Source organism: Azospira restricta (assembly GCF_016858125.1).
GTDB lineage: Bacteria > Pseudomonadota > Gammaproteobacteria > Burkholderiales > Rhodocyclaceae > Proximibacter > Proximibacter restrictus.
Window position 1 is genome coordinate 170,329 of the sequence record NZ_CP064781.1, and the last position, 53,536, is coordinate 223,864.

The following is a 53,536-nucleotide window of genomic DNA, read 5'->3' on the forward strand; positions in this document are numbered from 1 at the left end:
GGCCATCGCGCCGCGGTAGGCGTTCACGTTCTGGCCGAGCAGCGTCACTTCCCTGACGCCCTGGTCGGCGAGCCCGGCGACCTCGGTCAGCACGTCGTCGAACGGGCGCGACACTTCCTCGCCGCGCGTGTAGGGCACGATGCAGAAGGTGCAGAACTTCGAGCAGCCCTCCATGATCGAGACGAAGGCGGCGGCCCCCTCGACCTTGGCCGGCGGCAGCGCGTCGAACTTCTCGATCTCGGGGAAGGAGATGTCGACCGCCGCCCGGCCCTTCTCGCGCCGCTCGGCGATCAGCTGCGGCAGGCGATGCAGCGTCTGCGGCCCGAACACGACGTCGACGTAGGGCGCGCGGGCGACGATCGCCGCGCCTTCCTGGCTGGCGACGCAGCCGCCGACGCCGATGACCAGGTTCGGGTTCTGCTGCTTCAGGTGGCGGACGCGGCCGAGGTCGTGGAAGACCTTCTCCTGCGCCTTCTCGCGCACCGAGCAGGTGTTGAAGAGGATGATGTCGGCTTCCTCGGGGTTGTCGGTCTTCACCACCCCCTCGGAAGCGTTGAGCACGTCGGCCATCTTGTCCGAATCGTACTCGTTCATCTGGCACCCGAAGGTGCGGATGAAGAGTTTCTTTGGCATTACGGAATGTCGATCAGGTTGCGGATATCAGGGAGCGGCGACCTCGGTGCGGGTCAGCACCCAGACGCGGAAGACCGCGCCGGACGGGTCGAGCTGGTAGCGAACCGGGACCTTTTCCTGGATCGTCCCGGGCATGACGATCAGGTTCTGCTGGTTGCGGATCAGCAGGCCCGGCGCGCGCGGCAGCGCCTTGCCGTCGATGACGACTTCCATCATCCCGACCGGCGGCGCCATCTCCCCCTTCCTTGTCCCGTCGGGGAAGGCACGCGCGCCGGCCACGCCGAGTTCGGGCGGCGCAGGCGGCGCGTAGACCGCGTTCTCCATCGCAGTATTGACGGCGGAGCCGACGATACTGTTGATCATGGAGGCAAGAATGGCGGGAACCGGCATGGAATCAATTATATACGACAGAAACGGCCGGCAAGCGGAAACTTGACCGGCAATCGGGCACCCCCTATAATCCGACCCCTTTCATGGTGATGTAGCTCAGACGGTTAGAGCGACGGATTCATAACCCGTAGGTCGGCGGTTCGATTCCGCCCATCACCACCAGTTTCCCGGACGGCCCGCAGCGATGCGGGCCGTTGCCGTTTACTCCCCGCCCCTGCCCCGCCGATGCGCTTCCTAAGCGTCCGTCATTGAGCTATCATCGCCGCCGAACAATAACCGTACAAATTATAAGGTTATCGATGATCCGCCCGACGCTGACCTTGCTGGCGCTGCTGCTGAGCGCCGCCGCTGCCGCCCAACCCGGCGCCCTCGATCGCCTGCGCGCGCTGCAGGCCAACCCGGCCGCCAGCAAGGCGGCCGCCGAGCAGGGCCGGCAGGCGGCGTTCTTCTGCGTGAACTGCCATGGCGAGGACGGCAACAGCCAGATTCCGGAAGTGCCGAGCCTGGCCGGGCAGAACCCCGCCTACCTGATCGAGCAGATGCGCAAGTTCGGCGCCGGCGAGCGCCGCGACCCGTTCATGCAGGGACTGATCAAGGTGCTGAAGGACGAGGAGCGCGCGCAGATCGCGCTCTACTACGCCGCGGGCAGGCCGCAGGCGAACAAGGCCAACGCGACGCTGGCGGCACAGGGCAGGAGCCGGTTCGAGAAGAGCTGTGCGACCTGCCACGGTCCGCGCGGGCGCGGCAACGACGCCGAACTGATTCCGCGCATCGCCGGCCAGAAGCCCGCCTATCTGGAAAGTTCGATCACCCGCTACCGCAACCGCAGCGGCGAGCGCAACGACCCGCGCATGACGGCGGTGACGGCGAACCTCGCCAAGGACGAGATCGTCGCGCTGGCCAACTATCTGGCCAGCCTAGACTGAGCCGGCGCCGGAAAAGCGGAAGGCCGCCCGCAGGCGGCCTTCCGCTTTTTTCCTTTGCAGCGGGTATTACTTCTTCTTCTTGGCGACAGCGGCCTTGAAGGACGCGCCAGCCGAGAACTTCGGCACGGTCGTCGCCGGGATCTTGATGGCGGCGCCGGTCTTCGGGTTCTTGCCGGTGCGGGCGGCGCGCTTGGCGGCCTTGAAGGAACCGAAGCCAACCAGGGTCACATTGTCACCCTTGGAAACTGCCGTGGTGATGGCGGCAACGGCGGCGTCGAGGGCGCGACCGGCAGCAGCCTTGCTGATATCGGCACCAGCAGCGATGGCATCGATGAGTTCGCTCTTGTTCATGCAAGTGTCTCCTACGTGTGAGTGTGTTGACGGAAGGCGGTAGCCGCGAGTGATTGTGTCATAGGCTTTTTTCAAATGCCACAACTTTTTTTGCAACTTTTTTTCGGCTCAAGCCTTGCGCCTCAATGCTTCCCACCCAGTCCGAGGTACGCCTCGATGACGCGGGGGTCGTTGGCAAGTTCCTTGCTGGGCCCCGCCAGCGAGATTTCGCCGGTCTCCAGAACATAACCGAAATCCGCTACCTGCAAGGCCGCGCGGGCATTTTGCTCGACCAGCAGCACGGACACGCCCATCTCGCGCAGCCGGGAAACGGTGCGGAAAATCTCGCGGATGATCAGCGGCGCCAGGCCCAGACTGGGCTCGTCGAGCATCAGCAGCTTCGGTTTGGCCATCAGCGCACGGCCCATCGCCAGCATCTGCCGCTCGCCGCCGGAGAGCGTTCCGGCGAGCTGCGTCGCGCGCTCGCGGAGGCGGGGGAAGATGCCGTAGACCTCGGCCATCGTCGTCCGGAAGTCCTTGTCACCACGGCGGTAGCGGTCGAAGGCGCCGAGCAACAGGTTGTCCTCGACGCTCATGTCGGCGAACAGCTCGCGCTTCTCCGGGACCAGCGTCAGGCCGAGGCCGACGCGCTCCTCGACCTCGAAGTCGTTGCCGAGCGCGCGGCCGACGTAGCTGACCTCGCCGCGGCCAGGCAGAAGGCCCATCAGGCACGAGAGCAACGTCGTCTTGCCGGCGCCGTTGGGGCCGATGACGGTGACGATCTCGCCCTCGCGGATGGTCAGGCTGACCTTGTGCAGCGCCTCGACCTTGCCGTAGGAAACCGACAGGTCCTTCGCTTCGAGCAGTACGGGACGCAGACTCATTCGACACCTCCCAGATAGGCCTGCAGCACCTTCGGATCCTCCTGGATCTGCTTGGGCAGGCCCTCGGCGAGCTTCTCGCCGAATTCCATGACGACCACGCGGTCGGCGAGCCCCATCACGAAATCCATGTCGTGCTCGACCAGCAGGATGCCCATGCCTTCGCCGCGCAGCTTCCTGAGCAGCTCGGCGAGCGCCTGCTTTTCCAGGTAGCGGAGGCCGGCGGCGGGCTCGTCGAGCAGCAGCAGGCAGGGGTCGGCGGCCAGCGCGCGGGCGATCTCGACGATCCGCTGCTTGCCCAGCGGCAGGCTGCCGGCGGCGTCGAACAGGTGCTCGCCGAGGCCGACGCGTTCGATCTGCCGCGCCGACTCGTGGCGCAGCCGGCGCTCCTCGTCGCGGTCGAGGCGGCACGAGGCGTGCACGAAATTGCGGCTGCCGCGCAGGTGGGCGCCGATGGCGACGTTGTCGAGCACGCTCATCGTCGGCAGCAGGCGTACGTGCTGGAAGGTCCGGCTCATGCCGCGGCGGGCGATCTCGCGCGACTCCAGCCGCTCGACGCGCTGGTTGAGGAAGCGCACCTCGCCCTCGGTCGGCGGATTGACGCCCGAGATGCAGTTGAACATCGTGCTTTTTCCCGCGCCGTTCGGGCCGATCAGCGCCATCACCTCGCCCGCGCGCACGGTGAAGCTGACCGCGTTGTTGGCGGTGAGGCCGCCGAAGCGCTTGCTCACCTCGCGCACCTCGAGGATGGTGTCGCCGGCCTGCGGCATCTCGCGTTTCGGCAGCCGCTCGGCCTCGGCGACGCGGCCGCTGGCGTTCGCCGCCAACGCCGGCCACAGGCGCTCGACGCGCGCCAGCAGCACCGGCCACAGCCCGTCGCGGGCGCGGTGCAGCACGAAGATCATGACCAGGCCGAAGACGATCACCTCGAAGTTGCCGGACTGGCCGAGCAGCTTCGGCAGCAGGTCCTGCAGCCACTGCTTGAGGATGGTGATCAGGCCGGCGCCCAGCAGCGCGCCCCAGACGTGACCGACGCCGCCGATCACCGCCATGAACAGGTACTCGATGCCCTGCGTCAGCGAGAACGGCGTCGGGTTCACGAAGCGCTGCAGGTGCGCATAGAGCCAGCCGGAGACGCAGGCGAACTGCGCGGCGACGGTGAAGATGACGATCTTGTACCAGGCGGTGTTCACCCCCATCGCCTCGGCCATCACGACGCCGCCCTTCAAGGCGCGGATGGCGCGGCCGTCGCGCGAGTCGAGCAGGTTCTGCGTGGCGACGATGCCGAGCATCAGCGCGATCCAGATCAGGTAGAAGAACTCGCGGCCGCTCTTCAGCGCGATGCCGAACAGGCTCACCGGCGGGATGCCGCCGAGCCCGGTGTGGCCGCCGAAGGCCTCGATGTTGCCGAACAGGAAGTAGAGGCTGATACCCCAGGCGATGGTGCCCAGCGGCAGGTAGTGGCCGCCCATGCGCAGCGTGATGAAGCCGAGGAAGAGCGCGACGACGGTGGTCGCCGCGAGGGCGACCGCCAGCGTCGCCCACGGGCTCCAGCCGAAGGCGGTGGTCAGCCAGGCGGTGGCGTAGGCGCCGACGCCGACGAAGGCGGCCTGGCCGAAGCTGGTCAGGCCGCCGACGCCGGTGAGCAGCACCAGGCCGAGCGCGACCAGCGCGTAGAGGCCGATGTAGTTCGCCAGCGTCACGTAAAACTCGGCCGAGTCCGGCAGGATCACCGGCAGCAGCGCGAGCAGCAGGGCGAAGGCGATCAGGACGAGGCGCCGCATCATTCGTCCTCCTCGGCGTGGTGCGTGGTCAGCGAGCGCCACAGCAGCACCGGGATGATCAGCGTGAACACGATCACCTCCTTGAAGGCGCTGGCGTAGAACGACGAGTACGATTCGAGGAAGCCGACCAGCAGCGCGCCGGCGGCGGCTACCGGGTAGCTCGCCAGGCCGCCGATGATGGCGCCGACGAAGCCCTTCAGCCCGATCAGGAAGCCCGAGTCGTAATAGAGCGTGGTAATCGGCGAGATGAGGATGCCGGAGAAGGCGCCGATCAGCGCCGCCAGCGTAAACGAGAGCTTGCCGGCCATCGTCGTCGAGATGCCCATCAGCCGGGCGCCGGTGCGGTTCAGCGCCGTCGCCCGCAGCGCCTTGCCGTAGAGGCTGCGGCCGAAGAAGGCGTAGAGGGCGACGATCAGCACCACCGACGCCGCCAGGATCCACAGCGTCTGGTACTGCAGTGTCGTCGCGCCGAGTTCCAGCGTGCCCTCGCTGAAGGCCGGCGTGCGCGTCCCCTCGGCGCCGAAGAAGAGCAGCCCGAGGCCGATCAGCACGACATGCACGGCGACCGAGACGATCAGCAGGATCAGTACCGGCGCCTCGGCGATCGGCTGGTAGGCCAGCCGGTAGATCATCGGTCCGAGCGGCACGACGACCGCCAGCGCGAGCAGCACCTGCGCCGCCAGCGGCAGGCCGGCGAGATCCAGGTTGGCGAGCGCGAGCCACAGCGCCAGCGGCACCGCCAGGTTGAGCGCGAGGATGCGCGGCAGCTTGCGCGCACCGCCGTGGCGCAGCGCCTGCGCGCCGTCGAGCGCGGCCACCGCGGCGCCGAGGGCGACGATCAGCCACAGCGTCGCCGGCAGCTTGCCGGCCTGCAGCGTCGCCAGCGTCAGCGCGCCATAGGCGACGAACTCGCCCTGCGGGATGAAGATCACGCGCGTCACCGCGAACACCAGCACCAGCGCCAGCGCGAGCAGCGCGTAAATGGCGCCGTTGGTCAGGCCGTCCTGACCGAGGAGGAGTGCGATCTGGAAATCCATGGAAATCCCTGCGCCCGGCCTTGCCGCCGGGTGATTGGCATGGCGGCGGCAGGCACGCTGCCGCCGCCGGTTCAGCGGCTTACTTCACCAGTTTCCAGGCACCGCCCTCGATCTTGACCATGACGCGGGCACGCTGGTCGAAGCCGAGGTGGTCGGTCGGACTCATGTTGACCACGCCATGCGCCACCGGCAGGTTCTTCACGCCCTCCAGCGCGTCGCGCAGCGCGGCGCGGAACTCCTTGCTGCCCGGCTGCGCCTTCTTCAGTGCCACCGGTGCCGCCGCCTCGAGCAGCTTGAAGGCATCCCAGGCGTGCGCGCCGAAGGTCGACACGCTGCCCTTGCCGTGCGCCCCCTCGTACTTGGCGACGTATTCCTGCGCCGACTTCTTGACCGGATTGTCGGCCGGCAGCTGGTCGGCGACCAGCACCGGACCGGCGGGCAGGAAGGTACCCTCGCAGTCCTTGCCGCAGACGCGCAGGAAGTCGTTGTTGGCGACGCCGTGCGTCTGGTAGATCAGGCCCTTGTAGCCGCGCTCCTTGAGCGCCTTCTGCGGCAGTGCGGCGGGCGTGCCGGCGCCGCCGATCAGCACCGCATCCGGCTTGGCGGCGATGATCTTCAGCACCTGGCCGGTGACCGAGGTGTCGGCGCGGTTGAAGCGCTCGTTGGCGACGATCTCGATCTTGCGCGCCTGCGCGACGCCGGCGAACTCGTTCGCCCAGCCCTCGCCGTAGGCGTCGGAGAAGCCGATGTAGGCGACCTTCTTCACGCCGTTGTTGCTCATGTGTTCGGAGATCGCGGTGGACATCTGCGCGTCGTTCTGCGGCGTCTTGTAGACCCAGCGGCGCTTGCCGTCGACCGGGTCGACGATGGCGCGCGACGCGGACATCGAGATCATCGGCGTCTCGGCCTCGGCGGCGACGTCGATCATCGCCAGCGAAGCCGGCGTGATGGTCGAGCCGATGATCACGTCGACCTTCTCCTCGGCGACGAACTTCTTCGCGTTCTTCACCGCGGTGGTGGTGTCGGAGGCGTCGTCGAGCAGCACGATCTTCACCTTCTGGCCGGCGATGGTCTGCGGCACCAGCGCGAAGGTGTTCTTCTCGGGAATGCCGAGCGAGGCGGCGGGACCGGTCGCCGACACGGTAACGCCGACGGTGATGTCGGCGAACGCGGCGGCGGCGGGAAGGGCAAGCAGCAGGGTAGCGATCAGCTTCTTTTGTTTCATCATGGTCTCCTCCAGAATGAACTGCATCGATCCTTCGAATTCAGGGCTTCGCGGCTACTCGGCGTCCGGCTGGTTCTCCGGGGCGGCGGCGACAAAAGCCGGCAGCGTACGACATTCCGCGTCGATGCGCACCACCGTCGGCACGTGGTCGAGGCGGCAACCGAAACGACGGGCGTTGAACACCTGCGGCACCAGGCAGCAGTCGGCGAGCGTCGGATGGCCGCCGTGGCAGAACTTCCAGCTCTCCGGGTTGCCGGCGACGCGCGCCTCGACCGCAGCCAGGCCGACCTCGACCCAGTGCCGGTACCAGGCGAGCTTCTGCTCCTCGGAAACACCCAGCTCGCCGGTCAGGTACTTGAGCACGCGCAGGTTGTTGATCGGGTGGATCTCGCAGGCGACGTCGAGCGCGATCGCCCGCACCCGCGCGCGCGCCGCCGGGTCGGGCGGCAGCAGCGGCGGATAGGGATAGGCCTCGTCGAGGTACTCGATGATCGCCAGCGACTGCGACAGGTTGAGGTCGCGGTCGACCAGCGCCGGTACCGCGCCGGCCGGGTTCACGCGCCGGTAGTCGTCCTTCAGGTGCTGGCCGCCGTCCTTCACCAGATGCACCGGCACCGCCTCGTAGGCGAGGTTCTTCAAGTTGAGGGCGATGCGCACGCGGTAGGCGGCCGAGCTGCGGAAGTAGGTATAGAGCTTCAACATCGTCAGCCCGGGTACTTTTCGACGCGCTGGTCGATGGCGCCGAAGATCGTCGCGCCGGCGGCGTCAAACATCTCGATCCGCACGCGGTCGCCGAAGCGCATGAACGGCGTTTTCGGCTGGCCGTCGGCGATGGTTTCCAGGCAGCGCTTCTCGGCCAGGCAGCCGGAGCCAGTGCTGCGGTCGACGTTGGAGACGGTGCCCGAGCCGACGATCGAGCCGGCCTCCAGCTCGCGCGTCTTCGCCACGTGCGCGATCAGCTGGCCGAAGTCGAAGGTCATGTCGACGCCGGCATTGGGCCGACCGAACAGCTCGCCGTTGAGATGCACGACCAGCGGCAGGTACAGCTTGCCGCCGTCCCAGGCCGTGCCCAGTTCGTCCGGCGTCACGGCGACCGGCGAGAACGCGGTGGCCGGCTTCGACTGGAAGAAACCGAAGCCCTTGGCCAGCTCGGCCGGGATCAGGTTCCTGAGCGACACGTCGTTGGCCAGCATCAGCAGCCGGATCTGCCGGCGACCCTCGGCCGGCGTCGCGCCCATCGCCACGTCGCCGGTGACGACGGCGACTTCGGCCTCGAAGTCGATGCCCCAGGCCTCGTCGCGGGCGAGGATGGCGTCGCGCGGTCCGACGAAGGAGTCGGAGCCGCCCTGGTACATCAGCGGATCGGTCCAGAATTCGGGCGGCATGTCGGCGCCGCGCGCCTTCCGCACGAGCTCGACGTGATTGACGTAGGCCGAGCCGTCGGCCCACTGGTAGGCGCGCGGCAGCGGGCTGTGGCAGGCCGCCGGGTCGAAGGGCTCGGCGTGGCGCGCGGCGCCGTTGTTCAGCGCGGCATAGACCTCGGCGAGCTGCGGCGCGACCGCCTCCCAGTCGTCGAGCGCCGCCTGCAGCGTACGCACGATGCCCGGCACCGGCTGGCAGCGCGCCAGCTCGCGGTCGACGACGACCAGCGTGCCGTCGCGCCCTCCCCGTTTCAGCGTTGCGAGTTTCATCGTTCCCGGCTCATCCGCTCAGTATGTTTCGCGCATTGTCCGCGCATTTTCCCGCCGCCGGCTTACACCGGCTTGACGTCATTCCCCGGCATAGCTGCCATCGTGCATCCAGCGCGCGTGCTGCGGCGCCTGCTTCGTCTTCGCCCATTCGTTCAGCATGTCCCACTTCACGTCGTCGAGCATCTTCGCCATCGTCGGCGTCGCGGTGTTCGCGGCGAGCTCGAGGCGATGCCCGCTGGGGTCGAAGAAGTAGATCGACTTGAAGATGGTGTGGTCGGTCGGCCCGACCACCTCGATGCCGTCGGCCTCGAGCTTCGCCTTCACGGCGAGCAGCGTGTCGACCGAATCGACTTCCAGCGCCAGGTGCTGCGTCCACGCCGGCGTGTTCGGGTCGCGCCCCATCGGCGGCTTGGTCGGCAGCTCGAAGAAGGCGAGCACGTTGCCGCCGCCGGCATCGAGAAAGATGTGCATGTACGGGTCCGGCTCCCTCGTCGACGGCACCTCGTTCTCGGCGATCGCCAGGATGAAGCGCATGTCGAGGTACTTGCCGTACCACTCGACGGTTTCCTTGGCGTCCTTGCAGCGGTACGCGACGTGGTGGATCTTCTTGACCAGCATGGCGCTCTCCTTCGCGTCAGACGGCGCCTTCACGCGCCTTGGCCAGCGCCTCGCGCAGCACCGACAGGTCGCCGATGTGGTTGGCCAGCAGCAGGATCAGCTGCGCGTTGAGCATCGCGCTCTGCGCGTCGTCGAGGTCGCGGTGCGCGTCGATCAGCATCTCGTAGAAATCGTCGCCGGGCGAGAAGGCGCGGAAGTAGCGCTTGCCGGGTTCGGCGAAGTTCGGGGTCAGCGTCAGGGGCATGGCAATTCCTCCGCTCAGGCGTTGCAGGTGGCACGCGCGACCGCGGCGCGCACCTTGTGGGCGTCGAACCGGCGCCAGCGGGCGACGACGTGCTGGTCCGGGCGCAGCAGGTAGACGCTGCCCTCGCGCGCGTCGTAGCGCTTGGCGACGAGGTGCATCAGGTCGTGCAGCACGCGCGCGCCATCGACGCTGCCGGCCTTCTCGGAAACGACGACCGGCTCGACCGGCAGCGCATCGACGGTCAGCTCGCGCAGGCGCTCGAGCCTGTCGCCGAGGCGCTCGGCGACGTCGGTGAAGTACAGCAGCTGAAAGCCCCGGCCGCCGATCTGGTCGAGCAGCCAGCCCTTGCTGCCGTCGGCCAGCCCGACCGGCGCGTCGTCCATCGGCGCGCCCGGCACCATGCGGCCGGCGAACTCGTCCTCGTCCGCGGTGTTCAGCGGCGAATCGACGAGGAAAGCGGGCACCGACAGGCGCCCGGAGTTGACCAGCGCGCGGCCGAAGGCATGGTGCTCGGCGAGCGTCAGCACGGCGTTGCGGAACAGCCGCGAGGTGTTGCTCTTCGGCGTGATGAAGTCGGTCGAGCGCGTCGAGTTCAGGATGTTCTCGTCGGCGGCGGCGACGCGCTCCGAGGAATAGCTGTCGAGCAGTTTTTCCGGCGCCTTGCCGTCGATCACCAGCTTCAGCTTCCAGACCAGGTTGTCGGTGTCCTGGATGCCGGAGTTGGCGCCGCGCGCGCCGAACGGGGAGACCTGGTGCGCGGCGTCGCCGACGAAAAGCACGCGGCCATGGCGGAATTCCTGCATGCGCCGGCACTGGAAGGTGTAGACGCTGACCCACTCCAGCTCGAACTCGCGCTCGTCGCCGAGCATCGCCTTGATCCGCGGGATCACCTTCTCCGGCTTCTTCTCCTCCTCCGGGTCGGCATTCCAGCCGAGCTGGAAGTCGATGCGCCAGACGTTGTCGGCCTGCCGGTGCAGCAGCACCGACTGTCCGGGATGGAAGGGCGGGTCGAACCAGAACCAGCGCTCGGCCGGAAAGTCGGCCTTCATCACGACGTCGGCGATCAGGAAGCGGTCGTGGAAGATCTTGCCCTCGACCTCGAGCCCCATCAGCTTGCGGATCGGGCTCTTCGCGCCGTCGGCGGCGATCAGCCAGTCGGCCTCGATGCCGTAGGTGCCGTCCGGCGTCTCGATCGTCAGCCGGACCTGGTCGGACATGCGCTGCACCGAGACGACACGGTTCTTCCAGCGCAGGTCGACGCCGAGCTCGACGCAGCGCTCGACCAGGTACTGCTCGAGGTAATACTGCTGCAGGTTGATCATCCCCGGCCGCTTGTGGTCCGGTTCCGGCAGCAGGTTGAAGTTGAACACCTCCTCCTCGTGGAAGAAGGTGCGGCCGACGTTCCACGACACGCCCTTGGCGCAGACGCGCTCGCCGACGCCGAGGCGGTCGAGGATCTCCAGCGCGCGCTTGGCGTAACAGACGCCGCGCGAGCCGATCGAGACGGTGTCGTCCTCGTCGAGCAGCACCACCGGGATGCCGTGCAGCCGGCAGTCGATCGCCGCCGCCAGGCCGACCGGGCCGGCGCCGACGATGACCACCGGATAGCGGCGGGCGACGCGCTCCTTCTGCTCCTGCGGCTGCACGTAGGCGAACTTCGGATACGTGTAGGTCTTCAGCATCTTGTCTCCTCCCTCCCTCTGCCGGGGAAATCAGGTGTTGCCGAACTGCGTTGTACGGGGGTCAGTCCTGCAGCGCGTGCCACATCTCCCGGTCGCGCTCCGCGGTCCAGATGCGCGGGTCGCGGATGCCGGAGGCCTCATCATAGGCCCGCGTCACGTCGAAGGGGAGGCAGTGCTCGTAGATGAAGACCTGCGCGAAGTCCGGGTCCATGACCTTGCGCGTGTGCGCCATCGCCGCCTTCAGGTCCATGCCGGCGGCGACCGCCTCCTGCGCGCTGCGGTAGAGCGCGCTGACGAAGGCGCGGGTGTAGGCCAGCCCCTGCTGCACCTGTTCCGGCGTCTTCAGCGCCGGGCCGCGGCCCGGCACCAGCTTGTCGGCGCCGAGCGCAGACAGCCTGTCGAGCGTCTGCGGCCAGTCGGCGAGGTAGGCGTCGCCGGTGTAGCAGGCGGCGTCGTACTCGACCAGGTCGCCGGAGAACAGCACCTGCTGCTGCGGCAGCCAGACGACGGTGTCGCCCTTGGTGTGGCCGCGTCCGAGCTGCATGATCTTCACTTCGAGCTTGCCCAGCCACAGCGTCATCTCGCCCTGGAAAGCGATCGTCGGCCAGGTCAGCCCGGGCACCGACTCGACGGCGTTGAACAGGCGCGGGAAGCGGCCGATCTCGGAGGCCATGTCCTCTTTGCCGCGCTCGACGATCAGGTCGTAGGTATCCTGGCTGGCGATGATCTGCTGCAGCCCCTCGCCCTGGTAGCCGGAGGCGCCGAGCACGCGCACCGCGTGGTAGTGGGTCAGCGTCACGTACTTGATCGGCTTGTCGGTGATCGTGCGCACGTGGCGGATCACGTCCTGCGCCATCACCGGCGTCGCGGTGGCGTCGATGATCATCACCGCGTCGTCGCCGACGACGACGCCGGTGTTCGGGTCGCCCTCGGCGGTGTAGGCCCAGGCGTTGTCGGAGAGCTGCTCGAAGCTGACCCTCTTTTCTTCGAGGTCGGCCTGCGAGGCGAAGGCTTTGCTGTTCATGCGGAGACTCCGGGAAATTTCACGGCTGGACCAAAGATAAACTCCGATTTGATAATAGTCAATCAGTTTGTTAGTTGCTAACATAACAAAAACGACGACGCCCGCCCGGAGGGTAGAATGCCGCGACCGAAACGTGACAACTCCGCACAACCGAAGAGCCTCCCCATGGAAAAACCCCAGCGCGGCATCCAGTCGATCGAGGTCGGCGGCCGCCTGCTCACCACATTGGCCGAAGTCGGCGAGCCGATGACGCTGAAGGATCTGGCGCAGCAGTCAGACATGCCGGCAGCCAAGGCCCACCCCTACCTGGTCAGTTTCGGCAAGCTCGGCCTGGTCGAGCAGGATGCCGCCTCGTCGCGCTACGAGCTCGGGCCGCTGGCGCTGCAGCTCGGGCTGGCCTGCCTGCGCCGGCTGAACCCGGTGCGCCTCGGCACCCACGCGGCGACCGCGCTCGCCGAAGAGCTGCACCAGACCGTCGCGCTCGCCGTCTGGGGCAACGCCGGCCCGACCATCGTGCACATCGAGGAATCGTCGCACCCGATCCACATCAACATGCGCACCGGCACCGTGATGTCGCTGTTCAAGACGGCGACCGGCCGCGTCTTCGCCGCCTACCTGCCGGACAAGGTGATCGAGCACTACATCGACACCGCGTCGCACCACTCCTTCGCCTACCCGAAGAGCGACCTGCGCCCGTCGTGGAAGGCGATGCAGAAGACGCTGAAGGAGATCCGCGCGCACGGCATGGCGCAGGTGGTCAGCGAGCCGCTGCCGGGGATCAACGCGCTGTCGGCGCCGGTGTTCGACCACGAGGGGCATCTGGCGCTGGTGATCACCGTCCTCGGCCCGACCGCACTGTTCGACCCGGCGCTCGACGGCGACAACGCCGGCGCGCTGCGCGCCTGCTGCGCCGAACTGTCGCACCGCCTCGGCTACGCGCCGGAGTAGCCCCGCCTCAATCGATGCCGACGAACGGCGCGTCGCCGCGCCGTTCGCGCGCCGCGGCGACCGCGCGCGCCAGCCGCTCGCGCATGCGCTGCCAGTGGCCGCCCTCCCAGAACACCTTGCCGCAGGCGTCGCAGGTCGAGAAGCGCCGCTGCCGCGCGCGTACGTCCGGCGGCAGTTCCGCCGCCGCCACCTCGTCCGTCGTCGCCGCGCGCAGCGGCGCGTTGCAGTCGAGACAGCGCGAGAACGGGCGCAGGCCGTCAGCGAGGTCGAGCCGCGCCAGCACCTCGGCGAGCTGCGCGTCCGGCCGCTGCGCGTGCACGTAGCAGCCGTGCGTCAGATCGCGGCGCAGCAGCAGGTCGCGGTCGCGGCTCAACACGATGCGCCGCTCGGCGAGCGCGACGCGGACGATCTCGTCGTCGCCGACGTGGTTGTCGTAGCGCGTGTCGAAGCCGGCCAGCCGCAGCAGGCGGGCGAGCGCGCCGAGATGCGCGTCGGCGAAGAAGCGGGTGTCGCGCAGCGGCTGCGGGCGCAGACGCAGCAGCGGCGTCACGTCGAGGGCCTCGAACAGCGGATAGACGGAAACGCGGTCGCCGTCGCGCAGGCGATGCGCGAAATCGACCGGCGCGCCGTTCACCAGGATCAGTTCGATCTCGGTGTGCGGCACGCCGAGCGCCTCGACCGCGTGCTTCACCGTGGCGTCGGCGGCGACGGCGAAGGCGCTGTCGCCAAAGCGGCGCTCGCGCGCGACGAAGTCGTTGAGCTCGGCGTAGAAGCGGAAAACGGCCGTGACCGGCGGCGCGCTCGCCATGGCATCTCCTCGGCCTGCGGGAACGGTACCGCTCCAGTGTATGCTGGCGGGGCGAGCATGGCACGGGAGAACGCAGCGCGATGACGATCAGTGTCGACGAACTGGCGGACCTGATCCGCGAGATCGAGGTCGAGGACCCGATCGACTACGGCGACCTGCCCTACGACGAGGACGACCTGCGCCGGCTGGTCTGCCAGCAGATCCACGAGATTTCCGACCAAGCCGAAAAGCTCGGCGAGGACAACCGGACGACGGTGCTGCTCGCCGTCGCCGCCAAGCTGGTGCTGGAGAACCTGGTGCTGCACGTGCGCCTGCTGCAGCAACAGGGCGTGCCGCTCGACGCCGACGCCGCGGACCTGCTGCGCCGGCTGCGCGGCGGCAGCCGCTGAGCGCCGCAACCCGGCACGGATCATTGACAGCGGCGGAAGGCCGGGGCTACCGTCGTCCCCATCGCCGCTACCCCGCCCGGACCCCATCGTGAGCCAGCACATTGCCGACCTGATCGACGGACTGGAGTTCTTCCAGGAATTCGCCTACCCCGAACTGAAGACGCTCGCCGGCTATTTCGGCCAGATGCACGTCGACCAGGGCCGGGTCGTGTTCGACGAGGGCGACGCCGGCGGCTACATGCTGATCCTGATCGACGGCAAGATCTCGATCCACAAGACCGGCGAGAGCGGCCGCCACCTGCTTTCATACGAGGGCAAGGGCCGCATCATCGGCGAAATGGCGCTGCTCGACCGCGAGCGGCGTTCGGCAACCTGCGTTGCCGAGACCGACTGCGAGCTGCTGACCGTCAACCACGAGGGGCTGGACAAGCTGGCCGCCGAGCACCCGCTGCTCGCCTACCGCTTCATGTTCGCGCTGGCGCGGCTGCTCTCGAAGCGCCTGCGGCGGACCTCGGGCGTGCTCGCCGAGCACCTGGTGAGCTGACCCGGCGCGCTTGACCGCGCCCCGGCACGCGCCGACACTGTCCGCAACGATCCCGGACTGCCGCCGAGGAGGTTTTCTTGAGCACCACCGACGACCTGATCAAGGCCGTGCGCAGCGGCCAGCTCGACGCCGTGCGCGCCGCGCTCGCTGCCGGCGCCCCGGTCGAGCTCGCCGACGGCCACGGCGTTCCCGGCCTGCCGCTGGGGATCGCCTGCTTCCTCGGCCACCTCGACATCGTCCGCGAACTGGTGCGGCATGGCGCCCGGGTCAACCTGGCCGACAACCGCGAGCCGGTGTCGCCGCTGTCGATGGCGATCCGCGGCGGCAAGAGCGAGGTCGTCCGCCTGCTCGTCGAGCTCGGCGCGACAGTGCCGCCGGGAATGCAGACCGGCCTCGGCGCGCACGAGCTGGTCGCCGCGCAGTGGATCGCCAGGCGCGCCGCCGCCGGCGCCGTCGGCGATCCGGAGATCGAGGAGATCGTCATGCCGCGCGCCTTCGGCACCGATACCACGGTGCTCGAAGCCGACGCCGCCCGCGCCGCGATCGAAGCGGAAACGCAGAAGAAGAAGCGCTGACCCGCCCCCCGTCGTCCCCTGCCGTCAGCGCCCCCTCGCCCGGCGCCCGCCGCCCCCGAGCAGCGTCGCCTGCGGCGCCGTGCGGAACAGCGGCAGCGCGTCCCAGTAGGGCTCCGGCCCGATCCGCTCGGCCAGGTAGTCGACCAGCACGCGCACGCGGCGCGGCACGTAGCGGTTGCCCGGGAACACGGCATAGATGCCGAGTTCGGGCTGCGCGTAGTCGGTCAGGATCGGGCGCACGCTGCCGGCCTCGACCGCCGCCGCGGCGATGAACGACGGCGCACTGGTGATGCCGAGGCCGCGGATCGCCGCGTCGAGCAGCGCATCGCCGTTGTTCGCCAGCAGCCGGCTGCGGATCGGGAACGCGCGCGTCTCGCCGTCGACCACGAAGGGCCAGCTCGACGGTGCCGCCGGCACGTAGCCGAAGCATTCATGGTCGATCAGTTCCTCCGGCCGCCGCGGTTCGCCGCGCCGGCGCAGGTAGTCGTCGGCGGCGACCACCAGCATGCGGCAGACGCTGATCCTGCGCGCCACGTCCTGCGGCGCCAGCCGCCGGGTGATGCGGATCGCCAGGTCGATCCCCTCCTCGATCAGGTTGACGCGGCGGTCGGTGTAGTCGACTTCCAGCGTGATCTCCGGGTAGAGCGTGCCGAAGTCGAGCAGCAGCGGCGTCAGGTGGCGCAGGCCGAAGCTGAACGGCACGCTGATCCGGATATGCCCGCGCGGCACCTGCCCCTCGGCGGCGAGATCGGATTCGGCGGCCTCGACCAGGCTGAGGATTTCGCGGCACTTCTCGAGATAGGCGAGGCCGGCGGCGGTCAGGTTGAGCCGGCGCGTGCTGCGCGCGATCAGCTTGACGCCGAGGTGCGCCTCGAGCGCCGCCACCTGCCGCGTCACCACCGAGCGCGCGACGTCGAGCTGGCGGGCGACCGCCGAGAAGCTGCCCATCTCGGCGACGCGGCGGAACATCTGCATGCTTTCCAGGCGATCCATTGTTGCCTCCATAGCAACAAACAATTCCTTATTGTCGCCTATTTAAGCGCCAAACAAGCCCCTACAGTACGCCCATCGTCACTTGCCGACCCCGTCGCCGAACCCCGAATGTCCGCCCCCGCCTCGAACACCGCCCCCGCACGCACCGCCGCCAGGCCGGCGTGGCCGACGCTGTTCGTCCCGCACGGCGCACCGACCTTCGCGCTGCACCCGGGCGCCGCCGGCGCCGCGCTGACCCGCTTCGCAGCGGCGCTGCCGCGACCGCGCGCAGTCCTCGTCGTCAGCGCGCACTGGAGCACCGACGCGCCGACCGTCGGCGGCGCCGAGTGGCCGGCGACGGTGCACGACTTCCACGGCTTTCCGCCGGCGCTTGCCGCGATCCGCTACCCGGCGCCCGGGGCTCCGGCGCTCGCCGACGAGATTGCGGCGACGCTCGCCGCCGCCGGCTTCGCCGCCCGTGTCGACCGCCAGCGCGGCCTCGATCACGGTGCCTGGATTCCGCTGCGCCTGCTCTACCCGGAAGCCGACGTGCCGGTGCTGACGCTGTCGCTGCAGGCGCACCGCGGCGCCGAGCACCACCTGCGCCTCGGTCGCGCGCTCACCGGCCTGCCCGCCGCCGGCGTGCTGCTGGTCGCCTCCGGCAACCTGACGCACAACCTCGCCGACTTCCGCCTCGGCGGCGGCGACGCCGACACGCTGGCCTACGTCGGCCGCTTCGCCGACTGGGTCTGGCAGCAGCTCGAACGCGGCAGTGCCGAGGCGCTGCTGCGCTACCGCGGGCTGGCGCCGGACGCCGCGCGCGCGCACCCGAGCGAGGAACACCTGCTGCCGCTGTTCGTCGCCCTCGGCGCCGCCGGGAACGACTGGCGCGCGGAACGGATCTACAGCGGCATCGACGACCGCGTGCTGGCGATGGACAGCTTCGCCTTCCGCCCGCGCAACCCGGACAACGCCAACGGAGAACCTGCATGATCCCCGCCCCCCGCTACACCCGCACCGCGATCGTGCTGCACTGGCTGATGGCCGTGCTGCTGCTCGGCCTGTTCGCGGTCGGCCTGTACATGACCGGCCTCAAGCTGTCGCCGCAGAAGCTGCAGATCTATTCGTGGCACAAGTGGGCCGGCGTCACCGCCTTCGTCCTCGCCGCCGCGCGCATCGCCTGGCGCATCGGCCACCGGCCGCCGCCGGCGCCGATGGCGACGCCGCGCTGGCAGCAGGTCGCCGCCGAAGGCGCGCACCACCTGCTGTACCTGCTGATGCTCGCGATTCCGCTCACCGGCTGGTTGATGAGCTCGGCCAAGGGCTTCCAGACCGTCGTCTTCGGCGTGCTGCCGCTGCCCGACCTGCTGGCCAAGGACAAGGAGCTCGGCGACCTGCTGGCCATGGTGCACGCGCAGCTCAACTACGCCCTCGCCGCCGTCGTGCTGGTCCATGCCGGCGCCGCGCTGAAGCACCACCTGGTCGATCGCGACGACGTGCTGACGCGCATGCTGCCCGCCCTCAAGACCCGCTAACCCCGCCCCTGCAAGGAGACCCCATGATCCGCAAGACCCTCGCCGTCGCCCTCCTCGCCGCGACGCAGGCGAACGCCGTCGAATACAACCAGTTCCAGCCGGAGCGCAGCCAGATCGCATTCACCTCGAAGCAGATGGGGGTCGCCGTCGACGGCCGCTTCCGCAAGTTCGCGGCGACGCTCAGCTTCGACCCGGCCAGGCCGGCCGCCGCCAGCGCCCGCATCGACATCGAGCTGGCCAGCATCGACGCCGGCTCGAAGGACGCCGACGACGAGGTGGTCGGCAAGCAGTGGTTCAACACCAAGACCTTCCCCACCGCCAGCTTCGTCGCCGCCGGCGTCAAGCCGCTCGGCGGCGACCGCTACGAGGCGGTCGGCAAGATCAGCATCAAGGGCAGGTCCCAGGACGCGGTGCTGCCCTTCACCGTCAAGCAGGACGGCAGGACTGCCACCTTCGACGGCAGCCTGGTCATCAAGCGCCTCGATTTCGCGATCGGCGAAGGTCCGTGGGCCGACGTCGGCACGGTCGCCAACGAGGTCCAGGTCAAGTTCCGCATCGTCGCCGCCGCCAAGTAAGCCAACCCCAGTTCCCAACCCAAGGAGATACCCGCATGAAGAAAGCACTCGCCACCCTCGCCCTCGCCACTCTGGTCGCCGCGCCCGCGTTCGCCAGCACCGAGACCTACGTCGTCGACGGCACGCACACCTTCCCGCGCTTCGAGTACAACCACCTCGGCTACTCGTCGCAAGTGCAGCGCTTCACCAAGACCAGCGGCACGATCAGCTGGGACCGCGCGGCGAAGACGGCAGAGGTCGACATCACGATCGACGCCAAGTCGGTCGACACCGGCTACGCGCTGTTCAACCAGCACATCCAGGGCGCCGACTACTTCGACACCGAGAACCATCCGACCATCACCTTCAAGTCGACGGCGGTGAAGTTCGACGGCGACAAGCCGGTCAGCATCGACGGCAACCTGACGATCAAGGGCGTCACCCGCCCGGTGACGCTGGCGGTGACCTCGTTCCAGGCGATGCCGCACCCGATGCTGAAGAAGCCGGCGATCGGCGCCAACGCGGTGACCAAGGTCAAGCGCTCGGAATTCAACGCCGGCAAGAACGCGCCCTACGTCAGCGACGAGGTGACGATCTACATCCCGCTCGAGGCGATCCAGCAGCAGTAAGCCTACGGCGCGCCACCGGTGCGGAACTCGATGCTCTCCGTCCCGGCGGCCGCCAGCGGGCTGCCGAAGCCGATCCGGCCGCAGCCGTGCAGCGCCAGTTCGCGGCGATGCACGGCGTGTTCGCCGCCGCCCTCCGGCTGCACGAAACTGCCGTTGGTGCTCTGGTCGACGAGCACGAAGCTGCCGCCGCGCAGCTCGATCCGCGCATGCACGCGCGAGCAGCGTTCGCTCGTCAGGCGCAGGCCGCAGCTGGCGAGCCGGCCGATGGTCAGCAGCGGACGCGCGGCGTTCAGCTCGATCGTCGTGCCGCCGGCATGCACGAACAGCTGGCCGGGACCGGCGGCGCCGGCCGCCGGCAGCTTGCCGCGCGGCGGCACGAAGTGGCGCCAGTCGATCTCGAACACGCCGAGCCGGCGCTTGCCGCAGCTCAGCGACAGCTCGTCGCGCGCCAGCGCGCTGCGCGCGTTCCAGGCGAAGCCCTGCGCCCGCCGGGGGACGCTGACCAGCACGCGGCCCGCTTCGGCGAGGTCGGCCAGCCGGCAGGCGACGTTGTCGTCGCCCTCGAAGTAGCGGATTTCGTCGGCGGCATGGCCGACGCAGACGCCGACGCCGAGCGCCAGCGAGACGCCGGACAGCGGCGGCAAGGCGACGACGCGGCGCTGCATCTCGACCGCCGACTGCAGCGCATCCTCGGCATCGCCGAAATAGGCGACGATGCGCGTCGCCGACAGCCGCTGCAGCCGCCCGCGGAAGCCCTCGACCGCCTGCGCGATGCGCTTCTCGCAGCGCCCCAGCGCATGCGCCACCTCCGACGCGGCCAGCCTTTCGTCGAGTCTTTCCGCGCCGGACAGGTCGGCGCACAATATCGATAGGTTGCCTTCGTTCATCTTCTCACCTGCTGCGTGCGGTGCCCGTTCCCGACCCGGAGGCGGGCGCCGCCTGACATGACATGCAAATCTACCGCAAGCCGCGCGCATCCGGCCGCCAGGCCGCGACGGCGCATCGACAATTTACAAAGCGGACACAGGCGGGCGGACACCGCCATCCTACGCCGGCATCCGGCGGAACGGCAGCACCGGGGCGGCGATGAAAGCCGACGACCTGGAGCGCCTGGTGACGCTGGAAATGCCCTTCGGCAAGCACCAGGGGCGGCTCATCGCCGACCTGCCGGGCAACTACCTGAACTGGTTCGCGCGCGAGGGCTTCCCGCCGGGCGAGATCGGCCGCCTGCTGCAGCTGATGCAGGAGCTCGACCACAACGGCCTGCGCCCGCTGCTCGACCCGCTGCGGCGGCAACCCTGAGGAGGAGCCGAGCATGACCATCCGTACCATCCTGCGCATGGGCGACCCGCGGCTGCTCGAGATCGCCCGCCCGGTCGCCGACTTCGACACGCCGGCGCTGCACGCGCTGATCGACGACCTCTTCGACACGATGGCGGCGGCCGGCGGCGTCGGGCTGGCGGCGCCGCAGATCGGCGTCGGCCTGCAGGTGGTGGTCTTCGGCTTCGAAGCGAGCGCGCGCTACCCGGATGCCGAGGCGGTGCCGCAGACGATCCTGGTGAACCCGACGATCACGCCGCTCTCCGACGCCGAGGAGCTCGGCTGGGAAGGCTGCCTGTCGGTGCCCGGCCTGCGCGGCGAGGTGCCGCGCTACGCCGCCGTCCGCTACCGCGGCTGCGACCCGGCGGGGCGGCCGATCGACCGCAGCGTCAGCGGCTTCCACGCGCGCGTCGTGCAGCACGAGTGCGACCACCTGATCGGCAAGCTGTACCCGATGCGCATGCGCGACTTCACGCGCTTCGGCTTCACCGACGTGCTCTTCCCGGAGCTGGCGAACGCCGGCGGCGACTGAGCCAGGTGCGCCGGCACATGGCGAGGAAGCCCCCCGGGGCGACTGGGCGGCGCCGTCCCCGCGCCGTCCGCGGCGCGCGGATGAGACAATACCGGCTGCACCCGCAGGGCCGCCGCCGCGAATTTCGCGACCGCGCCCCCGCCCCCCCGGAAAGGACACCCCACATGACCGACCTGCTGCCGCGCATCGAGATCGAAACCGCCGCCGACCCGACCTGGGCGGTGATCTGGCTGCACGGCCTGGGCGCCGACGGCAGCGACTTCGTCCCGGTCGTTCCCGAACTCGGCCTGGACGCCGCGCCCGGCGTGCGCTTCGTCTTCCCGCACGCGCCGGCGATGCCGGTCACCTGCAACGGCGGCTACGTGATGCCGGCGTGGTACGACATCATTTCGCTCGAACCGCAGGCCCGGCGCGTCGACGAAGCCGGCATCCTGCGCTCGCGCGACGCGCTGCGCGCGCTGATCGCGCACGAGAACCGGCGCGGCATCCCGTGTTCGCGCATCTTCCTCGCCGGCTTCTCGCAGGGCGGCGCGGTCGCCTACCTGACGGCGCTGACGCACGACGAGCGGCTGGCCGGACTGATCGCGCTGTCCACCTACCTGCCGACGCCGCAGCGGGTGGTCGTCGAGGGCCGCGCCGCCAACGCCGGCATCCCGATCTTCGCCGCGCACGGAACGCTCGACGACGTCGTCTCGCCGGCGCTCGGCAGCGCCGCCCGCGACTTCCTCGCCGGCCGCGGCTACCGCCCCGAATGGCACGAATACCCGATGCCGCATTCGGTCTGCCTGGAAGAGATCGCCGACCTCGGCGCCTGGCTGCGCGCGCGGCTGGCAGGCGCCCGAGCAATGCGCGCGGCGCATTGCGAAGAAGTCCACCTGGGGAAGGCCTGAGATGCCCTCCGGAGTCGACCGCGCGGCGCTGGCAGCCGCCGAACTGCCGCCCTACCCCGGCATCGCGCTCGCCGACGTGACGCTGGTCGACAGCGCGGCGCGCGCCGAGGCGGCGCAGGCGGCGCTGCTCGCCGCCGACGCGGTCGGCTTCGACACCGAATCGAAGCCGACCTTCCTGAAGGGCGAAGTGTCCACCGGCCCGCACCTCGTCCAGCTCGCCACCGACGGCCACGTCTGGCTGTTCCCGACGGCGCTGCCGGCCGGTGTCGCCGCGCTGAAGGCGGTGCTCGAATCGCCGCGGGTGAAGAAGATCGGCTTCGGCCTCGGCAACGACCGCAGCGCACTGCAGGCGCGGCTCGGCGTCGCCATCGCCAACCTGCTCGACCTCGGCGAGGTGCTGCGCGGCCCAGGCCACCGCGGCACCGTCGGCGCCAAGATGGCGGTCGCCCACTTCTTCGGCCAGCGCCTGCAGAAATCGAAGAAGACCGGCACCAGCAACTGGGCCAGCCCGCGCCTGTCCGAGCGGCAGCTGCTGTACGCGGCGAACGACGCGCACGTCGCGCTGCGGGTGTACCGCGCCTGGGCAGCTCTACCCGGCTGAGCGGGGCTTCATCCGGCCATGCCGGAGGAGTATCGTTGAGCCATCGACATCGACAGCGGGAGAGCCGCCATGAGCCACAAGCACCGCAACGTCCTGCAGGCGATCTACCACGACCCGGTCAGCAGCAACATCCAGTGGCGCGAGATCGAATCGCTGCTGGCGCACCTCGGCGCCACCGTCGAGCCCGCGCACGGCGCCCGCTTCCGCATCCTGCTCAACCGCCGCGAGTTCTTCCTGCACCACCCGCACCACGGTAACGAGCTGTCGAAGCAGGAGGTGAAGCACCTGCGCGAATGCCTGGCCAGCGCCGGCGTCACGCTGTCGTCGTACGACGAGCAGCACGCCCGCGGCGAAGGTTAGGGCTGGCCGCAAGACGTCCTCGACCGCCCAGGGAAATCGCGTTCATGCCGCGAAGCTGGCGCTGGATTGTCGCGCTCTCGGTCGGCTGGCTTGTTTTTTCGACGACCTGTCAACTGTCTGCTGCCTGGCCATTTACAACCGACGACGCATTCATCACCTTGCGCTACGCCAGGCATCTCGCTCAAGGAGACGGCATCGTCTGGAACATTGGGGAATCCCCCGCGGTAGAAGGCTACTCGAACTTTCTCTACGTCCTTCTTGCCGCAGCTGCCATTGGCCTTGGCTACGACCCGGTCATAACTGTTAAAGCTACTGCCAGCCTATCGCTGGCAGCAGGCGCCGGGCTGTGCTATGCACTCGCTCGCATCTGGGCAGGCCCGGCTATAGCGCTGATTCCGGTGATTGTGCTCACGGCCTATCCCGGTACGTATTGGTGGACTGTCAGCGGACTCGAAACAGCGACCTATCAAATGCTGGTCATCGCTGCCATGCTGGCTTTCACCCGCGGGATTAGTGTGCAGGACACCCCATGGGCAGTTTCTTCCCAGGCGATGGCGTTAGCCGGCGGCCTCGTATTCCTGCTTGCACTGACACGACCGGAAGGTCCGCTGATTGGGATCGCTCTCGGTACAACGCTGCTGTCCGGCGTCGGCATCGGCCGTATCGAACGGCGAGCCGGCGTAAGGGGGGTTGTCTCATTCAGTGCGGCCTTCCTGGTCCCCTATCTCATCTATACGCTCTGGAAATGGCAGCATTTCGGTCGTCTCGTGCCAAATGCAGCATATTGCAAGATCGTGTATCCGGGCCCCTATGGACAGCTGGTCATGGACTTCGCATTCTTGGCATGGCCATTCGCAATCCTCGTCGCGCTCACGCTGCCGCGTCGATTTGACCTTCGTCTCCTGCCATTCCTGCTGTTGCCAGCACTCTACGCACTTGTTCTTTACCGTACCGACCCGATCATCGGCAATTGGAATCGCCATTTCCTGGCGGCATTCGCAGTGCTATTGGTCGCTGCAGCCGCGGGGATGCAACGGCTGGCTACGGCACTTCCCGGTGCTCGTCCGGCGTCAATCGAAGGGACAATGCTCATCGCCGCGCTCGCGCTAGCGATGCTGTCGTTCCATCCATCTCTCACCACCCTTGCTCACGACGCCGAAAGGTATGCACAACGGATGACAGCAAGGGCGACGCTCGCAGAATGGCTACACCGGGAGCTACCTGCTGGCGCCAGCTACCTGATTGGCGACGCAGGACTCGTCCCGTACCTGAACGACGCCCCTGTCATCGATGCATATTGCCTCAATAGCCGAGAGATGACTTCGCCACCAATCGCCATGAATAGCGAACGTTTCGTGACGGCAGCAATCCGGCGCAAGCCGGCAGCAATCATCGTTCCGAGCAACCAGCGTTTGCACCTGGATCCGCACACGATCTACCCCATCTTCACGCTGCTGATCAAGCACCCGGAGTTCCTGGAAAACTACGTGCACGCAACCACCTTGGGAGCCCCGGACGACACGTTTCAGTATTGGATTTTCCGTCTTCGCGGAAGTGGATAAACAACACACACAGACCTCGACAATTGTTGGTTCCGTTGCACCTCTGCGCGCAGCAGCAACCTTTACGGCCTGCCGGAACAGATCGAACGCCTATAGCGATGCAACAACCCGCGGCAGCAACTCCCGTGCGACAAGTCAACGTCTTGTGGAATTCGGATACCAGCGGCTCCTCGCTGGAAAGAGGCATTCAGCGTTTTGTCCCGGACGCGCGCAAGGCTGACCGAACCGGATCGTCGGCACGCGATCCAATCTCCCGTTGCCGACCATGCCGCCCGCCATGCCCCTTTCCCGAACGCGTCGATCGCTGTGCGCCCTGCTTGCCGGCGGCCTGCTCGCCGGCGCGGCGCCGGGGGGCGCCGCCGCTGCGCTGCCGCTCACCGAGCTCGCCAAGCCCGGCCGCGTGCTGATGCTGCGCCATGCGCTGGCGCCGGGAAACGGCGATCCGCCCGGCTTCGTGGCCGGCGACTGCGCGACGCAACGCAACCTCGACGCGACCGGCCGCGCGCAGGCGCGCGCGCTGGGCGGGCGCCTGCGCGCCGCCGGCATCGCCGGCGCGCAGGTCTATTCCAGCGAGTGGTGCCGCTGCCTGGAGACCGCCCGCCTGCTCGGCCTCGGCCCGGTGACGCCGCTGCCGGCGCTGAACTCGTTCTACGGGCAAGCGCAGGCGCGCGAGCGGATCATCGGCGAGCTGCGCGCCTTTCTCGCCCGGCTGCCGGTCGACGGACCGCCGGTGATCCTCGTCACCCACCAGCTCACGATCAACGCCTTCACCGACGCCGGCACGCCATCGGGCGGCGGCAGCATCTTCCAGCTCGACGGCAGCGGCACGCCGCGCCGGCTCGGCGACATCGCCGTCGACTGAGCGACGTACCCCTGGGAACGCCTTCACGATCCAGCGTGCCTCGTGAGGAAGTCCGCCTGGCGGGCGACCGAGACGCTTCCGACGCGTTCGGGAACTTCGCCGGCGCACGGGGAACCAAGGGCTTGCGGGACCGGACTCCGCAGCAACGGCCGCCGCCGAGAAGAAGCATCCCAACCCGAAGGAGAACCGCCATGTCAATGCGCAAACTGATCGCCGTCGTCGCCCTGCTCGCCAGCACCTCGGCCTTTGCCGCCCACTGTCCGATGGACATGAAGAAGATCGACGACACGCTCGCCAAGAACCCGACACTCAACGCCGAGCAGATGGCGGAAGTGAAGAAGCTGCGCGCCGAAGGCGAAACCCTGCACAAGGCCGGCAAGCACCAGGAATCGGTGGACACGCTGGCGAAGGCGATGAAGATCCTCGGCATCTAGCCGTCCCGGGGCGTCCGCAGCGACGCCCCGCCGCGCGGGTTCAGTCCCGCAGCGACATCCCCAGTTCCGCGCGCCGCACCAGCCACAGGCTCGGGCGGTAGCGCATGTCGCCGGTGCGCACCTGCAGCGCGCGCAGGATCGCCAGCACGCGCCCGGCGCCGAGCGCGTCGCCCCAGGCCAGCGGCCCTTGCGGGTAGCCCAGCCCCAGTTCGACCGCGCGGTCGAGGTCGGCCGGCGAGCAGACGCGCTGCTGCACGATCTCGCAGCCGATGTTGACGATCGTCGCCAGCGTGCGCTGGGCGACGAAGCCGGCACTGTCGTCGATCAGCGACGCCGGCACGCCATCGGCGGAAAACAGCGCCTGCGCCTGCGCGGCGACCGCCGGATCGGTCGCCGGCGAACGCATCAGCGTGCGCCGGCGGGCGAGCGGCAACAACGTATCCAGGCCGACCGTGCGCAGCGCGTCGAGGCCCTCGCCGGCGACGCAGGCACTGACGTCGCTGCCGAGCGGCGTGACCACGATCAGCGCCGACTCGCTCGGGCGGATGCCGCCCTCGACCCGCACACCGAGCTTGTGCAGCAACGCGCGTGCGGCGTCGGCGGCGTCCGGCTGCGCGTTGCCGACCCATACCGGGCCGGTCCACGCCGGCGCCGCCGGCAGGGCCGGCGCGGGGTTCGCGCCGCCGTCGTAGCGATAGAAGCCGCGCCCGCTCTTCCGGCCGAGCAGGCCGGCGGCGAGACGCTGCGCGGCGATCGGCGACGGCCGGTAGCGCGGGTCGTCGTAGTACTGGCGGTAGATCGACTCCATCACCGGATGCGAGACGTCGAGCCCGGTCAGGTCGAGCAGCTCGAACGGGCCGAGCTTGAAGCCGGCGGCGTCGCGCAGGATGGCGTCGATCGTCGCCACGTCGGCGACGCCGTCGCGCAGCATCGCCAGCGCCTCGGTGACGTAGCCGCGCCCGGCATGGTTGACGATGAAGCCGGGCGTGTCGGCGGCGCGCACCGGCGCATGCCCCCATTCGCCGGCGAGCGTCGCCAGCAGCTCGAGCGCGCGGTCGCCAGTGAGCGCGCCGGCGACGACCTCGACTACTTTCATCAGCGGCACCGGGTTGAAGAAGTGGAAGCCGGCGACGCGCGCCGGGTCCGCCGTACCCGCGGCGATCGCGGTGACGGACAGCGACGAGGTGTTGGTCGCCAGCACGCAGTCGGGCCGAACGATGTCGTCGAGCTGGCGGAACAGCGCACGCTTGGCGTCGAGGTTCTCGACGATGGCCTCGACGACGAGATCGGCAGCGGCCAGCGGCGGCAGTCCGTCGACCACCTCCAGCCGCCCCCCGGCGGCTGCGGCGGCCTCGGCGGAAAGCCGGCCCTTCTCGACCAGCCGGCCCCACTGCGCGACGACCGCCGTCCGCGCCTCGGCGGCGGCGCCATCACGCACATCGCAAAGCAGCACGCGGCAGCCGGCCTGCGCGGCGATCTGCGCGATGCCGCGGCCCATCGCGCCGGCGCCGACGACGCCGAGGGTAGTGGTCGGCGAGCGCATGCTCAGACGTGCCAACGCCGCTGCACGACGCGGAAGCGGTTGGCGACGAAGGCGGCGTCGGCGTACGACGCGTTCGCCGCCGGGTTGCCGCCGGTGCCGTGGTAGTCGGAGAAGGCCGCCGACTGGTTGACGAAGACGCCGCCGGTGAGGTTGATCGACAGCGCAACCTTGCCGCGCCAGGTGGCCTCGGTCATCGCGTCGATGACCTCCTGCTGCGTCGTATACAGGCCGACGGTCAGCGCGCCGCGTTCCTTCACCACGCGCTCGGAGAGCGCGATCGCAGCCGGCGTGTCGGCGACCCGGACGACGAAGGCGATCGGACCGAAGCGCTCCTCGCGCCACGCCGCCTCGTCGGCCGCGTCGCATTTCAGCAGCACCGGCGTGCGCACCTCGGCCTCCGGGAATTCCGGATGCGCGATCTGCCTCGACGCGAGCACGACCTCGCCCCACTGCGAGGCCTTCCCGATGCGCGCCAGCGTGTCCGGGCTCTGGATCGCACCGAGCACCGCGGTGGCCACCGCCGGGTCGGCGAGGAACTTGTCGATCGCGGCGCCGAGGTCGGCGGCGACCTGGTCGAACGGCACCTTGCCCTCCGGCGTGTCGATGCCGCCGGCCGGCACCAGGATCGCCTGCGTCGTCGTGCACATCTGGCCGGCGTAGAGCGACAGCGTGAACGCGAGGTTCCTGAGCATGCCCTTGTAGTTGTCGGTGCCGTCGATGACGATGTTGTTCACGCCGGCGAGCTCGGCGTAGACCTGTTTGCCGCGGCAATTGGCATACAGCCACTCGCCGAAGGCGTTGCCGCCGGTGAAGTCGATCGACGCGACGTCGGGATGCTTGGCCAGCGCCTGCGTCTCGGCCGGCTGGTCGGTGGCGAACAGCATCACCAGGTTCGGGTCGAGGCCGGCTTCGGCCAACACCTCGCGCGCGATGCGCACGCTGATCGCCGCCGGCAGGATCGCGTTGTGGTGCGGCTTGACGATCACCGCGTTGCCGGTCGCCAGCGCCGCGAACAGGCCGGGGTAGGTGTTCCAGGTCGGGAAGGTGCCGCAGCCGACGACCAGCGCGACGCCGCGGCCGACCACCTCGAAGCGCTTTTCCATCACCAGCGGCGGGTTCTTGCCCTGCGGCTTCTCCCAGTGCGCCGCGGCCGGCACCTCGGCCTGCGCCTGGTACGCATAGGCCACCGCCTCCAGCCCGCGGTCCTGCGCGTGCGGGCCGCCGGCCTGGAAGGCCATCATCCAGCCCTGGCCGGTGGTCATCATCACCGCGGTGGCGATCTCGAAGCTCCTTTTGTTCAGCCGCTCGAGAATCTCCAGGCAGACGCCGGCGCGGCCCTCCGCCCCGATCCGCTGCCAGGCGGGCATCGCCTTGAGGCCGGCGGCGACCAGCGCGTCGGGGTCGCACTTCGGGTAGGCGACGGCGAGCGGCACGCCGTAGGGCGAGGTCTCGCTCGCCACCGTGCCGCGCCGGCCCGGCTGGTCGAGCGCGAATTCCTTGCCGAGGCAGGCGTCGAAGGCGGCCTTGCCGTCGGCCTGCGCGGTCTCGCCGTAGGTCTTCGGGCTCGGCATCTCGGGGTAGGCCGACCAGTAGCCGCGCGTGCGGATGGCGTTCAGCGCGCCGTCGAGGGTCGCGCGGTGCTTGTCGAACAGGGGATGCGTCATGGTCATTTCTCCTCGGGGCCGGGGTGGCTTGCGGCCGGTTGAATTTGTTTTTGTCAAACTAATTTGCTGTGCCATAATCAAACCACCAATCGCCGACCATGGCAAGTGGCTCGCCATTGGACAACCGCCATTGGGACAACCAATTGGACGACAAGACCCGACGGAGATTCGATCCATGTCCGAACAAAGCATTCTCTATGCGCTGGAGGACGGCGTCGCGCAGATCACGCTGAACCGCCCGGACCGCCTGAACAGCTTCAACACCGAGATGCACCTGGAACTGCGCGGCGCGCTCGACCGCGCCGCGCGCGAGGCGCGCGCCGTGCTGCTGACCGGCGCCGGGCGCGGCTTCTGCGCCGGCCAGGACCTGTCCGACCGCAGCGTTGCCGCCAGCAGCGCGCCGCCGAACCTCGGCGAGTCGGTCGAGACCTGGTACAAGCCGCTGGTGCTGCAGCTCAAGCAGCTGGAGATGCCGGTCGTCTGCGCGGTGAACGGCGTCGCCGCCGGCGCCGGCGCCAGCCTCGCGCTGGCCTGCGACATCGTGCTCGCGGCGCGCTCGGCCAGCTTCATCCAGGCCTTCTGCAAGATCGGCCTGATCCCGGATACCGGCGGCACCTGGTTCCTGCCGCGGCTGGTCGGCGACGCGCGGGCGCTGGGGCTGGCGCTGACCGGCGACAAGCTGCCGGCGGAGAAGGCCGAAGCCTGGGGAATGATCTGGAAGTGCGTGGACGACGCGCAGCTGATGGACGAGGCGCGCACGCTGGCGAAAGGCTTCGCCGCCGGCCCGACGCGCGGCTTCGCGCGCACCAAGCAGGCGCTGCGCGCCTCGTGGAGCAACCCGCTCGACGACCAGCTGACGATCGAGCGCGATTTCATGGACGAGCTCGGCCGCAGCCACGACTACCGCGAAGGCGTCGCCGCCTTCATGGAAAAGCGCGCGCCGCGCTTCACCGGCAAATGAGCGGGGCGACGATGACGCTCTCGCCGCAGCAGGTCGCCGAACGCTGCGCCGCGGCGATGTGGCCCGACGACCGGGCGGCGCAGGGCCTCGGCATTTCACTGGTGCGCGTCGCCCCGGGCGAGGCGGTGGCACGGATGACGGTGCGCGAGGACATGGTCAACGGCCACGACATCTGCCACGGCGGCTTCATCTTCGCGCTCGCCGACTCGGCCTTCGCCTACGCCTGCAACACCTTCAATGTGCGCACCGTCGCCTCCGGCGTCGATATCAACTTCATCGCGCCGGCGCACAAGGGGCAGACGCTGACCGCGCACGGCCACGCACGGCACCAGGGCGGCCGCAGCGGGGTCTACGACATCGAGGTGAAGAACGAGCAGGACGAGCTGATCGCCGTCTTCCGCGGCCGCTCGACCCGGATCAAGGGGCATTTCTTCGACGAAGGAGAAGCGCATGCGTGAGGCCTTCATCTGCGACGCCGTCCGCACGCCGATCGGCCGCTACGGCGGCACTCTCGCTTCGGTGCGCGCCGACGACCTCGGTGCGCTGCCGATCCGGGCGCTGGTCGAGCGCAACCCCGGTGTTGACTGGGCGGCCGTCGACGACGTGATCTACGGCTGTGCCAACCAGGCCGGCGAGGACAACCGCAACGTCGCGCGCATGGCGGCGCTGCTCGCCGGGCTGCCGGTCGAGGCGCCGGGGACGACGATCAACCGGCTGTGCGGCTCAGGCATGGATGCGGTCGGCACCGCGGCGCGCGCGATCCGCTGCGGCGAGGCCGAGCTGGTGATCGCCGGCGGCGTCGAATCGATGAGCCGCGCGCCGTTCGTGATGCCCAAGGCCGAGAGCGCGTTCTCGCGCAGCAACGCGGTGTACGACACGACGATCGGCTGGCGCTTCGTCAACAAGTTGCTGAAGGCGCAGTACGGCATCGATTCGATGCCGGAGACGGCCGACAACGTCGCCGCCGAGTTCGGCGTCGCGCGCGCCGACCAGGACGCCTTCGCGCTGCGCAGCCAGCAGCGCTGGGCGGCGGCGAACGCGGCCGGCTTCTTCAAGGGCGAGATCGTGCCGGTGACGCTGGCGCAGAAGAAAGGCGAAGCGTTCGTCTTCGATACCGACGAGCATCCGCGACCGGACGTGACGATCGAGCAGCTGGCGAAGCTGAAGGGCGTGAACGGCCCCGAACTGTCGGTCACCGCCGGCAACGCCTCCGGCGTGAACGACGGCGCCTGCGCGCTGATCGTCGCCTCGGCGGAGGCCGTGAAGCGCTTCGGCCTCGTGCCGCGCGCGCGTGTCGTCGGCATGGCGACCGCCGGCGTGCCGCCGCGCATCATGGGCATCGGCCCGGCGCCGGCGACGCGGAAGCTGCTGGCGCGCTGCGGCCTCTCGCTGGCGCAGATGGACACCATCGAACTGAACGAGGCCTTCGCCGCGCAGGGGCTCGCCGTGCTGCGCCAGCTCGGCCTCGCCGACGACGACCCGCGCGTGAACCCGAACGGCGGCGCGATCGCCATTGGCCACCCGCTCGGCATGAGCGGCGCGCGGCTGGTGACGACCGCGATCAACCAGTTGCACCGCACGCAAGGGCGCTACGGCCTGGCGACGATGTGCATCGGCGTCGGCCAGGGCATCGCAATGATCGTAGAGCGCGTTTAAGCGCCGCAATTGCATCCACGAAGACAGCGAGGAGACAAACCATGCTGCAAGCCATCCCCAACGGAGCCAAGCTCGACCCCATCGAAACCGCCAGCCGCGACGAGATCGCCGCGCTGCAGCTGGAACGGCTGAAATGGTCGCTCAAGCACGCCTATGACAACGTGCCGCACTACAAGGCGAAGTTCGACGCCGCCGGCGTACACCCCGACGAGCTGAAGTCGCTCGCCGACCTCGCCAGATTCCCGTTCACGACGAAGCAGGACCTGCGCGCCAACTACCCCTTCGGCATGTTCGCCGTGCCGCGCGAGAAGCTCGCCCGCGTGCACGCCTCGTCCGGCACCACCGGCAAGCCGACCGTCGTCGGCTACACGCTGAACGACATCGACCACTGGGCCAACCTCGTCGCGCGCTCGATCCGTGCCGCCGGCGGCAAGCCCGGCGACCTCGTGCACGTCGCCTACGGCTACGGCCTCTTTACCGGCGGCCTCGGCGCGCACTACGGCGCCGAGCGGCTCGGCTGCGCGGTGATCCCGATGTCGGGCGGGCAGACCGAGAAGCAGGTGCAGCTGATCCAGGACTTCCAGCCGGACATCATCATGGTCACGCCTTCCTACATGCTGGCGATCGCCGACGAGTTCGAGCGGCAGGGGCTGAATCCGGCCGACTGCTCGCTGCGCCTCGGCATCCACGGTGCCGAGCCGTGGACCGAGCAGATGCGGCAGGAGATCGAGCGCCGGATGGGCATCGACGCCGTCGACATCTACGGCCTCTCGGAAGTGATGGGCCCCGGCGTCGCCAACGAGTGCGTCGAGACGAAGGACGGCCCGACGATCTGGGAGGACCACTTCTACCCCGAGATCATCGACCCCTCGACCGGCGAGGTGCTGCCCGACGGCAGCGAGGGCGAGTTGGTATTCACCTCGCTGACCAAGGAAGCCTTCCCGGTGATCCGCTACCGCACGCGCGACCTGACCCGGCTGCTGCTGCCGACGGCGCGCTCGTTCCGGCGCATGGGCAAGATCACCGGCCGCTCCGACGACATGCTGATCATCCGCGGCGTGAACGTCTTCCCGTCGCAGGTCGAGGAACTGGTGCTGCAGGAGGAGAAGCTCGCCCCGCACTACATGCTGGAGGTGACGCGCGAGGGGCGGATGGACGAGCTCGCGGTGCTCGTCGAGCTGAAGCCGAATTTCGCGCACATCGGCGCCGCACAGCAGGCGGAGGTGGCGAAGCACCTCGCGCACCGCATCAAGACGCTGATCGGCGTCTCCGCCGCGATCCGCATCCAGGAGACCGGCGGCATCGAGCGCTCGGTCGGCAAGGCCCGGCGGGTGATCGACAAGCGGCCGAAGTAGCCGCCGACGGCAGCGCGCGGCCTCAGCCCAGCGCGGCCCAGAAATCCTGCAGCACGCCCTTGGCGGCGCTCAACCGCAGCGGCCGGCCGTCGGCGCCGATGCCGCGCGACAGGCGCAGCCAGGTCGGCGCGTCGACCCTGCGGTAGGCCATCGACCAGTCGACGAACTCGCGCGGCAGCCCGAGCTCCTTCTGCACGGTGATCACCGTGTGGTGGCGCGGGTCGCGCTGGATGCGCGCGTACAGCGCGGCGACCTCGCTTTCCGGCCCCTCCAGCAGCTGCATGAAGTTGCCGTCGCCGTAGAGCAGCAGGCCGGTAATGCCGCGCCAGGCGTTGTGCTCGCGCGCCGCGCGCAGCAGTTGTTCCAGTTCGTCGTCGGCGAGCAGACGGGTCGCCGAACTGACATAGATGATCGACAGCAGCGCTTCGTCGTTGCTCATCACATTCCTCCCGGCCGCGACCGCGGCATACCGTGCGCATCATTTTGGCCCACTTTCCCGCCACCGCGCACCACGCCGGTGAATCACACAGTCCCGACACAATCCGCGGCCGAGCCCGTGCTGCCGGTAGCCAACATTTCACATTTCGGTAGCACGCCCCTACCTATAATCGCAGGCACGGATCGTGCAACGCAATCCGCGATAACAACACGAATACACAGGGATAACAGACGTGAAAATCAACCTACCCGTCACCGACGTGGAGACACTGCTCCCGGAAGGTGAGTTCATCTATTCGCGCACCGACCTGAAAGGGATCACCGAGGAGGCCAACGAGGCCTTCTGCCAGGTGAGCGGCTTCAGCCGCGAGGAGCTGGTGGGCAGGAACCACAACATCGTCCGCCACCCCGACGTGCCGCCGGCGGCCTTCGAGGACCTCTGGCGCGACCTGAAGAACGGCCGTCCGTGGCGCGGCATCGTCAAGAACCGGCGCAAGGACGGCGGCTTCTACTGGGTCGTCGCCAACGTCTCGCCGGTGCGCGAGAACGGGCAGGTAGTCGGCTACCAGTCGGTGCGCAGCCGGCCGACGCGCGAGGAAATCGAAGCCGCCGAGGCCGCCTACAAACGCGTGCGCGAAGGCGACACCTCGCTTTACGTCGAGCACGGCCGCGTCGTCAAGCGGCGGCCGGCCTGGGTCAACGCGCTGTTCAGCCTGCGCGCGCAGATGTCGCTGGCCGGGCTGGCCGGCGTCGCTGCCTCGGCGCTGCTGCTGCTCGGCAGCGCCGCCGGCGTCGCGCTGCCGGCGAGCGCCGTCGCCGCCTTCGCGACGCTGACCCTGCTCGGCTCGCTGTTCTTCCTGGTCGCCTATGCGCCGGGGGTCAACCGCGACCTCGACGCGACCTCGGAGTGGCTCGAGCGCGTGCTGCGCACCGGCGACCTGCGCCAGCGCTTCGACCTCTCGCGCCGCGACGTGGTCGGCGGCATCGCGCGCAAGACGGACAAGTTCGTCTCCAGCATCCAGGCCGTGCTGCAGGGCATCGGCGACGTCGCCGGCCAGGTCGACTACGCGACCGGTGAGGTGAACGCGGGGGTCAAGGACGTGCACAAGGCGGCCGAGGAGCAGAGCCGCGCGACCTCGGCCGCGGCCGCCGCCGCCGAGCAGGTGACGGTATCGATCGGCGAGGTCGCGGCCAACGCGCAGGAGACGCGCAGCGCGGCCGAGCAGGCGGGAACGACCGCGCAGAGCGGCGCCCGCGTGACCAGCGAGGCGACGGCGACGATCCGCACGCTGGCCGACACCGTGCAGCGTTCGGCCGAGCACGTCGAATCACTCGGCGCGCGCTCCGAGGAGATCAGCCGCATCGCCGGCGTCATCAAGGAGATCGCCGACCAGACCAACCTGCTGGCGCTGAACGCGGCGATCGAGGCGGCGCGCGCCGGCGAGCAGGGACGCGGCTTTGCGGTCGTCGCCGACGAGGTCAGGAAGCTCGCCGAACGCACCAGCAAGGCGACGCAGGAAATCAGCGGCATGATCCAGACCATCCAGGACGAGACCGGCACTGCGGTCGGCGGCATGCGCGACGGCGCCCGCCACGTCGCCAGCGGTGTCGAGCTGGTCGGCGAGACCGAGAGCGCGCTGCGCCGGATCAACGACGAGATGGCGCAGACGGTGCGCATGGTGTCCGACATCACGCACGCGTCGCGGGAGCAGCAGGCGGCGATGACCGAGCTGGGCAGGGACCTCGAGCAGGTGGCGACGATGACCGAGCAGAACGTCGCTGCCGTCGAACAGACGACGGCGATGGTCGACTACCTCGAGAACGTCGTCCAGCGCATGCGCAAGGCCGTGCACCAGTACGGCATCTGACTCCCGCGCGGCCGGCGTCCGCCGGCCGCTAACCGGCGACGGCGATCGGGTCCTGCGCGAAGAAACCCTCGGTGTGGATCAGCCCGTCCTGCGCACCGAGCGCCTTCGCCGCGGCGACGCAGGCGTCGACGAACTCCGGGCTGCCGGCGGCGAACACGCTGTGCGCCGAGAGGTCGGGAAAGAGCTTCGGCAGGATCTCCGGCACGCGCCCGTGCTGCAGCCCCGGCGCCTGCTCGCGCGTCAGCGTCGGGATGAAGCGGAAGTTGCGGTATTTCATCTGCCAGTAGGCCATCAGCCCCGAGTCGTAGACGTCGTCCTTGGTCCGCGCCGAGAAGACCAGCGCCACCGGCGCCGCATAGCCGCGGCGCAGCGCCGCGTCGGCCAGCGACAGGATCGGCGCCAGCCCGGAACCGGCGGCGAGGCACAGCACCGGCGTATTCACCGCCGGATCACCGATGAAGGTGCCGTACGGCCCGGACAGGCGGACCAGGTCGCCGACCTTCAGCTCGTCGTGGATCCAGACGCTGGTCGCACCGTCGTCGGCCTTCGCCACCTGCAGCACGATCGCGCCGTCCGCGCGCGGCGCGTTGGCGATCGAGTACGAGCGGTCGGGAATGCCGACGCGGCCGCCGCCGAGCTGCACGTACTGCCCCGGCCAGAAGCGCAGCGGCTGGCCGAGCGGCATCAGCGTCAGCTCGACGATGCGCGGCGTGCGCATGACCTTGTCGGTGACGACGAAGCTGACGTTCTCGCGCGGCGCGAACAGCTTCGGCTTGGCGTCCTCGGTGCCCCATTCGATGACCAGATCCTCGGACAGCGGCTTGGCCATGCACATCAGGCCGTAGCCCTGCTTGCGCTCGTCCTGCGACAGCGCCATGTCGAGCACCATGCCCTGGTCGAACTGGCCCTCGCGCACGCGCACCTTGCACTCGCCGCAGGCGCCGGCGCGGCAGTTGTTCGGCAGCGCATAGCCGGCCTTCTCCAGCGCATGCAGCACGGTGTCGCCGTCGGCGCAGTCGACCTCGCGGCCGGAGGGGTAGAGGCGGATTTTTTTCATGATGGCACTCGGTCGGGGTTGGGGCGGTTTTCTTTTCGGCAGTTCAGCGCAACGAACGGTTCCCGGGCGAAAAAGTAGCGCCGTCAGGCAAGGCGCGCGACCGCGCCGTGTGCAAATCGCACACAAGCGGGCGCGCAACGCAGCATGACGGCGCGCACTTTCGCCCCGGCGCCGATCAGAAGACCGGGATGATATCTTCCATATGGATGTCCAGGATTTCCTCGCCGGTGATGCCGACCTCCGGGATCGCCGGGAACGGGATGCCGTACTTGTCGAGCACGCCCTTGAGATTCAGCATCGCGTTCTTCCAGTTCTCCTTCTTCGCCTCGTACTCGGGGATGAAGAAACCGGCCGAGCGGGCCACCGTCTCGATCTCGCGCTGCGCCGGGATGAAGTCCTCGGCGATGTCCCAGAACTCGATCGGCGGCTCGAACAGCACGCCGGAGAGGAACAGGTAGCCGGCGCGAATCTGCTTGGTGATCATCGGCTTGTCCTCGGCGGCCATCTTCGGATAGTCGCGCTCCATCATCGTCATGCAGATCGCCATGTGCCGGCCCTCGTCGCGGCCGATCATGCGGAAGGCTTCCTTGAACACCGGCTCGGTGCAACCGGCGGCCATCTGGTGGAAGATCGTCGCGGCGGCGATCTCGCCCATCAGGAACGACGAGAAGAGCACGGCCAGGCTGTACTTCGGCACCGCCTGCTTGTAGCCCTCCCAGTAACGGCCGCCGTTGAAGTACAGCCACTGCACGTTCTTCTTCGCCTTCTTGCCGATCTCGGTCTTCGGCTCGTACTCGAGGTAGGACGGCGCGTCCAGCAGCTTGGTGATGGCCATGCCGCACATCTGCTCGTGGTTCTGCTCATCGCGCGTCACCGAGAAGAAGCAGCGGCGCACCGGGTCCTCCTCGTGCGCCTCGTAGGTCTTGATCAGCGCGGCGGCGAAGACCGGCGGCGCCGAGGCGTCGAACACCGACAGGATCGACCACCAGTAGGCGATCGCCTCGCGCTGCTCCCAGCTGTACCGGCTGACGTCGAAGGTGTCCCAGGGCAGCTTCTTCGGATCCCAGTACTCGCGCTGCGAGGCGTCCCAGATCTCCTCCATGCGCTTCGTCTTGCTCGTCCAGTTGAGCGGGTAGACGTTCGGCTGCGCGGTTTCCGGCGGCAGCTCCATCAGGTGCGCGAATTTTTCCTTGGCCATGCGTTGTCTCCTCGGTTGGCGGTTCATTCCTTGCTCGGTGCCAGGCGGCGCTCTTGCCGGCGTTTGTTTTTACCTAACGAATTAATCGTGATACAAAATAAAAGGCAGGTCAAGCGATTTTTGTAACACTTTGACAAATTTCCGGGAGGAAGGTTTCAGCGCGCGGCGACGGCGGCGACCAGCCCGCGGCGGCCGCGCTTGGCGAGCTTGCCGAGGCGCCGCTCGGCGTCGGCGGGCGAGGCGCAGGACTGCTCGGGATAGGCGTTGCAGGCAGCCCAGCGGCCGTCGGCGAGCGGCACCGCGGCGACCGCGCGGCCGCCGTCGGCGGCGGCGAGGATGGCGCCGCCGGGCTGTCCCCAGGCGGCGACGACGAGGTCCATCGCCTCGTCGCGCGGCAGGTCGAGCGCGACCAGCGCGTCGAGCGCGGACTCGTGCTCGGAGCGGACGACGGCGGGGAAATAGCGGAGGGAAGCTTCCACGCCCCGGGTTTTACTTGTAAAACGGCGCCGGCACAAGGCAAAATCCCCTCTCCCGTTTCTCGCCCACCATGCACTTCGACCTGATCATCGTCGGCGGCGGACTGGCCGGCCTGTCGCTGGCCTGCGCCCTGCGCGACACCTCCCTGCGCATCGCCCTTCTCGAACAGCGCCCGCCGCGGCGACCGGAAGGCTGGGACGCGCGCGTCTATGCGATCAGCCCGGCGAACCGCAGCTTCCTCGACGGCATCGGCGTCTGGAAACACCTCGACGCCACGCGCATCGCGTCGATCAGCGCGATGCAGGTCTACGGCGACGCCGGCGCGCGGCTTGACTTCTCGGCCTACGAGACCGGCGTCGGCGAACTCGGCTTCATCCTCGAATCCTCGCTGATGGCCTGCGAGCTGTGGGAGAACGTCAAGCGCCAGGGCAACGTCACCCTCTTCTGCCCCGGCTCGCCGCAGCGCGTCGAGATGCGCGAGGACGCGGCGCTGCTCGGGCTGGCCGACGGCCGCACGCTCTCGGCGCGCCTGCTGGTCGCCGCCGACGGCCGCGACTCCTGGCTGCGCCGCGCCTGCGGGCTGGACGCCTTCGACACGCACTACAACGAGCAGGGCGTCGTCGCCAACTTCGCCTGCGAGCGGCCGCACCGCGGCATCGCCTATCAATGGTTCCGCGACGACGGCGTGCTCGCGTACCTACCGCTGCCCGAGAAGCGCATCTCGATCGTCTGGTCGGCGCCGGACGAGCTCGCCGACGAACTGGTCGCGCTGCCGCCCGACGAACTGTGCACCCGCGTCGCCGCCGCCGGCGGCCACGCGCTCGGGGCGCTGTCGCCGCTGACGCCGGCCGTCGCCTTCCCGCTGCGGCTGATGCACGTGCCGCAGGTGGTGGCGCCGCGGCTGGCACTGGTCGGCGATGCCGCGCACGGCATCCACCCCCTCTCGGGGCACGGCATCAACCTCGGCTACCAGGACGCGCGCGCGCTCGCCGAGACGCTCGCCGCCTGCCAGCCCTGGCACGACATCGGCAGCCTGCGCGTGCTCGAGCGCTACCAGCGCGCGCGCAAGGAGGAAGTGCTGCTGCTGCAGACCGGCACCGACGCGCTGCGCCGGCTGTTCAAGGCCGAGCTGCCGGGACTGAAGCCGCTGCGCAACCTCGGAATGAACCTGACCAACGCTTTGCCGCTCCTAAAGAACATGCTCGCCCGCTACGCGCTGGGCGGCTTTTGACCGACCACCCCACTGGAGAACTGCATGCTGAAGAAACTGCTGCCGGCCCTGCTCGGCGCCACGCTGGCAATCGCCGCCGTCGCCGACGAAGCCTCGGTGAAAAGGAATTTCGAGGCGAAGTTCGGCGCCAAGGCGGACAGCGTCACCAAGTCCGGCTACCTCGGGCTCTACGAGATCTACGCCGACGGCCAGATCCTCTACGGCGACGAGAAGGGCACGGCCTTCATCCTCGGCCCGCTGATCGACGGCAAGACGATGCGCAACGTGACGCAGGAACGGATGAACAAGCTGACCGCGATCAAGTGGAACGACCTGCCACTCGAGCGCGCGGTGAAGCAGGTGCGCGGCGACGGCAAGCGCGTGCTGGCCTCGTTCGAGGACCCCAACTGCGGCTACTGCAAGCGGCTGGCGAAGGAACTGCTGAAGCTCGACAACGTCACCATCTACACCTTCCTCTACCCGATCCTGTCGCAGGATTCGGTCGACAAGTCGAAGGCGATCTGGTGCGCGGCCGACCGCGCCAAGGCGTGGAACGACTGGATGGTCGATGGCAAGGCGCCGACCGGCAAGACCGATTGCGACACGACGGCGATCACCAAGAACCAGGACTTCGGGCGCAAGCTGAACATCAACGGCACGCCGACGCTGTTCTTCGTCGACGGCGAGCGCATCCCGGGGGCGGTGCCGCTCGCAAAGATCGAGGAGAAGCTGGCGCAGACCGCCGGCAAGTGAGCGGCCATCGGCCCGCACGGACGGCGCCTGCGGGCGCCGTTTTCGTTGGCGCAGCGGCCGTCCCCCGATTGACGGCACCGGGCCGCCTCACTACAATGCGCGGCGAATGATAAGCATTCCCATTTGTGCACAACCCGGCGAGCCCATCGCCTAGTCTGCGCCGCGGAACGCCTGTCGCGCCAGCCACGGTTCTCCGACCCAGCCAGCCTCGCCCCGCGGCCCCGCCGCACCCTGCCCCCTGGAGAAAACATGACACCACGACGCATCGCCGTCGCCGTGGCGGCGGCCTTCGTTTCGGCTGCCGCCGGCGCCGAAGAAACCACCCTGGCCCCGGTCGAAGTGCGCGCCGACGCCGACCCCGCCGCCCCTGCCTTCCGCGTACCGAGCGTGCGTAGCGCGACGAAGACCGACAGCGCGCCGCTCGACGTGCCGCAGACGATCAACGTCGTCGAGCAGACCCTGATCCGCGAGCAGCGCGTGGTGCGCATGGCCGACGCGCTGCGCAACGTGCCCGGCGTCTTCGCCGGCGCCAGCGAAGGCCGCCGCGACCAGTTCACGATCCGCGGCTTCTCCGCCGAGCTCGACACCTACGTCGACGGCGTGCGCGACACCGCCGGCTTCCGCGACTTCTCGAACATCGACCGCGTCGAGGTGCTGAAGGGTCCGGCGGCGATGCTGTTCGGCCGCGGCTCGGCCGGCGGCATCATCAACCGCGTGACCAAGAAGCCGACCGCCGAGACCCGGCGCGAAATCCAGACCTCGGTCGGCAGCGACGACTTCGGCCGCGTCGAATGGGACCTCGGCGGCGCGCTGGCGGCCGGCGCCAACTACCGCCTGACCGGCGCCTACGAGAAGGACGGCCAGTTCCGCGACCGCATCGACCACGAACTGTCGACGCTCGCCGGCAGCGTCGAATTCAAGGTCGCGCCGGCGACCAGCCTGCTCGCGCAGTTCGAGTGGCAGCACCACGAGCGCACGCCGGACCGCGGCATTCCCGCGGTGAACGGCAAGCCGGCGAAGGTGTCGGTGCGCAACTTCTACGGCGAGAAATTCGACTTCAGCGAGCGCGACACCGCCAACGCCGGGCTGACGCTGGAGCACGCCTTCTCCGCCGACACGCAGCTGAAGGCGACGCTGCGCGCCAACACGATGGAGCTCGACGCGATCAACACCCGCAACATCGGGCTGGCCGCCAACAACACGCAGGTCCGCCGGCAGACGCTGCGCTTCCCGAAGGAGAAGGACTTCGTCTTCGCCCAGGCCGACCTGACGCACAAGCTGCGCCTGGGCGGCGTCGAACACCTGCTGCTCGCCGGCGTCGAGCACGGCTGGCAGAAGGGGCGGCTGCAAGTGTGGCGGACGACGGCGCCGAACATCAGCCTGTACGACCCGCAATACACCGCGCCGGAGCCCGCGTTCACCGCCGCCAACAAGACCTACGACACGCGCTTCACGGCGGTCACCGACGCCGTCTACGTGCAGGACCAGATCAGCTTCTCGCCGCAATGGAAGGCGGTCGCCGGCCTGCGCTACGACGTCTTCGACCAGGCGCAGAAGGCCGGCCTGCTCAACGGCGTGAGGAGCGGCCCGCTCGAGCGCACCGACCGCAAGTGGAGCCCGCGCGCCGGGGTGATCTACCAGCCGAACGCGGCGACCAGCTGGTACGTGTCCGGCGCCCGCTCGTTCCAGCCGAAGGCCGAGGACCTGCTGTTCGGCTCGGCCGCCGACGTCAACCTGAAGCCGACGCAATCGACGCAGTACGAGGTCGGCAACAAGAACGAATTTTTCGGCGGCCGGCTGGCCGTCAATGCCGCCATCTATCGCATCGCGATGACCGACATCGCGACGCCGGACCCGAACAACCCGGGACAGACGCTGCAGGTCGGCGAGCAGGTGCATGAAGGGATCGAGCTCGACGCCACCGGCGAGCTGGGCGGCGGCTGGCGCCTCTACGGCGGCGTCACCCGCCTCGACCCGCGCACCACCAAGTCGAACGATGCCGCCGCACCGGTCGGCAACCGGCCGGCCAACGTGCCGACCAAGGCCGCTAACCTGTGGCTGAGCAAGGACTTCGCCGCGCACTGGCGTGCCGGCGTCGGCGCCTACTACGTCGGCGACCGCTACGCGTTCTCCGACAACACCGCGCGCCTGCCGTCCTACACGCGCATCGACGCGGCGCTCACCTACACGCTGCAGAAGGTCGAGCTGGCGCTCAACCTGCGCAACCTGACCGACCGCGTCTATTACGAGTCGGCCACCAACAACTTCCAGATCGCCCCGGGCACGCCGCGCAGCGTCATGCTGACCGCCCGCCTCGGCTTCTGATCGTCGGCCGCGATGCGCGCGAAGCAGCCGCCCCCGCCCCGCGCCAACCCGCGCAAGTGGCTGCGCCGCCTGCACGCGTGGTGCGGGATGGCGCTGGCCGGGATGGTGCTGCTCTTCGCGCTGACCGGATTCCTGCTCAACCACCGCGCGCAGATGAAGATTCCGGCGCTCGACAAGCAGGAGGTAGCGCACGTGCTGCCGCTCGCGGAGCGGCCAGCCGACCCGGCGGCGCTGGCGGCGCTGGTGGCGGCGCCGCTCGGCGTCGACGCCGGCAGCTTCAAGGTGCGCATCGAACCCGGGCGCAGCGTGGAGTGGGACGGGCGGCCGCTGCGCCAGCCGGCGCGCTGGACGCTGACCGCGGACACGCCGTCGCAGTCGGTCCGGGTCGACTACTGGGCGGGCGGCGCCCAGGCCGAGGCGCGCCTGACGCGGCCGAACCTGTGGCTGTACCTGGCGCGGCTGCATATGGCGATCGGCACCGGCACGGCGTGGATCCTGTTCTCCGACACCGTCGCGCTGGGCCTCGGCGCGCTGGCGCTGTCCGGCTTCTGGATGTGGGGGCGGCTGCACGGCTCGCCGCGCCGGCTGGCGACGCTGGCCACCGGCGGGGCGGCGCTGGCCGGGCTGCTCGCCTGGCTGGCCGGGTGAACGCGGGCAGAACGGACGACGGACGGCGCCCGAGGGCGCCGTCCGCATTTTCAGCGCTTGGCGAACTTGGCGGCGAGCTGGTTGAGCTTTTCCGCGCGGCGCTGCGCCGCTTCCTCGGCCTTTTCCGCCTCCACCTTGGCGCGACGCTGCTCGGCCTCCTTGCGGAAGCGGTCCTTCAGCGTCTCGGCGGCATGCGCGCGGTGCTCGTCGAGCACCTCGGCGACGGCGTTGCCGGCGAGGTCGAAGCGCTGCGTCGCCTTCTCCATCGCCTTCAGGTAGCGCACCGACGCGGTGTGGTTGCGCAGCGCCAGGCGCAGCACCTTGCGGTCGAGGTCGGGGCTGGCGGCGAGCAGCTGCTTGTCCACGCCGATCGCCAGCGGGCGGCACTCGCGGAAGACGGCGTATTGTTCCTGCAGGTCCTTGAGCAGGGCGCGCGCCGACTGCATCGGCGAGGGAGTGGACGGCGGGGTAGTCATTGCTGCGGCGGCGGGGAGTTTTGAAAAGGCGACAAGCCTATCACGATCCCCGGCGGCGGGGCAGCGGCCGCCGCGCGCCGGCCCCGGCGCAGCGGCCGGGACGGCGTCCGGCGCAGGCTCAGACGTGGTGATGGACTTCCGGGTTCCAGGCGAAGAGGCGGCGGGCGATGCGGTTGGCGCGCACCGCGAGCGTCGCCCGCGGCTTGGCGGCCGGCGCGGCGCCGGCCTGCGGATTCCACGAGAACAGCGGACGGATCGCTTCGGCCAGCGCGATGACCGCGCTGAAGCCGGTCGCCGCCAGCAGGCGTCCGAGGACGCACAGACGCTCGGCGAAGAGGCCGTTCAGGCGGCGGATCTCCTCGGCACGCAGTTCGCGGGCACGGCGTTCGATGGCGGCGATATCGTAGGGGGACATGATCAACTCCTTGGCGTCTGTCGCAGTGCAACATTGCACAAGACGAACTCTAATTACGTCGCCACAGACAAACAATCCGGATCATTGGAAAAACATTTGTGAATTTTCGTCCATAATAACGGCATGGACCGTGCCGCCGAAATGAACGCCTTCGTCACCGCCGTCGAGCACGGCGGCTTTTCCGCCGCCGCGCGCGAACTCGGGCTGAGCCCGTCGGCGTTGTCCAAGCTGGTCAGCCGGCTGGAGGACCGCCTCGACGTGCGCCTGCTGCACCGGACGACACGCCGGCTGCAGCTGACCCCGGAGGGCGACGTCTTCTTCCGCCGCGCGCAGCGCATCCTCGCCGCGATCGACGAGGCCGAGGCCGAGGTCACCGAAGCCAACGCCAGCCCGCGCGGCCTGCTGCGGCTGCACTGCGGCTCGGCCTTCGGCATGCACCAGCTGACGCCGGCGATCCCGCGCTTCCTCGAACGCTACCCGGACATCCGTGTGGACATGACGATCAGCGACCAGCCGCCGGCGGCGATGGAGGAAGGCATCGACCTGGCGGTGCGCATCGGCCCGCTCGACGAGTCGTCGATGGTGGCGCGGCGCATCTGCAACCTGCAGCGGGTGATCTGCGCCGCCCCGGCCTACCTGAAGCGGCACGGCACGCCGCGCACGCCGGACGACCTGCAGGTGCACAACTGCCTGTGGATCACCAGCCTGCCGGCATTGCGCCGCTGGCCGTTCGACACCGACGAGGGGATCCGCGTCGTGAACGTCGGCGGCAACGTCGTCGCCAACACCGCCGAGACCGTGCTGCAACTCGCCGTCGCCGGCCTCGGCATCATCCGCCTGACCGACGTCATCGTCGGCGACGCGATCCGCCGCGGCGAACTGGTGCCGATCCTCGCCGACTGGCATCACGCCGAGCCGGTGCCGCTGTTCGCCACCTACCCGAGCGGCCGCCACCTGTCGCCGAAGGTGCGGGCGATGGTCGATTTCCTGGTCGAGGAATTCGGCAGCGCGCCGTGGCGGATGCGCCCGGACGCGCCGCGCTGAGCGCCGGCGTCAGCGCCGGGGAGCCTTCTTCCGCCCGCCGCCGCCGAACTCCTTGCGCAGCGACGACAGCTGCGCCAGCCGCGCCGCCACCCGGCCGTTCACGCTGCCGTCCGGGAAGACGCCGGCGGCGTCGGGCGCTCCCGCGGCGACGCCGGTGAGCAGCTCGACCGCCTGGTCGACGTGGGCCACCGCGTAGATCGCGAAGCGCCCCTCGGCGCAGGCGGCGACGACGTCGTCGCGCAGCATCAGGTGCTTGACGTTGTCGGCCGGGATCAGCACCGCCTGCGCGCCGGAAAGCCCGCGCGCACGGCAGACGTCGAAGAAACCCTCGATCTTCTCGTTGACGCCGCCCACCGCCTGCACGCGACCGTGCTGGTTCACCGAGCCGGTGACCGCCAGCGACTGGCGGAGCGGCACGCCGGACAGCGCCGACAGCAGCGCGCACAGCTCGGCGAGCGAGGCACTGTCGCCCTCGACCGGACCGTAGGACTGCTCGAAGACCAGGCTTGCCGACAGCGACAGCGGCTGCTCGGCGGCGTAGCGCGCGCCGAGGAAGGCGGCGAGGATCATCACCCCCTTCGAGTGGATCGCGCCGCCGAGCTCCGCCTCGCGCTCGATGTCGACGACGCCGCCGTCGCCGATGCGCGCCGTCGCGGTGATGCGCACCGGATGCGCGAAGCGGAAGTCGCCGAGGTCGATCACCGCGAGGCCATTGACCTGCGCCGGATGGACGCCGTCGACGGCGATCAGCAGCGTGCCGCGCGCGATCTGCTCGTACAGCGTGCCGCGCAGGCGGTCGGCGCGTGCGACCTGCCCCGCCAGCGCCGCCTCGACGTCGCCGCGCTCGACCGTCGCATGGCCGGCGACGCCGGCGAGATGATCGGCCTCGGCGAGCAGGCCGGCGAGGCGGCGGCGGTCGGTCGACAGCTTGTCGGCGTCGCCGGCCAGCCGCGCACCGTGCTCGACGACACGCGCCACCGCCGCCGCGGCGAACGGCCGCAGCCCGCCGGCACGAGCCAGCGCGGCGACGAAGCGGGCGTAGCCGCGGACGCCGTCGTCGTCGCGCGGCAGTTCGTTCTCGAAATCGGCGGCGATCTTGAACAGGTCGTCGAACTCCGGATCGAACTGCTTCAGCAGGTAGTACAGGCGGCGCTCGCCGATCAGCACCACCTTCACCGACAGCGGCATCGGCTCCGGATCGATCGGCAGCGTGCTGCCGAAGCCGTACACCTGGGCGAGCGACTCGATGCGCACCTGCGCCGAGCGCAGCGCGCGCTTCAGCCCCTCCCAGGCGTAGGGCTGCGCCAGCACGCGCAGCGCGTCGAGCACGAGGTAGCCGCCGTTGGCGCGCTGCAGCGCGCCGGCCCGGATGAAGGTGAAATCGGTGACGAGCATGCCCATGTGCGCGACGTGATCGACGCGACCGACGAGGTTGGGGAAGATCGGATTGTCCTCGACCACCACCGGCGCGCCGCGCCCCTCGCCGCGGTCGACGAGCAGGTTGACCTGGTAGCGCGCGACTGAAATGCTGCCGCCCAGCGCCAGCTCGCCCGGCTCGCCGTCCGCTTTCGGATGCTCGCGCAGCTCCTCGCCGACCTCGACCACGTCGGCCATCACCTCGTCGAGGAAGGCGAGCACCGCCGGCAGGTCACCGTAGCGCTCCTTCAGCTCCTCGATCAGGTGGCCGACCGCCAGCCACATCGTCGCCCGGCTCGCTTCGCGCAAGCGCTCCTGCATGCCGCGCCGCCAGCGCGGGAGCTGGCGCATCAAGCGCGACAGGCGTTCGCCAAACTCGGCGATCCGCTTGCCGATACGCGCCTTCTCCTCGTCCGGCAGCTGCTCGAACTCGTCCGGCGCCATCGCCTCGTCGCCCTTGATCGGCGCGAAGACGAAGCCGTTCGGCGTACGCAGCAGCGCGACCCCCTGCTCGCGCGCGGCATGACCGATCTCGTTGAGCGCCGTCGCCTCGCGCTCCTTCAGCTCGTCGCGGATCGCCTCGATGCGCGTGCGGTACTCGTCGGTCTCGAAGCCGGCGGCGATCGCCTGCGGCAGCTCCGAGACGAACTGCTGCATGTCGCGCCGCAGCTGGCTGCCGCGCCCCGCCGGCAGCTGCAGCAGGCGCGGCGTGCTCGGCGACTTGAAGTTGTTCACGTAGCACCAGTCGACCGGCACCGGCTCGCCGGCCGCCTGTTCCTCGAGCAGCCGGCGCACCAGCGGATGGCGGCCGCTGCCGGCATTGCCGAGCACGAACAGGTTGTAGCCGGGCTGCCGCATGCCGATGCCGAAGCGCAGCGCCTCGGTCGCGCGCGCCTGGCCGACGCACGCGTCGCCGTCGGCGACCTCGGCGGTGCTGGCGAAGCCGAGTGTCGCGGCGTCGCAGCGGCGGCACAGCGCGGCCGCCGGCAAGGGCCGGAATTCTTGTCGTTCGCTCATCGCCCCCCCCTTCTTCGGCCGCTCCCGCCGTGGCGAGCCGCCTCAGGATGCTCGCTGCGGCCTTCTCGCCGCAGCCGTGCAGGCGGCCATCGGCGAGCCGAGCGCCACCTCGTCGCCACGGCCCGCGCTCAGCGGCAAGGCATGGCGGCCGGCGCGGATGCGGAACGCATCGCCGGCCTTGCGCGCGGGCCGCTCGGCAAGCGCGTTGCAGACCGCAGCGTCCGTGGCGCGCGCGGCCGCCATCTCAATGTTGTTCGAGCCGCGGCACGCCGTCCTCGGCCGGCTCGCCGGTTTCCGGGTCGATCCAGTCGGCGATGCCGATCTCGTCCTCGGCCTCGGCGAGGGTCTCGTCGGATTCGAGGTCGGCGTCGGCAGTGGCCTCGCTGTCCTGCATGTCGCGCATCGCCTCGACCAGGCTCGGGAAGGGGCCGAACTCCTCGCCGCCCGCCAGGGCCTGCCAGTAGAAGCCATCCGGCCGTTCGAAGACGCGCGCGCCGTCGTAGTTGGCCGTCGTTTCGGGAATTTGCTGCGCCATACTGACCTCCTTGTGCGTTGCTCTCGTTCTCGGCTTCCCCCTCAGGCGATCAGCACGGCGAGGATGCCGGTGATGAAAATGCCGTCGAAGCTGCCGGCGCCGCCGATCGACACGCGCGGTTCGCCCAAGCCTCGCAGCTCCTTGAGTCGCATCAGGTCGGCACCGATCAACACGCCCAGGGTACCTCCAATATAGGCCAGGACGGCGCGATTCTCCGGATCGAGCAGCGCGCCGGCGAAGGCCGCGGCGATCGGCACGACCAGCACCGGCGTGACGACGCCGACGCCGGGCAGCAGCGCGCTCACCGAATACGAGAACATCGTCATCAGCGCGACCGCGAACGCGACCTGGGCGGGGGGCACCGGGCTGAGCGCGAACAGATAGGCGGAGAAGGCCACCGGCACCACGCAACCGCCGACATTGACGGCGACCACGGTGCGCTCGGCGGGGCGATGCTCGCGCCCGTCGTCGTCGACGAACGGCGGCGCCCCGGGATCGCCGGCGAGTGCGAACAGCGGCAGGTCGACCAGGCTGCCGAGCAGCGACACGGCCAGCAGCAGGCCGGCGCGCTGCGGCGACAGGCCGAGCTTGTCGAAGGCGATGCTGAGCGCGCCGAGCTGCACGACGGCGAGCAGCACCAGGACGAGGGCGAAGATCAGCAGCAGGCGCAGCGGCGGCATCGCGTGTCTCCGTCGGCGACGCCGCGCGCCCTCAGGCGAAGCAGCGGACGAACCAGTCGGCGGCGTGGCGGGCGGCGGCGGCGAGCGTTCCCGGTTCCTCGAACAGGTGCGTGGCCCCCGGCACGACGACCAGGCGCTTGTCGCAGGCGAGCAGCGCCAGCGCCTGGCGGTTGAGGTCGAGCACCGTCTCGTCGTCGCCGCCGACGATCAGCAGCGTCGGGCTGGCGACGGCGGCCAGCGCCTCGGCGCCGGCGAGGTCGGGGCGGCCGCCGCGCGAGACCACCGCCGCCACCGGCGGCCGGCGGCGGGCGGCGGCCTGCAGCGCGGCGGCGGCGCCGGTGCTGGCGCCGAAGTAGCCGAGCGCCAGTCCCGCCGTGTCGCTGCGCCCGGCCAGCCAGTCGGAAGCGAGCAGCAGGCGCTCGGTGAGCAGCGCGATGTCGAAGCGCGCCGCGTAGTCAACATCCTCGTCCGGCGTCAGCAGGTCGAAGAGCAGCGTCGCGATGCGTTCGCCGTGCAGGATCTCGGCGACGAACACGTTGCGCGGCGACAGCCGGCTGCTGCCGCTGCCATGCGCGAAGACCACCAGCCCGCGCGCGGCGGGCGGCAGCGCCAGCGTTCCCGGCAGGCGGGCGCCGGCTGCGGGGATCGAAACCTCGGTGCAAGGTGCAGACATAAGCCACCTCCCTTTCGCCGGCCGCGCGGGCGATGGCTGCCGGCAGCCGACGCTTTCATTCTAGTCGGCTCGCCGCCGGCGCACGAAAAAAAGCCCGGCGGGGAGCCGGGCCAAGGGGTTCGCGCTCGTCGCGCGGGGGAGGGTTCGCTTCGTGTCGTCTAGCCGCGGGCGGCGGCGGTGCCGAGGCGGCCGGCCGGCGCCGGCGCGGCGCCGCGGCCGAGCAGGCGGCAGGCGAATAGCGCGAGGAAGCCGGTGCCGGCGGCGAAGACGACGTCGCCGGGGACGCGCAGCCAGACGAACAGCTCCATCAGGTAGGAATGCACGAACTCCGGGGAGCGCGCGTACCAGACGCCGTGCGCGATGCTGGCGACGGCCTGGGCGATGCCGGCGGGGACCAGCGACATGAACACCATCATCGCCAGGCCGAGGTTCACCGACCAGAACATCCACGCCAGCAGCGTGTCGGACCAGGCGTTGCGGGCGAACAGGCCGCGCAGGCAGAACAGCATCAGGCCGATGCCGAGCATGCCGTACACCCCGAACAGCGCGGCGTGGCCGTGGGCGGCGGTCATGTTCATGCCCTGCATGTAGTAGAGCGCGATCGGCGTGTTGATCGAGAAGCCGAGGAGCCCCGCGCCGACGACGTTCCAGAAGCCGACGGCGATGAAGCAGAGGATCGGCCACTTGTACGCGGCCACCCATTCGGCGGCCTGCGAGCGTTGGTAGTTCTTGAACGCCTCGACGCCGATCATCGCCAGCGGCACCACTTCGAGCGCCGAGAACATCGCGCCGATGGCGATCACCGAGGTCGGCGTGCCGGTGAAGTACAGGTGGTGCAGCGTGCCGAGGATGCCGCCGAACAGGAAGACGATGGTCTCGAGCACGATCGCGCTGTTCGCGGCGGCCGCGCGGATCAGGCCGAGGCGGGTGAACAGCAGCGCGATGACGGCGGTGGCGAAGACTTCGAAGAAGCCCTCGACCCACAGGTGCACCAGCCACCAGCGCCAGTACTCGATCAGCGCGTAGTGCGTCTGCCGGCCCCAGGTCAGCGAGGTCGCGTAGAAGCCGCCGATGCACATCGCGGAGAGGAAGACCATCGCGATCAGGCCGCGGCTCTCGGAAGGCTTCTTCAGCGCCGGCCACAGGCCGCGGCCGAGCAGCGTCACCCAGAGCAAGAGGCCGACGAAGAGCAGGATCTGCCAGACCCGGCCCATGCTGGTGAATTCGAGGCCCTGGTTGCCGATCCAGAACGCGAACTCGTTGCCCGGGTTCTGCAGGCTGCCGATCCAGCCGGTCGCGGTGGAGCCGGCGACGATGAAGAGCAGCGCGTAGAACAGCAGGTTCACGCCGAGCTTCTGGTACTTCGGCTCATGCCCGGAGATCGCCGGCGCGATGTAGAGGCCGGTCGCCAGCCAGGCGGTGGCGATCCACAGCACCGCGAACTGCGTGTGGATCGTGCGGCTCACCGTGAACGGCAGGATCTGGCCGATCGGAATGCCGAACAGGCTGGTGCCCTCGACCGCGTAGTGCGCGGTGAGGATGCCCATGCCGACCTGCGCCAGGATCAGCGCGATGACCACGAAGAAGTACTTCTTCGTCGCCAGCATCGACGGCGTCGGCTTCAGCCCGAGCAGCGGATCGGCCTTCGGCGGCACCGGGTCGTCCTCTTCCTTGTGGCGCGAGTGGAAGAAGAGCATGCCGGCGATCGCGGCTATCATCAGGATCACGCTGGCGATCGACCAGATGCCGGTGGACGCGGTCGGCGTGTTGCCGACCAGCGGCTCGTGCGGCCAGTTGCTGGTGTAGGAGAGGCCGGCCTCGCCCGGACGGTCGGTGGTCGCCGACCAGGCGCTCCAGAAGAAGAAGGCGGCGAGCGCCTCGCGATCCTCGGCGAGCTTCAGCGTGCCGGGCAGCATCGCGTACTGCTCGCGCAGCGCGGCGAGCGAGGCCTCGTCGCCGAACAGGTCGGCGTAGTGCCGCGCGACCTGCTGCACCGCCGCGGCGCGCTCGGCCGACAGCGTGATCGTGCCGCTTTGCGCGTCGTAGGTGTTGCGCCGCATCTCGATCTTCAGCGCCGCGTCAAGCGACGCCTGCGCGCCCGCGTCGAGCTCGGCGTAGGCCTTGCCGTGGTCGCGCAGCGCCCACTGCTCGCGCAGCGCCAGCGCCTCGCGGTGCAGCCAGTCGGCCGACCAGTCCGGCGCCAGGTAGGAGCCGTGGCCCCAGACCGAGCCGAGCTGCTGGCCGCCGGCGGCGAGCCAGGCTTCCTGGCCGCGCTGGACGGCGCCGTCGGCGAAGAGGGTGTGGCCCTTGCTGCTGACCACCTGTTTCGGAATCGGCGGCGCACTGACGTAGATCTCGGTGCCGACCCAGCCGAGGGCGGCGAACGAGAGTACGCAAATGACGGCCAGCCAGGTCCATAGCTTGCGCGTGGCGTGCATGGCGAATGTCCTTTCTGCAGGTTGATAGGGGTTGGGAAAGCGGTGACCGGCGCGATCACGACGCGGCCGTTAAGATGCATAGTATTTGAATCTTTTTAAAGATGCAACAACTTTGCCTCTTATGCGGCGAATTGCCGCAGCGGCGGCGGTCGTTCAGAAAGTCAGGAAGACGCCTGCGGGCGCAGGAACTTGAGAATGCTGCGCTCGCTCTTGCCGAGCAGGTCGGCGAGCGTGACGCCGTCGAGGACGGCGAGGAAGGCGGCGAGCGCCTTGGACAGCGCGACCTTGAGCTTGCACGAGGGGTCGAGGATGCACTGGCAGCCGGAGCCGAAGCACTCGACCAGCTCCATGCCGCGCTCCATCCGCCGCACCACGTCGCCGACGCCGATCTCCGCCGGCGCGCGCGCCAGGCGCAGGCCGCCGCCCTTGCCGCGCACGCCCTCGACGAAGCCGGCGCGGATCAGCTGGTTCACCACCTTCATCAGGTGGTTGCGCGAGACGTCGAAGCGCTCGGAGATCTCCTGGATGGTGACCAGGCGGTCGGTATTGGTGCCGAGGTAGATCAGCGCGCGCAGCGCGTAGTCGGTGTGCTGGGTGATGTGCATGGACGGTCCGGTTCACGGCGACGGTGGGCGGAACATGAGGCGGATTGTCGCACGGACCGCCCGGCGCCGAGAACCGCAGCGCCCTCCTCCCCTGTCGAGGGGAAGCCGGGAGGGGGGCGGCGCCAAGGCGGCGCCGACGCCCCCGACCTCCGGGCACACGCCTTGACGCCCGCCGCCGCATCGGCGACGCTGCCCCGATGCCGCCTTCATCCGTGCAGCCGCCCGAGCTTGCCGCCGCGATCGCCGCCGCCGTCGTCGCCGCGGACGGCGGCCGCTTCGCCGTGCGCGACGCGCGACCGGTCGGCGGCGGCTGCATCAGCCGCAACCTGTGCGTCGCCGACGGCGGCCGGCGCTACTTCGTGAAGCTCGATCGCGATGCCGGCGAACGCTTCGCGGCGGAAGCCGACGGTCTCGCCGCGCTCGCCCGCTGCGATGCGCTGCTCGTGCCGCGCGTCGTCGCGCAGGGCAACGCCGCCGGCGCCGACTTCCTCGTCCTCGACTGGCTGGAGCTCACCCCGGACGGCGACGACGCTGCGCTCGGCGAGGCGCTCGCCGCGCTGCACGCGATCGCCTGCCCGCGCTTCGGCTGGGGGCGCGACAACTTCATCGGCGCCACGCCGCAGCCGAACGGCTGGCACGACGACTGGCCGGCCTTCTTCGCCGACCGTCGGCTGCGCCCGCAGCTCGCGCTCGCCGCGCGCAACGGCGCGCCGCAACTGGCGGCGCAGGCCGCGCCGCTGCTCGCGCGGCTGCCGCAGCTGCTCGGCCACGCCCCGCAGCCGGCGCTGGTGCACGGCGACCTGTGGCGCGGCAACGCCGGCTTCGCGCACGGCCGCCCGGCGCTGTTCGACCCCGCCGTCTACGCCGGCGACGGCGAAACCGACCTGGCGATGGCCGCGCTCTTCGGCGGCTTCTCGCCGCGCTTCTTCGCCGCCTACCGCGCCCGGCATCCGGCGCCGCCGGGGCATGACACGCGGCAGCGCCTCTATCAGCTCTACCACGTGCTCAACCACTTCAACCTGTTCGGCGGCGGCTACGCGCGGCAAGCGGATGTCCTGATGGCGAATCTCATCGCAGCCGGCGATTGAGGCGCTCAATGCAAGA

At 69.5% G+C, this 53,536-nt stretch carries 59 protein-coding genes and 1 tRNA gene (1 of these 60 cut by a window edge); 29 read left to right on the plus strand and 31 right to left on the minus strand.

The window, feature by feature from the left end; genetic code table 11:
* Window positions 1–633, minus strand: partial view of a tRNA (N6-isopentenyl adenosine(37)-C2)-methylthiotransferase MiaB gene (gene miaB / locus IWH25_RS00740; RefSeq protein ID WP_203387452.1) — the 5' end (the start) only. Its footprint begins 705 nt before the window's first position; the window shows 633 of its 1,338 coding nt (coding positions 1–633); the start codon lies at window positions 631–633; the stop codon falls past the left edge of the window.
* Between the two features lie 27 nt (window positions 634–660).
* Window positions 661–1,023, minus strand: a complete 363-nt coding sequence (locus tag IWH25_RS00745; RefSeq protein ID WP_203387453.1) for a hypothetical protein — start codon at window positions 1,021–1,023, stop codon at window positions 661–663.
* 85 nt (window positions 1,024–1,108) lie between these two features.
* Here IWH25_RS00745 and IWH25_RS00750 point away from each other — a divergent pair.
* Window positions 1,109–1,185: transfer RNA gene (locus IWH25_RS00750), tRNA-Met, on the plus strand.
* A 137-nt stretch (window positions 1,186–1,322) separates the two neighbouring features.
* A complete protein-coding gene (locus tag IWH25_RS00755; protein ID WP_203387454.1) occupies window positions 1,323–1,949 on the plus strand; it encodes a c-type cytochrome in 627 nt (208 codons plus the stop codon).
* 66 nt (window positions 1,950–2,015) lie between these two features.
* On the opposite strand, the gene IWH25_RS00760 is transcribed toward IWH25_RS00755, so the two are convergent.
* From IWH25_RS00760 to IWH25_RS00810, 11 genes are all read right to left on the minus strand, one after another.
* Complete coding sequence (locus tag IWH25_RS00760; RefSeq protein ID WP_203387455.1) at window positions 2,016–2,300, minus strand: HU family DNA-binding protein; 285 nt, start codon at window positions 2,298–2,300, stop codon at window positions 2,016–2,018.
* A 122-nt stretch (window positions 2,301–2,422) separates the two neighbouring features.
* Window positions 2,423–3,163, minus strand: a complete 741-nt coding sequence (locus IWH25_RS00765) for an ABC transporter ATP-binding protein (protein WP_203387456.1) — start codon at window positions 3,161–3,163, stop codon at window positions 2,423–2,425.
* The gene (locus tag IWH25_RS00770) at window positions 3,160–4,947 is read right to left on the minus strand and encodes a branched-chain amino acid ABC transporter ATP-binding protein/permease (protein WP_376990126.1); all 1,788 of its coding nucleotides are present in this window, start codon (window positions 4,945–4,947) and stop codon (window positions 3,160–3,162) included. The genes IWH25_RS00765 and IWH25_RS00770 overlap by 4 nt, the downstream gene beginning before the upstream one ends.
* Window positions 4,944–5,981: a branched-chain amino acid ABC transporter permease gene (locus IWH25_RS00775; RefSeq protein ID WP_203387457.1), complete on the minus strand. Its 1,038-nt coding sequence runs from the start codon at window positions 5,979–5,981 to the stop codon at window positions 4,944–4,946. The genes IWH25_RS00770 and IWH25_RS00775 overlap by 4 nt, the downstream gene beginning before the upstream one ends.
* 79 nt (window positions 5,982–6,060) lie before the next feature.
* Complete coding sequence (locus tag IWH25_RS00780; protein WP_376990125.1) at window positions 6,061–7,206, minus strand: ABC transporter substrate-binding protein; 1,146 nt, start codon at window positions 7,204–7,206, stop codon at window positions 6,061–6,063.
* 54 nt (window positions 7,207–7,260) lie between these two features.
* Window positions 7,261–7,905, minus strand: coding sequence for a maleylacetoacetate isomerase (maiA, locus tag IWH25_RS00785; protein WP_203389117.1), 645 nt, complete (start codon window positions 7,903–7,905; stop codon window positions 7,261–7,263).
* 5 nt (window positions 7,906–7,910) lie between these two features.
* Window positions 7,911–8,897 carry a fumarylacetoacetate hydrolase family protein gene (locus tag IWH25_RS00790; RefSeq protein ID WP_203387459.1) on the minus strand — a complete coding sequence of 329 codons (987 nt, stop codon included), beginning with the start codon at window positions 8,895–8,897 and terminating at the stop codon, window positions 7,911–7,913.
* Between the two features lie 78 nt (window positions 8,898–8,975).
* Window positions 8,976–9,515, minus strand: coding sequence for a VOC family protein (locus tag IWH25_RS00795; RefSeq protein WP_203387460.1), 540 nt, complete (start codon window positions 9,513–9,515; stop codon window positions 8,976–8,978).
* A gap of 16 nt (window positions 9,516–9,531) precedes the next feature.
* Window positions 9,532–9,759, minus strand: a complete 228-nt coding sequence (locus tag IWH25_RS00800) for a DUF2783 domain-containing protein (protein WP_203387461.1) — start codon at window positions 9,757–9,759, stop codon at window positions 9,532–9,534.
* A gap of 14 nt (window positions 9,760–9,773) precedes the next feature.
* Window positions 9,774–11,441, minus strand: a complete 1,668-nt coding sequence (locus IWH25_RS00805) for an FAD-dependent oxidoreductase (RefSeq protein ID WP_203387462.1) — start codon at window positions 11,439–11,441, stop codon at window positions 9,774–9,776.
* Between the two features lie 61 nt (window positions 11,442–11,502).
* The gene (locus tag IWH25_RS00810; RefSeq protein ID WP_203387463.1) at window positions 11,503–12,465 is read right to left on the minus strand and encodes an MBL fold metallo-hydrolase; all 963 of its coding nucleotides are present in this window, start codon (window positions 12,463–12,465) and stop codon (window positions 11,503–11,505) included.
* A 165-nt stretch (window positions 12,466–12,630) separates the two neighbouring features.
* On the opposite strand from IWH25_RS00810, the gene IWH25_RS00815 reads away from it, so the two are divergent.
* The gene (locus IWH25_RS00815) at window positions 12,631–13,413 is read left to right on the plus strand and encodes an IclR family transcriptional regulator (RefSeq protein ID WP_203387464.1); all 783 of its coding nucleotides are present in this window, start codon (window positions 12,631–12,633) and stop codon (window positions 13,411–13,413) included.
* 7 nt (window positions 13,414–13,420) lie between these two features.
* Here the strand turns inward: IWH25_RS00815 and IWH25_RS00820 are convergent, their stop codons facing one another.
* The gene (locus IWH25_RS00820; RefSeq protein ID WP_203387465.1) at window positions 13,421–14,221 is read right to left on the minus strand and encodes a Mut7-C RNAse domain-containing protein; all 801 of its coding nucleotides are present in this window, start codon (window positions 14,219–14,221) and stop codon (window positions 13,421–13,423) included.
* An 80-nt stretch (window positions 14,222–14,301) separates the two neighbouring features.
* Here IWH25_RS00820 and IWH25_RS00825 point away from each other — a divergent pair, with 80 nt between their 5' ends.
* From IWH25_RS00825 to IWH25_RS00835, 3 genes are all read left to right on the plus strand, one after another.
* Window positions 14,302–14,610 (plus strand): hypothetical protein, encoded by a 309-nt coding sequence (locus IWH25_RS00825; protein ID WP_203387466.1) that lies wholly within the window; start codon window positions 14,302–14,304, stop codon window positions 14,608–14,610.
* Between the two features lie 88 nt (window positions 14,611–14,698).
* Window positions 14,699–15,154: a Crp/Fnr family transcriptional regulator gene (locus IWH25_RS00830; RefSeq protein WP_203387467.1), complete on the plus strand. Its 456-nt coding sequence runs from the start codon at window positions 14,699–14,701 to the stop codon at window positions 15,152–15,154.
* Between the two features lie 77 nt (window positions 15,155–15,231).
* Window positions 15,232–15,729, plus strand: coding sequence for an ankyrin repeat domain-containing protein (locus tag IWH25_RS00835; protein WP_203387468.1), 498 nt, complete (start codon window positions 15,232–15,234; stop codon window positions 15,727–15,729).
* A 24-nt stretch (window positions 15,730–15,753) separates the two neighbouring features.
* Here the strand turns inward: IWH25_RS00835 and IWH25_RS00840 are convergent, their stop codons facing one another.
* Window positions 15,754–16,722 (minus strand): LysR family transcriptional regulator, encoded by a 969-nt coding sequence (locus IWH25_RS00840; RefSeq protein WP_203387469.1) that lies wholly within the window; start codon window positions 16,720–16,722, stop codon window positions 15,754–15,756.
* Between the two features lie 108 nt (window positions 16,723–16,830).
* Here IWH25_RS00840 and IWH25_RS00845 point away from each other — a divergent pair, with 108 nt between their 5' ends.
* The 4 genes from IWH25_RS00845 to IWH25_RS00860 are packed head-to-tail and all read left to right on the plus strand — an operon-like array spanning window position 16,831 to window position 19,419.
* Window positions 16,831–17,694, plus strand: a complete 864-nt coding sequence (locus tag IWH25_RS00845) for a dioxygenase family protein (RefSeq protein ID WP_203387470.1) — start codon at window positions 16,831–16,833, stop codon at window positions 17,692–17,694.
* Window positions 17,691–18,236: a cytochrome b gene (locus tag IWH25_RS00850; protein ID WP_203387471.1), complete on the plus strand. Its 546-nt coding sequence runs from the start codon at window positions 17,691–17,693 to the stop codon at window positions 18,234–18,236. Before IWH25_RS00845 ends, IWH25_RS00850 begins: the two co-directional genes overlap by 4 nt.
* A gap of 23 nt (window positions 18,237–18,259) precedes the next feature.
* The gene (locus IWH25_RS00855) at window positions 18,260–18,811 is read left to right on the plus strand and encodes a YceI family protein (RefSeq protein ID WP_203387472.1); all 552 of its coding nucleotides are present in this window, start codon (window positions 18,260–18,262) and stop codon (window positions 18,809–18,811) included.
* Between the two features lie 35 nt (window positions 18,812–18,846).
* Window positions 18,847–19,419, plus strand: coding sequence for a YceI family protein (locus tag IWH25_RS00860; RefSeq protein WP_203387473.1), 573 nt, complete (start codon window positions 18,847–18,849; stop codon window positions 19,417–19,419).
* A gap of 2 nt (window positions 19,420–19,421) precedes the next feature.
* Here IWH25_RS00860 and IWH25_RS00865 read toward each other — a convergent pair whose 3' ends face one another.
* On the minus strand, window positions 19,422–20,306 hold the full coding sequence (locus IWH25_RS00865) for an FHA domain-containing protein (RefSeq protein ID WP_203387474.1): 885 nt from the start codon (window positions 20,304–20,306) through the stop codon (window positions 19,422–19,424).
* A 199-nt stretch (window positions 20,307–20,505) separates the two neighbouring features.
* Between IWH25_RS00865 and IWH25_RS00870 the strand changes: the two genes are divergently transcribed.
* From IWH25_RS00870 to IWH25_RS00905, 8 genes are all read left to right on the plus strand, one after another.
* The gene (locus tag IWH25_RS00870; protein ID WP_203387475.1) at window positions 20,506–20,721 is read left to right on the plus strand and encodes a DUF3820 family protein; all 216 of its coding nucleotides are present in this window, start codon (window positions 20,506–20,508) and stop codon (window positions 20,719–20,721) included.
* 13 nt (window positions 20,722–20,734) lie between these two features.
* Entirely contained in the window at window positions 20,735–21,271 is a 537-nt protein-coding gene (def, locus tag IWH25_RS00875; RefSeq protein ID WP_203387476.1) for a peptide deformylase, read from the plus strand.
* Between the two features lie 164 nt (window positions 21,272–21,435).
* Complete coding sequence (locus tag IWH25_RS00880; RefSeq protein ID WP_203387477.1) at window positions 21,436–22,161, plus strand: alpha/beta hydrolase; 726 nt, start codon at window positions 21,436–21,438, stop codon at window positions 22,159–22,161.
* Window position 22,162: 1 nt separating this feature from the next.
* On the plus strand, window positions 22,163–22,762 hold the full coding sequence (locus tag IWH25_RS00885; RefSeq protein ID WP_203387478.1) for a 3'-5' exonuclease: 600 nt from the start codon (window positions 22,163–22,165) through the stop codon (window positions 22,760–22,762).
* 69 nt (window positions 22,763–22,831) lie between these two features.
* Complete coding sequence (locus IWH25_RS00890; RefSeq protein WP_203387479.1) at window positions 22,832–23,122, plus strand: type II toxin-antitoxin system HicA family toxin; 291 nt, start codon at window positions 22,832–22,834, stop codon at window positions 23,120–23,122.
* A 44-nt stretch (window positions 23,123–23,166) separates the two neighbouring features.
* Window positions 23,167–24,684 carry a hypothetical protein gene (locus IWH25_RS00895; protein WP_203387480.1) on the plus strand — a complete coding sequence of 506 codons (1,518 nt, stop codon included), beginning with the start codon at window positions 23,167–23,169 and terminating at the stop codon, window positions 24,682–24,684.
* A gap of 277 nt (window positions 24,685–24,961) precedes the next feature.
* Window positions 24,962–25,546: a histidine phosphatase family protein gene (locus IWH25_RS00900; protein WP_203387481.1), complete on the plus strand. Its 585-nt coding sequence runs from the start codon at window positions 24,962–24,964 to the stop codon at window positions 25,544–25,546.
* A 191-nt stretch (window positions 25,547–25,737) separates the two neighbouring features.
* Window positions 25,738–25,980, plus strand: coding sequence for a cytochrome c-type biogenesis protein (locus IWH25_RS00905; RefSeq protein WP_203387482.1), 243 nt, complete (start codon window positions 25,738–25,740; stop codon window positions 25,978–25,980).
* A 40-nt stretch (window positions 25,981–26,020) separates the two neighbouring features.
* On the opposite strand, the gene IWH25_RS00910 is transcribed toward IWH25_RS00905, so the two are convergent.
* Both IWH25_RS00910 and paaN read right to left on the minus strand, forming a co-directional pair.
* Entirely contained in the window at window positions 26,021–27,523 is a 1,503-nt protein-coding gene (locus tag IWH25_RS00910; protein ID WP_203387483.1) for a 3-hydroxyacyl-CoA dehydrogenase, read from the minus strand.
* Window positions 27,524–27,525: 2 nt separating this feature from the next.
* Window positions 27,526–29,187: a phenylacetic acid degradation protein PaaN gene (gene paaN, locus IWH25_RS00915; RefSeq protein ID WP_203387484.1), complete on the minus strand. Its 1,662-nt coding sequence runs from the start codon at window positions 29,185–29,187 to the stop codon at window positions 27,526–27,528.
* A 175-nt stretch (window positions 29,188–29,362) separates the two neighbouring features.
* Between paaN and paaG the strand changes: the two genes are divergently transcribed.
* Genes paaG through paaK form a run of 4 tightly spaced genes read left to right on the plus strand, consistent with a single transcriptional unit; the run spans window position 29,363 to window position 33,159 of the window.
* Window positions 29,363–30,148, plus strand: a complete 786-nt coding sequence (paaG, locus tag IWH25_RS00920; protein WP_203387485.1) for a 2-(1,2-epoxy-1,2-dihydrophenyl)acetyl-CoA isomerase PaaG — start codon at window positions 29,363–29,365, stop codon at window positions 30,146–30,148.
* 11 nt (window positions 30,149–30,159) lie between these two features.
* Window positions 30,160–30,606 carry a hydroxyphenylacetyl-CoA thioesterase PaaI gene (gene paaI / locus IWH25_RS00925; RefSeq protein ID WP_203387486.1) on the plus strand — a complete coding sequence of 149 codons (447 nt, stop codon included), beginning with the start codon at window positions 30,160–30,162 and terminating at the stop codon, window positions 30,604–30,606.
* Window positions 30,599–31,804, plus strand: a complete 1,206-nt coding sequence (gene pcaF / locus IWH25_RS00930) for a 3-oxoadipyl-CoA thiolase (RefSeq protein WP_203387487.1) — start codon at window positions 30,599–30,601, stop codon at window positions 31,802–31,804. The genes paaI and pcaF overlap by 8 nt, the downstream gene beginning before the upstream one ends.
* 41 nt (window positions 31,805–31,845) lie before the next feature.
* Window positions 31,846–33,159, plus strand: coding sequence for a phenylacetate--CoA ligase PaaK (gene paaK / locus IWH25_RS00935; RefSeq protein WP_203387488.1), 1,314 nt, complete (start codon window positions 31,846–31,848; stop codon window positions 33,157–33,159).
* A 22-nt stretch (window positions 33,160–33,181) separates the two neighbouring features.
* Here paaK and IWH25_RS00940 read toward each other — a convergent pair whose 3' ends face one another.
* On the minus strand, window positions 33,182–33,598 hold the full coding sequence (locus IWH25_RS00940; protein ID WP_203387489.1) for a BLUF domain-containing protein: 417 nt from the start codon (window positions 33,596–33,598) through the stop codon (window positions 33,182–33,184).
* Between the two features lie 232 nt (window positions 33,599–33,830).
* Here IWH25_RS00940 and IWH25_RS00945 point away from each other — a divergent pair, with 232 nt between their 5' ends.
* Window positions 33,831–35,465: a methyl-accepting chemotaxis protein gene (locus tag IWH25_RS00945; RefSeq protein ID WP_203387490.1), complete on the plus strand. Its 1,635-nt coding sequence runs from the start codon at window positions 33,831–33,833 to the stop codon at window positions 35,463–35,465.
* A 28-nt stretch (window positions 35,466–35,493) separates the two neighbouring features.
* Here IWH25_RS00945 and IWH25_RS00950 read toward each other — a convergent pair whose 3' ends face one another.
* From IWH25_RS00950 to IWH25_RS00960, 3 genes are all read right to left on the minus strand, one after another.
* Complete coding sequence (locus IWH25_RS00950) at window positions 35,494–36,522, minus strand: 2Fe-2S iron-sulfur cluster-binding protein (protein WP_203387491.1); 1,029 nt, start codon at window positions 36,520–36,522, stop codon at window positions 35,494–35,496.
* A 175-nt stretch (window positions 36,523–36,697) separates the two neighbouring features.
* Complete coding sequence (locus IWH25_RS00955; RefSeq protein WP_203387492.1) at window positions 36,698–37,720, minus strand: diiron oxygenase; 1,023 nt, start codon at window positions 37,718–37,720, stop codon at window positions 36,698–36,700.
* Window positions 37,721–37,875: 155 nt separating this feature from the next.
* The gene (locus tag IWH25_RS00960) at window positions 37,876–38,199 is read right to left on the minus strand and encodes a hypothetical protein (RefSeq protein WP_203387493.1); all 324 of its coding nucleotides are present in this window, start codon (window positions 38,197–38,199) and stop codon (window positions 37,876–37,878) included.
* Between the two features lie 68 nt (window positions 38,200–38,267).
* Between IWH25_RS00960 and IWH25_RS00965 the strand changes: the two genes are divergently transcribed.
* The 4 genes from IWH25_RS00965 (at window position 38,268) to IWH25_RS00980 (ending at window position 43,133) form a co-directional block, all read left to right on the plus strand.
* A complete protein-coding gene (locus IWH25_RS00965) occupies window positions 38,268–39,428 on the plus strand; it encodes a UbiH/UbiF family hydroxylase (RefSeq protein ID WP_203387494.1) in 1,161 nt (386 codons plus the stop codon).
* A gap of 24 nt (window positions 39,429–39,452) precedes the next feature.
* Window positions 39,453–40,160 (plus strand): DsbC family protein, encoded by a 708-nt coding sequence (locus IWH25_RS00970; RefSeq protein ID WP_203387495.1) that lies wholly within the window; start codon window positions 39,453–39,455, stop codon window positions 40,158–40,160.
* A 249-nt stretch (window positions 40,161–40,409) separates the two neighbouring features.
* Complete coding sequence (locus IWH25_RS00975; protein ID WP_203387496.1) at window positions 40,410–42,485, plus strand: TonB-dependent receptor; 2,076 nt, start codon at window positions 40,410–40,412, stop codon at window positions 42,483–42,485.
* Window positions 42,486–42,497: 12 nt separating this feature from the next.
* Window positions 42,498–43,133: a PepSY-associated TM helix domain-containing protein gene (locus IWH25_RS00980; protein ID WP_203387497.1), complete on the plus strand. Its 636-nt coding sequence runs from the start codon at window positions 42,498–42,500 to the stop codon at window positions 43,131–43,133.
* A gap of 50 nt (window positions 43,134–43,183) precedes the next feature.
* Here the strand turns inward: IWH25_RS00980 and IWH25_RS00985 are convergent, their stop codons facing one another.
* Together IWH25_RS00985 and IWH25_RS00990 are read right to left on the minus strand one after the other, a co-directional pair.
* Window positions 43,184–43,609, minus strand: a complete 426-nt coding sequence (locus IWH25_RS00985; protein ID WP_203387498.1) for a ProQ/FINO family protein — start codon at window positions 43,607–43,609, stop codon at window positions 43,184–43,186.
* 118 nt (window positions 43,610–43,727) lie between these two features.
* Window positions 43,728–44,024, minus strand: a complete 297-nt coding sequence (locus IWH25_RS00990) for an RSP_7527 family protein (protein WP_203387499.1) — start codon at window positions 44,022–44,024, stop codon at window positions 43,728–43,730.
* Between the two features lie 123 nt (window positions 44,025–44,147).
* Between IWH25_RS00990 and IWH25_RS00995 the strand changes: the two genes are divergently transcribed.
* A complete protein-coding gene (locus IWH25_RS00995) occupies window positions 44,148–45,068 on the plus strand; it encodes a LysR family transcriptional regulator (RefSeq protein ID WP_203387500.1) in 921 nt (306 codons plus the stop codon).
* Window positions 45,069–45,077: 9 nt separating this feature from the next.
* Here the strand turns inward: IWH25_RS00995 and IWH25_RS01000 are convergent, their stop codons facing one another.
* From IWH25_RS01000 to IWH25_RS01030, 7 genes are all read right to left on the minus strand, one after another.
* Window positions 45,078–47,501 (minus strand): Lon protease family protein, encoded by a 2,424-nt coding sequence (locus IWH25_RS01000; protein WP_203387501.1) that lies wholly within the window; start codon window positions 47,499–47,501, stop codon window positions 45,078–45,080.
* A gap of 42 nt (window positions 47,502–47,543) precedes the next feature.
* Window positions 47,544–47,744, minus strand: a complete 201-nt coding sequence (locus tag IWH25_RS01005) for a hypothetical protein (protein WP_203387502.1) — start codon at window positions 47,742–47,744, stop codon at window positions 47,544–47,546.
* A gap of 1 nt (window position 47,745) precedes the next feature.
* On the minus strand, window positions 47,746–48,036 hold the full coding sequence (locus IWH25_RS01010) for a hypothetical protein (RefSeq protein WP_203387503.1): 291 nt from the start codon (window positions 48,034–48,036) through the stop codon (window positions 47,746–47,748).
* A 41-nt stretch (window positions 48,037–48,077) separates the two neighbouring features.
* Entirely contained in the window at window positions 48,078–48,716 is a 639-nt protein-coding gene (locus IWH25_RS01015; RefSeq protein WP_203387504.1) for a DUF1614 domain-containing protein, read from the minus strand.
* Window positions 48,717–48,747: 31 nt separating this feature from the next.
* Complete coding sequence (locus IWH25_RS01020) at window positions 48,748–49,389, minus strand: dienelactone hydrolase family protein (protein WP_203387505.1); 642 nt, start codon at window positions 49,387–49,389, stop codon at window positions 48,748–48,750.
* Between the two features lie 158 nt (window positions 49,390–49,547).
* Window positions 49,548–51,827, minus strand: a complete 2,280-nt coding sequence (locus tag IWH25_RS01025; RefSeq protein WP_203387506.1) for a nitric-oxide reductase large subunit — start codon at window positions 51,825–51,827, stop codon at window positions 49,548–49,550.
* A 161-nt stretch (window positions 51,828–51,988) separates the two neighbouring features.
* Window positions 51,989–52,432, minus strand: coding sequence for an RrF2 family transcriptional regulator (locus tag IWH25_RS01030; protein WP_203387507.1), 444 nt, complete (start codon window positions 52,430–52,432; stop codon window positions 51,989–51,991).
* A gap of 197 nt (window positions 52,433–52,629) precedes the next feature.
* Here IWH25_RS01030 and IWH25_RS01035 point away from each other — a divergent pair, with 197 nt between their 5' ends.
* On the plus strand, window positions 52,630–53,520 hold the full coding sequence (locus tag IWH25_RS01035) for a fructosamine kinase family protein (RefSeq protein ID WP_203387508.1): 891 nt from the start codon (window positions 52,630–52,632) through the stop codon (window positions 53,518–53,520).
* Window positions 53,521–53,536 lie beyond the last annotated feature (16 nt).

What these genes read in the sequence shown, in the direction of transcription:
- IWH25_RS01035 (WP_203387508.1), top strand. Translation starts at nt 52,630, where the DNA reads ATGCCGCCTTCATCCGTGCAGCCGCCCGAGCTTGCCGCCGCGATCGCC.
- IWH25_RS00890 (WP_203387479.1), top strand. Translation starts at nt 22,832, where the DNA reads ATGAGCCACAAGCACCGCAACGTCCTGCAGGCGATCTACCACGACCCG.
- IWH25_RS00775 (WP_203387457.1), bottom strand. Translation starts at nt 5,981, where the DNA reads ATGGATTTCCAGATCGCACTCCTCCTCGGTCAGGACGGCCTGACCAAC.
- IWH25_RS01005 (WP_203387502.1), bottom strand. Translation starts at nt 47,744, where the DNA reads ATGGCGGCCGCGCGCGCCACGGACGCTGCGGTCTGCAACGCGCTTGCC.
- IWH25_RS00905 (WP_203387482.1), top strand. Translation starts at nt 25,738, where the DNA reads ATGTCAATGCGCAAACTGATCGCCGTCGTCGCCCTGCTCGCCAGCACC.
- IWH25_RS00870 (WP_203387475.1), top strand. Translation starts at nt 20,506, where the DNA reads ATGAAAGCCGACGACCTGGAGCGCCTGGTGACGCTGGAAATGCCCTTC.
- IWH25_RS00780 (WP_376990125.1), bottom strand. Translation starts at nt 7,206, where the DNA reads ATGAAACAAAAGAAGCTGATCGCTACCCTGCTGCTTGCCCTTCCCGCC.
- IWH25_RS00880 (WP_203387477.1), top strand. Translation starts at nt 21,436, where the DNA reads ATGACCGACCTGCTGCCGCGCATCGAGATCGAAACCGCCGCCGACCCG.
- IWH25_RS01030 (WP_203387507.1), bottom strand. Translation starts at nt 52,432, where the DNA reads ATGCACATCACCCAGCACACCGACTACGCGCTGCGCGCGCTGATCTAC.
- IWH25_RS00765 (WP_203387456.1), bottom strand. Translation starts at nt 3,163, where the DNA reads ATGAGTCTGCGTCCCGTACTGCTCGAAGCGAAGGACCTGTCGGTTTCC.
- IWH25_RS00850 (WP_203387471.1), top strand. Translation starts at nt 17,691, where the DNA reads ATGATCCCCGCCCCCCGCTACACCCGCACCGCGATCGTGCTGCACTGG.
- IWH25_RS00810 (WP_203387463.1), bottom strand. Translation starts at nt 12,465, where the DNA reads ATGAACAGCAAAGCCTTCGCCTCGCAGGCCGACCTCGAAGAAAAGAGG.
- IWH25_RS00745 (WP_203387453.1), bottom strand. Translation starts at nt 1,023, where the DNA reads ATGCCGGTTCCCGCCATTCTTGCCTCCATGATCAACAGTATCGTCGGC.
- IWH25_RS00755 (WP_203387454.1), top strand. Translation starts at nt 1,323, where the DNA reads ATGATCCGCCCGACGCTGACCTTGCTGGCGCTGCTGCTGAGCGCCGCC.
- IWH25_RS00860 (WP_203387473.1), top strand. Translation starts at nt 18,847, where the DNA reads ATGAAGAAAGCACTCGCCACCCTCGCCCTCGCCACTCTGGTCGCCGCG.
- paaG (WP_203387485.1), top strand. Translation starts at nt 29,363, where the DNA reads ATGTCCGAACAAAGCATTCTCTATGCGCTGGAGGACGGCGTCGCGCAG.
- paaI (WP_203387486.1), top strand. Translation starts at nt 30,160, where the DNA reads ATGACGCTCTCGCCGCAGCAGGTCGCCGAACGCTGCGCCGCGGCGATG.
- IWH25_RS01010 (WP_203387503.1), bottom strand. Translation starts at nt 48,036, where the DNA reads ATGGCGCAGCAAATTCCCGAAACGACGGCCAACTACGACGGCGCGCGC.
- IWH25_RS00975 (WP_203387496.1), top strand. Translation starts at nt 40,410, where the DNA reads ATGACACCACGACGCATCGCCGTCGCCGTGGCGGCGGCCTTCGTTTCG.
- IWH25_RS01020 (WP_203387505.1), bottom strand. Translation starts at nt 49,389, where the DNA reads ATGTCTGCACCTTGCACCGAGGTTTCGATCCCCGCAGCCGGCGCCCGC.
- IWH25_RS00910 (WP_203387483.1), bottom strand. Translation starts at nt 27,523, where the DNA reads ATGCGCTCGCCGACCACTACCCTCGGCGTCGTCGGCGCCGGCGCGATG.
- IWH25_RS00770 (WP_376990126.1), bottom strand. Translation starts at nt 4,947, where the DNA reads ATGATGCGGCGCCTCGTCCTGATCGCCTTCGCCCTGCTGCTCGCGCTG.
- IWH25_RS00970 (WP_203387495.1), top strand. Translation starts at nt 39,453, where the DNA reads ATGCTGAAGAAACTGCTGCCGGCCCTGCTCGGCGCCACGCTGGCAATC.
- pcaF (WP_203387487.1), top strand. Translation starts at nt 30,599, where the DNA reads ATGCGTGAGGCCTTCATCTGCGACGCCGTCCGCACGCCGATCGGCCGC.
- IWH25_RS00885 (WP_203387478.1), top strand. Translation starts at nt 22,163, where the DNA reads ATGCCCTCCGGAGTCGACCGCGCGGCGCTGGCAGCCGCCGAACTGCCG.
- IWH25_RS00795 (WP_203387460.1), bottom strand. Translation starts at nt 9,515, where the DNA reads ATGCTGGTCAAGAAGATCCACCACGTCGCGTACCGCTGCAAGGACGCC.
- IWH25_RS00790 (WP_203387459.1), bottom strand. Translation starts at nt 8,897, where the DNA reads ATGAAACTCGCAACGCTGAAACGGGGAGGGCGCGACGGCACGCTGGTC.
- IWH25_RS00840 (WP_203387469.1), bottom strand. Translation starts at nt 16,722, where the DNA reads ATGGATCGCCTGGAAAGCATGCAGATGTTCCGCCGCGTCGCCGAGATG.
- IWH25_RS00990 (WP_203387499.1), bottom strand. Translation starts at nt 44,024, where the DNA reads ATGTCCCCCTACGATATCGCCGCCATCGAACGCCGTGCCCGCGAACTG.
- IWH25_RS00995 (WP_203387500.1), top strand. Translation starts at nt 44,148, where the DNA reads ATGGACCGTGCCGCCGAAATGAACGCCTTCGTCACCGCCGTCGAGCAC.
- IWH25_RS00985 (WP_203387498.1), bottom strand. Translation starts at nt 43,609, where the DNA reads ATGACTACCCCGCCGTCCACTCCCTCGCCGATGCAGTCGGCGCGCGCC.
- IWH25_RS00800 (WP_203387461.1), bottom strand. Translation starts at nt 9,759, where the DNA reads ATGCCCCTGACGCTGACCCCGAACTTCGCCGAACCCGGCAAGCGCTAC.
- IWH25_RS00955 (WP_203387492.1), bottom strand. Translation starts at nt 37,720, where the DNA reads ATGGCCAAGGAAAAATTCGCGCACCTGATGGAGCTGCCGCCGGAAACC.
- IWH25_RS00900 (WP_203387481.1), top strand. Translation starts at nt 24,962, where the DNA reads ATGCCCCTTTCCCGAACGCGTCGATCGCTGTGCGCCCTGCTTGCCGGC.
- paaN (WP_203387484.1), bottom strand. Translation starts at nt 29,187, where the DNA reads ATGACGCATCCCCTGTTCGACAAGCACCGCGCGACCCTCGACGGCGCG.
- IWH25_RS00950 (WP_203387491.1), bottom strand. Translation starts at nt 36,522, where the DNA reads ATGAAAAAAATCCGCCTCTACCCCTCCGGCCGCGAGGTCGACTGCGCC.
- paaK (WP_203387488.1), top strand. Translation starts at nt 31,846, where the DNA reads ATGCTGCAAGCCATCCCCAACGGAGCCAAGCTCGACCCCATCGAAACC.
- IWH25_RS01015 (WP_203387504.1), bottom strand. Translation starts at nt 48,716, where the DNA reads ATGCCGCCGCTGCGCCTGCTGCTGATCTTCGCCCTCGTCCTGGTGCTG.
- IWH25_RS00825 (WP_203387466.1), top strand. Translation starts at nt 14,302, where the DNA reads ATGACGATCAGTGTCGACGAACTGGCGGACCTGATCCGCGAGATCGAG.
- IWH25_RS00980 (WP_203387497.1), top strand. Translation starts at nt 42,498, where the DNA reads ATGCGCGCGAAGCAGCCGCCCCCGCCCCGCGCCAACCCGCGCAAGTGG.
- def (WP_203387476.1), top strand. Translation starts at nt 20,735, where the DNA reads ATGACCATCCGTACCATCCTGCGCATGGGCGACCCGCGGCTGCTCGAG.
- IWH25_RS00940 (WP_203387489.1), bottom strand. Translation starts at nt 33,598, where the DNA reads ATGAGCAACGACGAAGCGCTGCTGTCGATCATCTATGTCAGTTCGGCG.
- IWH25_RS00865 (WP_203387474.1), bottom strand. Translation starts at nt 20,306, where the DNA reads ATGAACGAAGGCAACCTATCGATATTGTGCGCCGACCTGTCCGGCGCG.
- IWH25_RS00845 (WP_203387470.1), top strand. Translation starts at nt 16,831, where the DNA reads ATGTCCGCCCCCGCCTCGAACACCGCCCCCGCACGCACCGCCGCCAGG.
- IWH25_RS00895 (WP_203387480.1), top strand. Translation starts at nt 23,167, where the DNA reads ATGCCGCGAAGCTGGCGCTGGATTGTCGCGCTCTCGGTCGGCTGGCTT.
- IWH25_RS01000 (WP_203387501.1), bottom strand. Translation starts at nt 47,501, where the DNA reads ATGAGCGAACGACAAGAATTCCGGCCCTTGCCGGCGGCCGCGCTGTGC.
- IWH25_RS00805 (WP_203387462.1), bottom strand. Translation starts at nt 11,441, where the DNA reads ATGCTGAAGACCTACACGTATCCGAAGTTCGCCTACGTGCAGCCGCAG.
- IWH25_RS00815 (WP_203387464.1), top strand. Translation starts at nt 12,631, where the DNA reads ATGGAAAAACCCCAGCGCGGCATCCAGTCGATCGAGGTCGGCGGCCGC.
- IWH25_RS01025 (WP_203387506.1), bottom strand. Translation starts at nt 51,827, where the DNA reads ATGCACGCCACGCGCAAGCTATGGACCTGGCTGGCCGTCATTTGCGTA.
- IWH25_RS00820 (WP_203387465.1), bottom strand. Translation starts at nt 14,221, where the DNA reads ATGGCGAGCGCGCCGCCGGTCACGGCCGTTTTCCGCTTCTACGCCGAG.
- IWH25_RS00760 (WP_203387455.1), bottom strand. Translation starts at nt 2,300, where the DNA reads ATGAACAAGAGCGAACTCATCGATGCCATCGCTGCTGGTGCCGATATC.
- IWH25_RS00965 (WP_203387494.1), top strand. Translation starts at nt 38,268, where the DNA reads ATGCACTTCGACCTGATCATCGTCGGCGGCGGACTGGCCGGCCTGTCG.
- IWH25_RS00855 (WP_203387472.1), top strand. Translation starts at nt 18,260, where the DNA reads ATGATCCGCAAGACCCTCGCCGTCGCCCTCCTCGCCGCGACGCAGGCG.